At 61.4% G+C, this 55448-nt stretch carries 61 protein-coding genes and 2 pseudogenes (1 of these 63 running past the window's edge); 40 read left to right on the plus strand and 23 right to left on the minus strand.

Annotated features, from left to right (window positions below):
• Positions 1–341: 341 nt before the first annotated feature.
• From JQ627_RS34760 to JQ627_RS34770, 3 genes are all read right to left on the minus strand, one after another.
• A complete protein-coding gene (locus JQ627_RS34760; RefSeq protein ID WP_212488852.1) occupies positions 342–1118 on the minus strand; it encodes a hypothetical protein in 777 nt (258 codons plus the stop codon).
• A 480-nt stretch (positions 1119–1598) separates the two neighbouring features.
• Positions 1599–2585 carry a GTP pyrophosphokinase family protein gene (locus JQ627_RS34765; protein ID WP_212488853.1) on the minus strand — a complete coding sequence of 329 codons (987 nt, stop codon included), beginning with the start codon at positions 2583–2585 and terminating at the stop codon, positions 1599–1601.
• Positions 2582–3646 carry a nucleoid-associated protein gene (locus JQ627_RS34770; protein ID WP_212488854.1) on the minus strand — a complete coding sequence of 355 codons (1065 nt, stop codon included), beginning with the start codon at positions 3644–3646 and terminating at the stop codon, positions 2582–2584. The genes JQ627_RS34765 and JQ627_RS34770 overlap by 4 nt, the downstream gene beginning before the upstream one ends.
• 1455 nt (positions 3647–5101) lie before the next feature.
• On the opposite strand from JQ627_RS34770, the gene JQ627_RS34775 reads away from it, so the two are divergent.
• The 3 genes from JQ627_RS34775 (at position 5102) to JQ627_RS34785 (ending at position 7283) form a co-directional block, all read left to right on the plus strand.
• The gene (locus JQ627_RS34775) at positions 5102–5980 is read left to right on the plus strand and encodes a polysaccharide deacetylase family protein (RefSeq protein ID WP_212488855.1); all 879 of its coding nucleotides are present in this window, start codon (positions 5102–5104) and stop codon (positions 5978–5980) included.
• Positions 5981–6274: 294 nt separating this feature from the next.
• Positions 6275–6778: an alpha/beta hydrolase gene (locus tag JQ627_RS34780; protein WP_212488856.1), complete on the plus strand. Its 504-nt coding sequence runs from the start codon at positions 6275–6277 to the stop codon at positions 6776–6778.
• A 133-nt stretch (positions 6779–6911) separates the two neighbouring features.
• Positions 6912–7283, plus strand: a complete 372-nt coding sequence (locus JQ627_RS34785; RefSeq protein WP_212488857.1) for a hypothetical protein — start codon at positions 6912–6914, stop codon at positions 7281–7283.
• A 357-nt stretch (positions 7284–7640) separates the two neighbouring features.
• Here the strand turns inward: JQ627_RS34785 and JQ627_RS34790 are convergent, their stop codons facing one another.
• Together JQ627_RS34790 and JQ627_RS34795 are read right to left on the minus strand one after the other, a co-directional pair.
• Positions 7641–8153 (minus strand): YkgB family protein, encoded by a 513-nt coding sequence (locus JQ627_RS34790; protein WP_212488858.1) that lies wholly within the window; start codon positions 8151–8153, stop codon positions 7641–7643.
• A 44-nt stretch (positions 8154–8197) separates the two neighbouring features.
• The gene (locus tag JQ627_RS34795; protein ID WP_212488859.1) at positions 8198–8734 is read right to left on the minus strand and encodes a carboxymuconolactone decarboxylase family protein; all 537 of its coding nucleotides are present in this window, start codon (positions 8732–8734) and stop codon (positions 8198–8200) included.
• A gap of 69 nt (positions 8735–8803) precedes the next feature.
• On the opposite strand from JQ627_RS34795, the gene JQ627_RS34800 reads away from it, so the two are divergent.
• Positions 8804–9853: an AraC family transcriptional regulator gene (locus JQ627_RS34800; protein WP_249143644.1), complete on the plus strand. Its 1050-nt coding sequence runs from the start codon at positions 8804–8806 to the stop codon at positions 9851–9853.
• Between the two features lie 29 nt (positions 9854–9882).
• Here JQ627_RS34800 and JQ627_RS39400 read toward each other — a convergent pair whose 3' ends face one another.
• The 4 genes from JQ627_RS39400 to JQ627_RS34820 all read right to left on the minus strand — a co-directional run bounded on the left by JQ627_RS39400 (position 9883) and on the right by JQ627_RS34820 (position 17531).
• Positions 9883–10200: a hypothetical protein gene (locus JQ627_RS39400; RefSeq protein ID WP_249143645.1), complete on the minus strand. Its 318-nt coding sequence runs from the start codon at positions 10198–10200 to the stop codon at positions 9883–9885.
• Positions 10201–10311: 111 nt separating this feature from the next.
• Positions 10312–11232: a DUF427 domain-containing protein gene (locus tag JQ627_RS34810; protein ID WP_212488860.1), complete on the minus strand. Its 921-nt coding sequence runs from the start codon at positions 11230–11232 to the stop codon at positions 10312–10314.
• Positions 11233–11393: 161 nt separating this feature from the next.
• Positions 11394–16550: an AAA family ATPase gene (locus JQ627_RS34815; protein ID WP_212488861.1), complete on the minus strand. Its 5157-nt coding sequence runs from the start codon at positions 16548–16550 to the stop codon at positions 11394–11396.
• Positions 16551–16988: 438 nt separating this feature from the next.
• Complete coding sequence (locus JQ627_RS34820; RefSeq protein WP_312015847.1) at positions 16989–17531, minus strand: DUF417 family protein; 543 nt, start codon at positions 17529–17531, stop codon at positions 16989–16991.
• A gap of 461 nt (positions 17532–17992) precedes the next feature.
• Between JQ627_RS34820 and JQ627_RS34825 the strand changes: the two genes are divergently transcribed.
• The 6 genes and pseudogenes from JQ627_RS34825 to JQ627_RS34850 all read left to right on the plus strand — a co-directional run.
• Complete coding sequence (locus tag JQ627_RS34825) at positions 17993–18358, plus strand: response regulator transcription factor (RefSeq protein ID WP_212488862.1); 366 nt, start codon at positions 17993–17995, stop codon at positions 18356–18358.
• Positions 18359–18570: 212 nt separating this feature from the next.
• Entirely contained in the window at positions 18571–19014 is a 444-nt protein-coding gene (locus JQ627_RS34830; protein ID WP_249143646.1) for a sigma-70 family RNA polymerase sigma factor, read from the plus strand.
• An 89-nt stretch (positions 19015–19103) separates the two neighbouring features.
• On the plus strand, positions 19104–20051 hold the full coding sequence (gene egtD, locus JQ627_RS34835) for an L-histidine N(alpha)-methyltransferase (RefSeq protein ID WP_249143647.1): 948 nt from the start codon (positions 19104–19106) through the stop codon (positions 20049–20051).
• 133 nt (positions 20052–20184) lie between these two features.
• On the plus strand, positions 20185–20439 hold the full coding sequence (locus JQ627_RS34840; RefSeq protein ID WP_212488864.1) for a hypothetical protein: 255 nt from the start codon (positions 20185–20187) through the stop codon (positions 20437–20439).
• 37 nt (positions 20440–20476) lie between these two features.
• Entirely contained in the window at positions 20477–21160 is a 684-nt protein-coding gene (locus JQ627_RS34845) for a sensor histidine kinase (protein WP_283817165.1), read from the plus strand.
• Positions 21161–21281: 121 nt separating this feature from the next.
• Positions 21282–21617 (plus strand): annotated as a pseudogene (locus JQ627_RS34850) (YkgB family protein); the annotation flags it as partial.
• On the opposite strand, the gene JQ627_RS39740 reads toward JQ627_RS34850, so the two are convergent.
• Complete coding sequence (locus JQ627_RS39740; protein WP_312015844.1) at positions 21544–22248, minus strand: TMEM175 family protein; 705 nt, start codon at positions 22246–22248, stop codon at positions 21544–21546. The pseudogene JQ627_RS34850 and the gene JQ627_RS39740 overlap by 74 nt on opposite strands.
• 362 nt (positions 22249–22610) lie before the next feature.
• Here JQ627_RS39740 and JQ627_RS34860 point away from each other — a divergent pair, with 362 nt between their 5' ends.
• The 7 genes from JQ627_RS34860 (at position 22611) to JQ627_RS34890 (ending at position 29550) form a co-directional block, all read left to right on the plus strand.
• On the plus strand, positions 22611–24257 hold the full coding sequence (locus tag JQ627_RS34860) for an ATP-binding protein (protein ID WP_212488867.1): 1647 nt from the start codon (positions 22611–22613) through the stop codon (positions 24255–24257).
• 2 nt (positions 24258–24259) lie between these two features.
• Complete coding sequence (locus JQ627_RS34865; protein ID WP_212488868.1) at positions 24260–24874, plus strand: response regulator transcription factor; 615 nt, start codon at positions 24260–24262, stop codon at positions 24872–24874.
• A 157-nt stretch (positions 24875–25031) separates the two neighbouring features.
• Positions 25032–26153, plus strand: a complete 1122-nt coding sequence (locus JQ627_RS34870; RefSeq protein WP_249143648.1) for a helix-turn-helix transcriptional regulator — start codon at positions 25032–25034, stop codon at positions 26151–26153.
• Between the two features lie 177 nt (positions 26154–26330).
• On the plus strand, positions 26331–27200 hold the full coding sequence (locus tag JQ627_RS34875) for an alpha/beta fold hydrolase (protein ID WP_212488869.1): 870 nt from the start codon (positions 26331–26333) through the stop codon (positions 27198–27200).
• Positions 27201–27241: 41 nt separating this feature from the next.
• Positions 27242–28216 (plus strand): zinc-binding alcohol dehydrogenase family protein, encoded by a 975-nt coding sequence (locus tag JQ627_RS34880; RefSeq protein ID WP_212488870.1) that lies wholly within the window; start codon positions 27242–27244, stop codon positions 28214–28216.
• Positions 28217–28248: 32 nt separating this feature from the next.
• The gene (locus tag JQ627_RS34885) at positions 28249–29019 is read left to right on the plus strand and encodes an SDR family oxidoreductase (RefSeq protein WP_212488871.1); all 771 of its coding nucleotides are present in this window, start codon (positions 28249–28251) and stop codon (positions 29017–29019) included.
• A gap of 120 nt (positions 29020–29139) precedes the next feature.
• Positions 29140–29550 (plus strand): DUF2000 family protein, encoded by a 411-nt coding sequence (locus JQ627_RS34890; protein ID WP_038957895.1) that lies wholly within the window; start codon positions 29140–29142, stop codon positions 29548–29550.
• A 28-nt stretch (positions 29551–29578) separates the two neighbouring features.
• Here the strand turns inward: JQ627_RS34890 and JQ627_RS34895 are convergent, their stop codons facing one another.
• From JQ627_RS34895 to JQ627_RS34910, 4 genes are read right to left on the minus strand one after another with little or no spacing between them, the layout of a single operon-like run.
• Positions 29579–29791, minus strand: coding sequence for a hypothetical protein (locus JQ627_RS34895; RefSeq protein ID WP_212488872.1), 213 nt, complete (start codon positions 29789–29791; stop codon positions 29579–29581).
• Positions 29792–29840: 49 nt separating this feature from the next.
• Complete coding sequence (locus JQ627_RS34900; RefSeq protein ID WP_249143649.1) at positions 29841–30107, minus strand: DUF6510 family protein; 267 nt, start codon at positions 30105–30107, stop codon at positions 29841–29843.
• 5 nt (positions 30108–30112) lie between these two features.
• Positions 30113–30874, minus strand: coding sequence for a ferredoxin reductase (locus JQ627_RS34905; protein ID WP_212488874.1), 762 nt, complete (start codon positions 30872–30874; stop codon positions 30113–30115).
• On the minus strand, positions 30861–31478 hold the full coding sequence (locus JQ627_RS34910) for a sulfite oxidase-like oxidoreductase (RefSeq protein WP_212488875.1): 618 nt from the start codon (positions 31476–31478) through the stop codon (positions 30861–30863). Before JQ627_RS34910 ends, JQ627_RS34905 begins: the two co-directional genes overlap by 14 nt.
• 222 nt (positions 31479–31700) lie before the next feature.
• Between JQ627_RS34910 and JQ627_RS34915 the strand changes: the two genes are divergently transcribed.
• The 13 genes from JQ627_RS34915 to JQ627_RS34975 all read left to right on the plus strand — a co-directional run bounded on the left by JQ627_RS34915 (position 31701) and on the right by JQ627_RS34975 (position 42426).
• A complete protein-coding gene (locus tag JQ627_RS34915) occupies positions 31701–33230 on the plus strand; it encodes an amidase (protein WP_212488876.1) in 1530 nt (509 codons plus the stop codon).
• A gap of 429 nt (positions 33231–33659) precedes the next feature.
• Complete coding sequence (locus tag JQ627_RS34920) at positions 33660–34268, plus strand: cytochrome P460 family protein (protein WP_166078235.1); 609 nt, start codon at positions 33660–33662, stop codon at positions 34266–34268.
• 24 nt (positions 34269–34292) lie between these two features.
• Positions 34293–34874 carry a cytochrome P460 family protein gene (locus tag JQ627_RS34925; protein ID WP_212488877.1) on the plus strand — a complete coding sequence of 194 codons (582 nt, stop codon included), beginning with the start codon at positions 34293–34295 and terminating at the stop codon, positions 34872–34874.
• A gap of 62 nt (positions 34875–34936) precedes the next feature.
• Complete coding sequence (locus JQ627_RS34930) at positions 34937–36211, plus strand: beta-propeller fold lactonase family protein (protein WP_212488878.1); 1275 nt, start codon at positions 34937–34939, stop codon at positions 36209–36211.
• 230 nt (positions 36212–36441) lie between these two features.
• Entirely contained in the window at positions 36442–37233 is a 792-nt protein-coding gene (locus tag JQ627_RS34935; protein ID WP_212488879.1) for an urease accessory protein UreD, read from the plus strand.
• Between the two features lie 25 nt (positions 37234–37258).
• Positions 37259–37561, plus strand: coding sequence for an urease subunit gamma (locus JQ627_RS34940; protein ID WP_028148889.1), 303 nt, complete (start codon positions 37259–37261; stop codon positions 37559–37561).
• Between the two features lie 6 nt (positions 37562–37567).
• On the plus strand, positions 37568–38146 hold the full coding sequence (locus tag JQ627_RS34945; RefSeq protein WP_212488880.1) for a HupE/UreJ family protein: 579 nt from the start codon (positions 37568–37570) through the stop codon (positions 38144–38146).
• Positions 38143–38481: an urease subunit beta gene (locus JQ627_RS34950; protein ID WP_212488881.1), complete on the plus strand. Its 339-nt coding sequence runs from the start codon at positions 38143–38145 to the stop codon at positions 38479–38481. The genes JQ627_RS34945 and JQ627_RS34950 overlap by 4 nt, the downstream gene beginning before the upstream one ends.
• A gap of 12 nt (positions 38482–38493) precedes the next feature.
• Entirely contained in the window at positions 38494–40197 is a 1704-nt protein-coding gene (ureC, locus tag JQ627_RS34955) for an urease subunit alpha (RefSeq protein ID WP_212488882.1), read from the plus strand.
• A gap of 53 nt (positions 40198–40250) precedes the next feature.
• Entirely contained in the window at positions 40251–40919 is a 669-nt protein-coding gene (locus JQ627_RS34960; protein ID WP_249143650.1) for an urease accessory protein UreF, read from the plus strand.
• On the plus strand, positions 40916–41605 hold the full coding sequence (gene ureG / locus JQ627_RS34965; RefSeq protein ID WP_212488884.1) for an urease accessory protein UreG: 690 nt from the start codon (positions 40916–40918) through the stop codon (positions 41603–41605). Before JQ627_RS34960 ends, ureG begins: the two co-directional genes overlap by 4 nt.
• Positions 41602–41913, plus strand: coding sequence for a chorismate mutase (locus tag JQ627_RS34970; protein WP_212488885.1), 312 nt, complete (start codon positions 41602–41604; stop codon positions 41911–41913). Before ureG ends, JQ627_RS34970 begins: the two co-directional genes overlap by 4 nt.
• A 75-nt stretch (positions 41914–41988) precedes the next feature.
• Entirely contained in the window at positions 41989–42426 is a 438-nt protein-coding gene (locus tag JQ627_RS34975) for a VirK family protein (RefSeq protein ID WP_212488886.1), read from the plus strand.
• Positions 42427–42436: 10 nt separating this feature from the next.
• Here the strand turns inward: JQ627_RS34975 and JQ627_RS34980 are convergent, their stop codons facing one another.
• The 8 genes from JQ627_RS34980 to JQ627_RS35015 all read right to left on the minus strand — a co-directional run bounded on the left by JQ627_RS34980 (position 42437) and on the right by JQ627_RS35015 (position 48594).
• The gene (locus JQ627_RS34980; RefSeq protein WP_249143651.1) at positions 42437–42835 is read right to left on the minus strand and encodes a hypothetical protein; all 399 of its coding nucleotides are present in this window, start codon (positions 42833–42835) and stop codon (positions 42437–42439) included.
• A 112-nt stretch (positions 42836–42947) separates the two neighbouring features.
• Positions 42948–43535 (minus strand): SIR2 family protein, encoded by a 588-nt coding sequence (locus JQ627_RS34985; protein WP_249143652.1) that lies wholly within the window; start codon positions 43533–43535, stop codon positions 42948–42950.
• Positions 43532–43951 carry an ArdC-like ssDNA-binding domain-containing protein gene (locus JQ627_RS34990; protein WP_212488887.1) on the minus strand — a complete coding sequence of 140 codons (420 nt, stop codon included), beginning with the start codon at positions 43949–43951 and terminating at the stop codon, positions 43532–43534. Before JQ627_RS34990 ends, JQ627_RS34985 begins: the two co-directional genes overlap by 4 nt.
• Positions 43952–44135: 184 nt before the next feature.
• A complete protein-coding gene (locus tag JQ627_RS34995) occupies positions 44136–44639 on the minus strand; it encodes a GIY-YIG nuclease family protein (protein ID WP_212488888.1) in 504 nt (167 codons plus the stop codon).
• 18 nt (positions 44640–44657) lie between these two features.
• Positions 44658–45440 carry a phage exclusion protein Lit family protein gene (locus JQ627_RS35000; protein ID WP_212488889.1) on the minus strand — a complete coding sequence of 261 codons (783 nt, stop codon included), beginning with the start codon at positions 45438–45440 and terminating at the stop codon, positions 44658–44660.
• Between the two features lie 196 nt (positions 45441–45636).
• Positions 45637–47052, minus strand: coding sequence for a hypothetical protein (locus JQ627_RS35005; protein WP_212488890.1), 1416 nt, complete (start codon positions 47050–47052; stop codon positions 45637–45639).
• Positions 47053–47103: 51 nt separating this feature from the next.
• Positions 47104–48027 carry a hypothetical protein gene (locus JQ627_RS35010; RefSeq protein WP_212488891.1) on the minus strand — a complete coding sequence of 308 codons (924 nt, stop codon included), beginning with the start codon at positions 48025–48027 and terminating at the stop codon, positions 47104–47106.
• Between the two features lie 12 nt (positions 48028–48039).
• Positions 48040–48594: a hypothetical protein gene (locus JQ627_RS35015; RefSeq protein ID WP_212488892.1), complete on the minus strand. Its 555-nt coding sequence runs from the start codon at positions 48592–48594 to the stop codon at positions 48040–48042.
• A gap of 95 nt (positions 48595–48689) precedes the next feature.
• Between JQ627_RS35015 and JQ627_RS35020 the strand changes: the two genes are divergently transcribed.
• On the plus strand, positions 48690–49325 hold the full coding sequence (locus tag JQ627_RS35020; protein WP_212488893.1) for a hypothetical protein: 636 nt from the start codon (positions 48690–48692) through the stop codon (positions 49323–49325).
• 507 nt (positions 49326–49832) lie between these two features.
• Positions 49833–50861, plus strand: coding sequence for a DUF932 domain-containing protein (locus JQ627_RS35025; protein WP_212488894.1), 1029 nt, complete (start codon positions 49833–49835; stop codon positions 50859–50861).
• 206 nt (positions 50862–51067) lie between these two features.
• Here the strand turns inward: JQ627_RS35025 and JQ627_RS35030 are convergent, their stop codons facing one another.
• Entirely contained in the window at positions 51068–51349 is a 282-nt protein-coding gene (locus tag JQ627_RS35030; protein WP_212488895.1) for a helix-turn-helix domain-containing protein, read from the minus strand.
• Between the two features lie 110 nt (positions 51350–51459).
• Between JQ627_RS35030 and JQ627_RS39410 the strand changes: the two genes are divergently transcribed.
• The 8 genes and pseudogenes from JQ627_RS39410 to JQ627_RS35065 all read left to right on the plus strand — a co-directional run.
• Complete coding sequence (locus JQ627_RS39410; RefSeq protein ID WP_249143653.1) at positions 51460–51732, plus strand: DUF2285 domain-containing protein; 273 nt, start codon at positions 51460–51462, stop codon at positions 51730–51732.
• A gap of 153 nt (positions 51733–51885) precedes the next feature.
• Positions 51886–52080, plus strand: a complete 195-nt coding sequence (locus tag JQ627_RS35035) for a transcriptional regulator domain-containing protein (RefSeq protein ID WP_212488896.1) — start codon at positions 51886–51888, stop codon at positions 52078–52080.
• Between the two features lie 238 nt (positions 52081–52318).
• Positions 52319–52660, plus strand: a complete 342-nt coding sequence (locus tag JQ627_RS39415; RefSeq protein WP_312015845.1) for a DUF2285 domain-containing protein — start codon at positions 52319–52321, stop codon at positions 52658–52660.
• Positions 52661–52792: 132 nt separating this feature from the next.
• The gene (locus tag JQ627_RS35045) at positions 52793–53074 is read left to right on the plus strand and encodes an AlpA family transcriptional regulator (RefSeq protein ID WP_212488897.1); all 282 of its coding nucleotides are present in this window, start codon (positions 52793–52795) and stop codon (positions 53072–53074) included.
• Between the two features lie 21 nt (positions 53075–53095).
• Positions 53096–53978, plus strand: a pseudogene (locus JQ627_RS35050) (replication initiator protein A).
• Between the two features lie 226 nt (positions 53979–54204).
• On the plus strand, positions 54205–54669 hold the full coding sequence (locus tag JQ627_RS35055) for a DUF2840 domain-containing protein (RefSeq protein ID WP_212488898.1): 465 nt from the start codon (positions 54205–54207) through the stop codon (positions 54667–54669).
• The gene (locus JQ627_RS35060) at positions 54666–55178 is read left to right on the plus strand and encodes a S26 family signal peptidase (protein WP_212488899.1); all 513 of its coding nucleotides are present in this window, start codon (positions 54666–54668) and stop codon (positions 55176–55178) included. Before JQ627_RS35055 ends, JQ627_RS35060 begins: the two co-directional genes overlap by 4 nt.
• A 206-nt stretch (positions 55179–55384) precedes the next feature.
• Positions 55385–55448: the 5' end (the start) of a lytic transglycosylase domain-containing protein gene (locus JQ627_RS35065; RefSeq protein WP_312015846.1), read on the plus strand. The gene runs 434 nt beyond the window's last position; only the first 64 of its 498 coding nucleotides appear in the window; the start codon lies at positions 55385–55387; its stop codon lies beyond the right edge, outside the window.

Genomic DNA, 55448 nt, shown 5'->3' on the forward strand with positions numbered 1-55448 from the left:
TTGAACTTGCTGCCATCGATGGCGACGCTCGCTGTCGCGAGCAGGCCCATCTCGCGGCAAAGTTCGACGAAGCGCGCGCATATCCAACCCTGTTGCAAAAGAACAGGTCGCGCTTCAGTACCTAATGAAGAAAAGCAACGTCATGACGAAACCATATCTGCCGTCGTCATCCGGTGGCAGGATCGATGGCGACAGCATCGGGGCCGGAAACTCGACGCCGATGCGTCAGGGACCGATAACCGAGAATGATACCTGATATCGGCGATTGATCATATCGAGGCCCAGCTCGGTGCTGGCTACCCAAGGCCGGATCTGGGCAGGAGGGATTGGAGCTGGAACGGTTATTTGGCCCAATCCAAGACCTCAATCGTGGTCTTCGTGATCCGCAGAGCGAGGGCGAATGCGAGAATAAATGGCCATGCGAATAGTCCGTGCGAAGATATCCGGACGTCGTCTGATGAGATAGGTGCGTGAAATCTGACAAAGTCCGAATCCGACTTAATCCTATCTTGCACGGTCCGGAGCTTTTCGATCCCTTCGCCTATCTGTCGGAAGGCTTGCGTTCGGAGAACGTCGTTTGAGTCCGGTGGCTTGATCTGACGAAGGTATCTATCGACAGCCAAGCTAAAATCGAGACGCGTCTCACTTTCGCTCTCTTTCTGGATATCGCTATTAAGCTTCTTTATTCGCTCGCAGTATAACGGAATTAGCTGCACCTTTTCCGGTATGCATGATGCATGCTGTAGGGCCTCTATCGTATCAAGGAGCTCTCGATACTCCTTGCCTAGAAGGCGACGCCCCTCATCTTGCACTTCCAATTGCGTATACTCGTATCGCTTATGCTGGTAGTTTATAGCGAGAACGAAAACACCGACCGCTGCAATTCCGAGATATACATAGTCGATCAACCGCGCCTTGGTAGGCGTGAGCTTCTTCATAGCTCCGAAGCACCAGTGGAAGAGAAAGAAAAGCGCGAAGAACCAAGTTAAAAGACGCACCTCATATTCCGGACGTTCGACAAAAAAGGTCGAGCCGTACAGCATGACGAAAACGAGCGTGCCGATCTGAGAAATCCGAACAAGCGTTTTCCTGTCGATAAGTCGCTTCCAGATCGCCATTCTTCGGACTCTCCGCTATTTGGCCCACCGAGCGAGAGCAGCCCGATGTGTGCTCTCTTTTTTGACAGCTTCTTTGCCGTAGCGAGTCCGCCACGTTTTCCCGCTTCTCGCGCATCCATGGCTGCATAATAGCACGACGGCAAGTTGAGTGGCTGTTATCCACAACTACAGAACTTGCGTGCCGCTGCGCATGTGCGACGATCAACGCAGGATAATCCGTGGCAGAAATGTGGTTCGACCGGGAAATGAAACAAGCGTGGCGGAATTAGACCTTTCTCGAACATTGAACGGCCGTCAGTCCTGGCGCTTGAACCTCCCGACCATCGAGCTTCACGTAGGTAAACCTCGAAACGCCGGCCGTAGGTTCGTTGAGATGCACGAACAATTCACGGTCGAGCTGTCCAGCCTGTAACTCTACCTCATTGAGAAGCAGGGCTTGTTGAAACGACGCTAGGCCGTCCACCTGCCATTTGTCACTCCTCAGCTCTCAGGTGCCGCGAGCCCTAGGTCCGTATAGATCGGCTTCAATTCAGCCTTTGTAAGAGGCCACGCCTCTTGAGCGTCTGCAGGCCGCTTCGCCGCAGCAAGGTAGACGAGCATTATACTCGGCTGGCGGAACAGCAGTTTGGTCGGCGTGCGCTCCCTAATGCGATCAAGTAGAAACGGTTTCTCCGCGAACAGCTCGCGCACCATCAACGCGGGCTGTTCGCCTCCGAAATCCGCGAACGCGTCGTTTAGCAGACCTTCCGCCCTCGTGATGTCCGGCGAGCGACCAACAAGCTCCCGATATAGAGCGTCCATTTCGATGGATAGCTTCTTGTTCGAGGCTACGTTGCTTTCGATCAACTCCATGAGCTGTTCGAAATAATCGTTCGTGGCCTCGATAAGCGCCATGCTCTTGGCGGCGGCACGATGCATGTCGGGCGTATCGACGACGCTCGGCTTGTAGATCGTATCGTGCGTCAGTTCGCTATGAGCATGCTGAAGGATTGTCCGTACCTGAATCTCGCAGGGCGTTCCTGCCGGCACTGTGAGCCCGCCAACATCTTTGCTCGCCTTGCAGCGGACAACGTAGTGGACGGATTGATACTTGAACTCATACGGACTTTTCGCCCGCTCCTCCTCGTAATCCTTGTCCTTGGAAGCCTCCCATTCTGAGCACGCCTCTATGGCATGACACACGGTCGCGATTTCCTTCGCGAGAAGCACGACGAACCGAACGCCGACCTTGTCGGTGATCTGCGCAAGGGGATCAGCGTAATTCTTGTCTCGATAAAAAGCCTTCGTTAGGATCGAGCCGTCGCCTTTGACACGCGGACTCGCCGGCATACGCACGAAAATGTCTGCTGACAGCGGCGCGATGAGCGGTGAAATTCCTTGCATAAGTTTCTGAGCGACAAACTTTCCCCACGCCTCAACGAGAGGGCGTTCTTGATACCAGCGCTCTAGGAACTCTTCCTCTGTCATTCTTGCATCTGAATGCGGTCTTTAATCGTAATGATAGTCCATTGGCCCGGCTGCCCCGGTGCTGTGCCCTTGGCCTCGACCGTTTCCATGGTGATCAGATCCTTGAAGGACTCGGGCGGCGCGCTCAGCTCGATGCTTCCCGAGAAGCGAACGCGTCTCTTACGCAACTGACTACCGACTTCGGAGATGTCTTTCTGAACGGTATTGAGGGGGAAGTTCTTGCCCTGCATAAAGTTCGTATAGTCGTCCCGCGCCTCAGTAGGCAGGTAAGCCGTTGAGAAATTGTTAACCTGGATCGTCGGCGTTTGGTCCACCTTCAGGTACGTGTACAGCGAGGTCAGAAGGTCGTCCCTGACCTCTGGCTTGACCGGCAGCGACCGAATGAAGGTTCGCGTGTGGTCGAAGAAAACGCGTGTCAGGTGCGCGCTGTTTTGAGGGATCTGGCAGCCAAGGAATGTGCCGAAGAAGTATTTCGCCGCACCCTCACGGTTCTGCGTCGTCATCTGACTATCGTAGACGTGCGCGGTCCAACCCTGCGGCAGCGTTTGCCCCGCCGTCATCTGCACGAAGAAGCCAATCTTGTAGAGCTTCGAGGCCGGTGTCAGGAACAGGTCTTTGAAAAAGTTTAATGCTGTTCCGTGTTCTCGAAAGCCACTCTGCTTTTCTGCTTTGATAACGGCCACAAATGGGCGTGGATTGGCGCCAATCGTTCCCGAAAACACCACCAGCTTTCCGCCCGGAAGATTTTTCGCAAGTTGTGCATTTGCTAGTTTTTCAGCGAACTTCACCGAACTTGCGACGAACGCCGCGTCGGGTATTCCGACGAGAGATAGCGCGAGGGCCACAGCGCTTTCCGGTCCCGCTTCGGCGATCTCCATTTCCATGCTTTGCGAAACGGCCCCCATCGCATCGACGACACGTTCCTTGAACATATCCATAGCTTCAGGAGGCAGGGCGATCAGTTGCGCGCCGTAATGAGGCGGCACCAGCGAGCCATCGAGGCGGCGCTTAAACACTTCATGCAGCACAACACGTGTCACGACCAGATTTTCGAATGGCATTCAGCCCCCCTAGTTGTGGCGAGGTTACTGAACCACCTCCGAAGGTGTCGAGACCGTCAAAAGTCCCCTATGTTCTTATTTCGTTCTATCAACTGCAAGGCGACGATACAAGCGCTTTTCACGGCAGTTTCTTACATTTCCCCCAGCCGGACAGTGCGACCAAGGGCGTGGGCGGCGGCAAGCTTCGACCGAAGCCTCGTGCAGCGCGGCGGCATGCGAAGCGGCGGGAAGAAGTCGGCGCGTCGAGGGCAGCGCCGGCAGAGTGCGCTGAGATCAGCTTCGCCCGAGCGGACGTAACTCAGCTATCCTCGCAGTTGGCGCAATGACTCTTTCGAAGCGTAGTGCGGCGGGGGGGCTCATCATATCGTCCTCAGGTTGAAGCCAACAGAGAGACCCGCGCTACGCGGCGCGGGTCAGGGTTTGAAGGAACGGCTCCCACTTTGTCTCGATCGCAGTCCGTATCTTGGGCAGGTTCTTTGCCAAAAATGTAGACCTCGGCCACTGCACTCACGATACTGTCGGCTTGGTTGCCGATGGCGCCCATCAAGGGAATAAGTAGCCGTTCGACGATGTGCGGCTCGACCTCAATCTCGGCTAGGCCGGTCCCGAACGTTCGGCGCGAACCGTCCTGTTGAACGAAAGATGGACGTATCTGGTGCGCTTTCTGGGGCGGCGGTTGCGCCGCAGGAAACGAGAACGAAGTAAGCCACTGATGATGTTGGTGGGCCCGGCAGGACTCGAACCTGCAACCAGACCGTTATGAGCGGGAAAGGGAGCCGGCGCGCAGCCTTCGCGATCGGTCTTATCGTCGAGTGCAACAACAACTGCAATCGTCTCTAAGTGTGCGTACTTTTGCAAAACTTGCTGCAATCGACGCGTGACCAACATGGGCTTCGTTGACATGCTCTCGACGTCAACCCCAATGTCTCATCAATGTAGTGGCCGGTTGTCGTTATCGTTCAAGGGGCGGGACGCGGCTAATCGTGGAGATAGAAAATGAAGAAGCGGAATCTAAGAATCGCTCGTCGTTCCTATGTTCTACGCAGCATAAATGATCGCAGCAGCTACCGCGGTCGCAGCTATAGCGCGCGACGGCGAACTGGGTGCACCGCCGCGCTCATATCGGGGATCAATGCCAGTTCAAGATGGAGCCGCTGATTCACTACCTGAGGTGCAAGGCGCGGACTTCAAATTCTTCACGGCTGAAGAGCGGGCGGGGCGGTCTGCGGCTCGGCGTCTGTCAGATTACTGTCGGTCCCCGGTGAAGCCGCTGTGGTGGGTTGAATGACAGTTCCTTCCGCAGATTGATCGCGCGAATAGGGCCTTTGTCGCGAAACAACATCCACCTCAGCCTTGCGCGCGCAGTACGGCCAAGGCCAGCCAGTGCTTTGACGTGATGAGCTCAGTGAGCAATTTCGGATGCTTGAAGTAGTTTGCCGAGGAGTGATCGACTGAATGCAGACCCAAACGAAGCGTTACAACTTCACGCCGATTGTCGATCGTCCGCTTGTGTCCTTTCCGAAAAAGGAACGCATAGCGGTCGTGATCTACATCAATCTGGAGCATTTTCCGGAGGACCGGCCTGGCCCGACGATCGTGCCGTACACCGCTCATTTTATGCCGGACGCTCTCAATTACGGATGGCGGGACTATGGGCAGCGAGTGGGCATTTGGCGGCTAATGGAGACGTTGGACAAGTATGGCTTGCCGGCAAGCGTGTGTCTCAATTCCGATGTTTGCCGCGAGTATCCCCGGGTCGTTGAGGAAGGCGCGAAACGCAAATGGGATTTCATGGGGCACGGACGAAATAACTCCGAAATCGTCAACGGCCTTTCGTTGGAGGAGGAAGCTGCGCTGATCGAGGACGCGCTCACGGTCATCGCGGCGGCCACTGGTGAAAAGCCAAAGGGCTGGCTCAGCCCGTTCTTGACGGAGACGTACGCCACGCCAGATCTGCTCGCTGAGCGGGGCATCGAGTATTTGTGTGACTATACGTGTGATGATCTGCCCTTTCAGATGAAAGTGAAGAAGGGTTCTCTTCTGGGAATGCCGTACTCCGTCGAATGCAACGACCTTCCGTCGGTTCTGACGTTCGGTGCGTCCGCGGAAGACTTCGGCCGGATCATACGAGATCAATTTGACGTCCTTTACGATGAGGGGGAGCGGATTCCGAGGATTCTCCCTATTGCCTTGCATCCCTTTATCACGGGGCAGGCGTTTCGAACGAAGCACCTCGCTGCAGCCTTCGCGCACATCTCGAGTCAAAAGGACGTGTGGGTGACAACCAGCGGCGAGATCAACAAGTGGTACCGGGAACACCATTTGCGGAGTTAGTCCTATTTCACATCACGCGGCTCTTTCCGGGACTGCGATCCCGGACGATCCCGCGGGCGGTCGGCCCTGGCAGCTCACAAGGTGGATGTGATCTTGGGCGGCACTCCTTTGAGTGCATCAGCGAACCCGCCTGCGTAACTCTTCATGATAAGGAAGCACGATGAATCCCGAAATACTCACACCTACGATCGTGCTTGTGCACGGAGCCTTCGAAGACGCGTCGATCTGGAATAAGGTGAGCGGCTCCAGCACGCAGGCTTCCCGGTTGTCGCTTTTGCCAATCCGTTGCTGGGCGTGGCAGTAGACGCCGCCTATCTGCGTAGCGTGATGGACAGGATCCAGGGACCCGTGATCCTGGCGGCCCATTCGTACGGCGGGGCCGTCATCACCGAGGCCGGCACGGACCCCAAGGACAAGGGCCTCGTCTACGCAGTCGCAGTGATGCCCGCGGCAGGGGAAGCTGCAAGCAATTTGCTCGAACGGTTTCCCGGCAGCACATTCCTCATGTCCGTCGAGGCGATTGCCTACTCTCTCCCTGACGGAACTAGCGGCACGTATCTGCTGTATCAAGCCGACAAGTTTCACAGTAACGTCGCAGCCGATGTGCCCGCGAGCGAGGCTGCCGTGATGCTCGCCATTCAACGCCCTATGAACTTGGCAGCCTTGACCGAGTCTCTGACATCCGCTGCATGGACAAGCAAGCCGAGTTGGGAAATCAGGACCCTGCAAGATCTCGCCATTCCTCTGGCCGAACAGAAGTTCGAAGCCGATCGTGCAAAGCGCACGTCGTTGAGGTGAATGCATCGCATGCCGTCAGCGTCTCCAACCCGGACGTCGTTGCCGACGTGATCGTACAGGCTGCCCGCGCGGCTGCGAAGTAACTGCGATTGACACCGCGTTGTGCGCACATGGACCGTAATGGGAGAAAGAGGTGGAAATGACTAGAAGGTCAAAGTGCTGGCTGACCACGATTGCAGCCTTCAGTCTGATGCTAATCCTGAGCCCGACCATTGCATCTACGCGGCGGCACAACCAAGGTACCCCGGGCATGATGCAAGGACCTTCGGAGCATGTGGACGCCGTGCCGAGTTACGACGATCCATCCAAGCAAGGCGGGCAACCTGCGTATTCGGATCCCGTCAAGCTGTTGCTGGAGGTGCACGTTCAGCCGCATGGGCAGTCGTTCGACCCCAACTCCGCAAGTGCGATGGCGGTTCATAGGCGGGTTACCGATCTGGACGAGATGCTGAAATTGCAGGATCAAGAGCTTGATCGAAAGCTGGTTATTTGCCGTCACTGTTGATCGTTTGCCGCGCCGAGCATGGCTGCATGGCTCGCGATTATCGGCGGCCTAACCGGCTATCTTGATCGACCGAAGCACTCCGCCTTGATCCGCACCGCATCGTGGCCATCGGGGTTGAGAAGGTCCAAGAAGGGATGAAGCTTTGCGGATTGTCTCTATGATCCCCGATCGAGAACGCGATGAAGCCACGTTGTTGACGCGCGGCTGCCAAAGCTGGCGACCTTGGCGAAGCTCAACAAGGTTCCATCCGATGGGAAGCTGACGCGCGTTCGTGGGGTGGAAGGCCGGCGCGGACGCCCAATCGCCGGCGAACTCGAAAGCTCGCCGGCGACGCGTCGCCGCTCGGCAGAGCGCCACCTAATGCCGGATCACGCGAACCAGATCCTGCCTTAGCAGATAGAAGGAGACTGCGAGCAGCACGACGTCCTTCATAAGGAATGGCACGTTGCCCGTCATCGCGGGGAAGCCTCCCGCGGCGAGGTCCCAACCCTCCGGCATGAAGGGAATGATGGTGACGGTCGCGATGAAGGTGCCGGTCGAGCCGAGGGCGCCGAGCACGCCAAGCCGGTGGCTCCAGAAGCCGGCGAGCAGCAGCGTGCCGAAGGTCCATTCGGAGACGCCGAGGAAATAGCTGGCGCCGGCATGTCCGAACACGGGATAGAGCCACCAGGTCAACGGGCCGTTGCTGATGAACGGGACCAGCCGTTCGAATTCGTACGGAAACCACTTCTGGTAACCGAAGAAGAAGAACATGATCACCATCGAGGCGCGGACGACATGGTAGTCGAGATCTTCCGCGAGCAGGCCGGATCCCTGCAGGGCGCGGACGAGAGGATTTTGGGCGGTGTGGGTGTTGGCAAGCATGGTCATGGTCGTGATCCCTGATGTGAATGAGCGACGTGGCGGCCGTCGCGTTAGGCGACCGCCGGGAAGTCGATCTCGGTATCGTTGATGCGGTTGAAGACGTTGGTGAACACGGTGGTGGCAAAGGCGAGGCTGATGTCGACGAGTTGCGCATCGCTGTAGCCAGCGGCCTTGATCGCGACGAAATCCTTGTGGCTGACGGTGCCGCTAGTGCGCGCAAGCTTGTCGACGAATGCGACCAGCGCATCGCGCTGGGCATCACCGGTGGGCTGGCCATTGCGGATCTGCTTCAGGACCTCCGGCGCTAGGCCGACGAGCTTTGCGAGATGGCTGTGGGCGGCGACACAATAGTCACAGCCGGCGGCTTCGCTGATGACGAGCTTGATGATCTCCTTGTCGGACTTGGTCAGTCCGCCGGAGGCGAGCACAGTGTCGGCAGCGAGCACGGCCTTGAGCGCAGAGGGGCCATGGGCGGCGATGGCCGCAAAGGTGTTCGGCACGCTGCCGATGGCCTTCTTGATCTGAGCATAGACCTGGCCGGAGGGGCCGGCGTCGGTTTCGAGGTTCGGGACGGAAAGACGGGACATGATGGCACTCCGTGATTGGGGTGGTGAACGATTGCGGGGTGACAGTAGGGTCGCGACATGAGATGTTGAATGCTTGATAAGCTTGCACATATGCTCAATCGTCTCAATTGGGAGAGGAATACGATGGATTGGCTGAGCCGGCTGTTCGAGATGATGCCGGTGCACGGCCGTCTGGACCTGCGCTGCTCCTACGGTGCGCCGTGGCGGATCGAGCAGGGGCCAAGCGAGGCCAACGAGATCCCGTACCACGCGGTGCTCGCTGGCTCGGCGATGCTGGACGATCCGGCGGGAGGTCGGCCGCTGCTACTCGAGGCCGGCGACATTCTGCTGCTGCCGCGCAACCCGCGGCACGTCATGCACGACGGCAGCGGAGCTGCGCCGCTGAAGGCCCGCAACCGCGCGTCACTCAACTTCACGATCAGCGAGAATCCAGTCTCGGATGCCCGGCTCGATCTGCTGTGCGGACATTTTTCGATCGCCCCGCCGCACGACCGGCTGCTGCGTAACTATCTGCCGCCGGTGCTGATCGTGAGGGCCGGCGCGCAGGCCGGAGAGCGGGATACGGCGGGGCAACTCGCAGGCCTCGTTGCCTTGATGCGCGGCGAGACTGCAGACGATCAGCTGGGTGGCCGCGCAATGCTGAACGCGCTGTCGACGGCGATGTTCGCGCTCGTGCTGCGCCTCGCCAGCGAGACCGGGGACGCGCCACGCGGGCTGCTTGCGCTCGCAGGTCACCCACGCCTCGCGCCGGTCGTCGCGGGCATGTTCAATGCGCCCGCGCGCGCATGGACGCTGCCCGAGCTCGCGCAGCTCGCCAACATGTCGCGTGCGACGCTCGCCCGTCAATTCCAGGAGAAGGTCGGACGTTCGCCGAGCGAACTGCTGACCGACATCCGCATGACGCTGGCAACGAACGAACTGAGAAAACCCTCGCTCTCGACCGGAGCGGTGGCCGAAGCGGTCGGATATCTGTCCGAAGCGGCGTTCCAGCGGGCGTTCAAGAGCCACATGGGCATCACTCCCGCGCAATGGCGAAAGGCTGCGCAGACGCCCGCGACGATTGACGAGCTGGAGCTGGCGAAGAGCGCAGAGGCGGCATCGGCTGGCGAGAATGCCTAGGCAGGCGCGCGTGAGGTGGCCGGGCTACCTCAGCATCCACGGCAGATGATGAGCTTGCGATCCAGCATCTGATCGCGCTGCTGCTGCTCATGCTCCCAGGCCGACAGAGCATCCGACTGAGGCGCATCGGCCCGGCTCGGCTGACGATGGCCGACCGGAGCGAGCCAGGGCAGGCGCGACGTCGGCTCGGCCGAGGCGAAACGCGCGGCGGCCTGCGACGGCAGATCGGGGAGAGCGTCGAGAGAGCTGTTCCGGCCGGAGGCATGTGCGGGCGACAGCAAGCCGATCAGGAGAAGGCCCACAAAGGCGGAGCGGATCGAGCGTGTCTGGTTCGAACAATGGGACATTGTGGTGCTCCCGTAGTGGAGGCTCGGGATGAGCGGCTCCGTTGAACGCCACAATAGTCGTGCACGCGAAAGGCTGAATGCTGCGCGATCTCGAAGATATGCTCGTTCGTCTTACGAGCGTCGATGGAGGGGACTGGTTGCAGCTTCAGCGGGCCGGCCACCAGGCGTTGGCTCGCGTACCACCTCGGCGACGTCAAGATTACGATCGGGGCCGTGTGGAACCACCAATTGGCCAGGTTCGAGATGCAGCTGCGTGCCATCGAGATGGACCGTCACGATATCCGGCTCGAACGATACAAAATTGGAGATGCGGCGGACTTCGGGATAGGCGTCGGGATACGACCATGCCGCCTGGCGCGCGTCTCCGATGGAGTAGTAGCTGCAGAGGCCCTTGTACGGGCAGAAGGTCTGGAGCTTGACCGGAGTGAGGGCAGAGTCATCGATGTCGGCACGTGGAACATACCAGCGGGCTGCAAAGCCGGACTCGTAAAGAACCAGCGGCCGCTTTGTATCGGCGATGACCCGGCCTTGGTGGTTGACGACGAGGTTGCGAGAGGTCTGGCGGATGTCGATGCGGTGATAGGGATCGGCGGCATGGCCCACGATGCGTTCGTCTTCCTCGAAGAACGCATCCATGGCCCGCCACGCAAAGGCGATCAGACTCTGCAAATCGCCTGCATGGGCGGGCAGGTCGGTGTGCCGCCATGCTCCTCGCGCCGCAATATGTTGCTCGTCGACCCGAACGCTGTACCAGGACGTCGGCCCAAGATCTGCGTGTTGCGTGATGTGCTCGGTAGGTTCCAGCACATGTGGGGAAACATCGGCCTCCGGGAAATAGGCCACGGGATAACGGCCCGGTTCGAAAAGCAGGAGCACCCGCTCGCTATCGGCGATCCAGCTTCCCCCAAAGCGCACGCGGAGGCGGCGGCGTAACGGTTCGACGTACAAGAGTCGCTTGGACAGCGGCTCGGGGACGAGAAAGCGGCCGATTGCTCCCGTTGAAAGCGGGCCTTGTTGCCAGGACAGCCCCAACTGATCTCTCCCTGCAGCGCACCGTCGGTCGGTGGCGGACCTGTTCCGGCCCGCGCTTGGCTTCGCCGGCGCGATCCGATGGCTATATTTCGTTCGCGGCCCGGCCCTGGTTACAGGTCATCCCACCAATTTTGCGGTGTGATGACGCCAGCCGAGATGCTTCAGCCAACCGAAAAGCCGTCATCGATCGGAACAGTGAACTGGAAGACGGCGCCGCGCGGTTCGTTTGCAGTCGCCCAGAGCCTGCCGCCATGCGCCACGATGATCGAACGGCATATCGACAGTCCGACACCGAGGCCGCCCGACTTGGTCGTGTAGAAGGGTTCGAACAGCCGCGCGAGGCCCTCCGCCGACAAGCCCGGCCCCGAATCCGTGATCGACACGCGTATGCTCTCGGCATTCGCTCTCGCGGTCTGGATCAACAGCTCGCGCTTGCCCCCCGTTGTCTCGCTCATGGCCTCGATCGCGTTCAGGATCAGGTTGAGCGTGACCTGCTGCAGTTCGACGCGATCGCCGATGACCTTGGGCAGACGATCCGCGAATACCGTCCGGATCGCGACTTCGTGCCGCGCCGCTTCGGCCTGTGTGAGTTCGATGACTTGGCCGATGACGTTGTTGATCGCCAGGGAATCCCGCTTGGGCGGTGATTTCTTCACGAGATCCCGGATTCGCTCGATGACCTCGCTGGAGCGGATGCCGTTCTCGATGGCGCGCGTCAGCGCCCTGCGCGTCTGCTCCAGTGCCGGTGGTTGGTGATCGAGCCAGCTCAAGGCCGCTTGCGCGCTGGCGATGACGGCGGTGTTCGGCTGATTGACCTCGTGGGCGATCGACGCCGTCAGCTGTCCCATCACCGCCACGCGGTTGGCGTGGGCCAGCTCCATCTGAGCCTCGCGGTAACGCTGCTCGCGCTCCTGAAGCTCCCGGTACAAACGAGCGTTGTCGAGCGACGTCGCGGCCTCGGATGCGATGAATTTGAGAAGGGCGACCTTTGCGGGCGTAAAGACACCCTTCGCAAGATTGTTCTCGAGATACAGCAGAGCGACCGGGCTGCCTTGCTTCGTGAGCGGAATGATCAGGACCGACCGGGCACTCTCGAGCTGAACGTACGGGTCCCCTCTGAACGTTCCGCTTTCCGCGGCATCGTCGAGAATAACGCTCCCTTGCGTGCGAGCCGCGTACAGGACGAGCGACTCTGGGATTTCCGTCCGGGAGATCGGGCGATCGCACAGATCGACATTGATCGAAGCTCCCCGGGTCGTCGCCTCCGCCCGAATCTGCAGCGCCGCGTCCCGTTGCAAGATCAGTATTCCTCGTTCCGCGCCGGCGTGCTCGATGGTCGTCCGCATCAGAATGTCGATCAGCTTATCGAGGACGATCTCTCCGGACACGGCCTCTGAGACTTTCAAGGCGGCTGCGAGGTCCAGATGTTCGATCGGTGCGCCGATCGCATCAGTTGCAGCGACCACGGGTGCATTCTCCGCAAGGTGCGGATAAATGTCGTCGATCTGGCGTACCTTGCCATCGGCTCCCCACCGGGAATAGGCGGAGCGCGCGTTGCGACGATATATGTCGGCGAACGCGCCATAATCGCGAGCCGCATAGAAGTTCGCAGCCAGTTCGTAGGCGAGACCCTCATCGGCAATGAGTCCGTTTGCGCGGGCCGAGCGAACTGCGCATTCGTAAAGGCGCATTGCATCGGAGTCGCGGCCCTCCAGCCGGGCGATTTCGGCGCCGACCAGCGCCGCGCAGTGCGCGAAATTGTCCGGACAATTCTCCGCCCAGGCCTGGAGTTGCCGATGATGCCCGACAATCGTGTCGATGTGCCCCTGCCCAGCGGCGATCGCTTCCGGCGCTGCAGCCAGAGAAAGCGCACTATAGAAGTAATACGAAGCGGCCTCTGCCGGAGTGAGCGGCGTCCATCGCCGCCGCTGCAGCTTCGACAGGATGCCGACCGCCGTTGCGTAGTCGCCGGCAAGAAAGTGCGCCCGAAGCTTGAGTATCCAGTAAATGCATTCTGCGCGCCACAAATTCGGATTGGTGGCGAAGTGCTGTTCGATCCGAAGCTCGTCGAACTGCTCGTCGTCGAAGCAACCGAATGTCGGGGTCAACCCGCGAAGCGTCCGGAACAGCCCGCGTTGCGCGGCGATGATGTCTTCGATGAACCCGAACCCCATCTTCCGGACGAAGGCTAGGCCAGTCTCGGCCTCGTTCAGAACCTCGACGAGTGGATCGCCGGCCTCGAAGAGGTTGCCGTTCAGATTGCTGCAGCTGTAGGCTGCATAGGTAAGATCGCCGCTCCTGTGCGCGCTTTCGAAAGCGCGGCGAAGGAGATCGCGCGCGACCCTGAAGTGTCTGGTCCACGGCACGACGTGCGCGCCGAATATCAGATAGGTCGCAGCCTGGAAGCGGCCTATTCCGTGCTGCTCGACCAATTCATAACCGAGCTCTCCGAAGCGGAAGCCGGACTTGTAGTCGCCGAATTGCAGCCCGGCCACCATTCCGAGCTGTACATAAGCAACGCACGACCCGTCGCTGTGGCCCCATTCGAGCCCAAGATTGACGGCCCTGCAGATCGTGAGGGAAAGCAGGTTCATATCCGTGAAGAGGGCGGGCGGCAGCAGCTTTGTCAGAACATCCATCGTCGCAAGGGAGCCAGGGTCGCTCATCAAGGGCAGCTTGACGAGGTCTTCGATGCAGCGCTCCCCAATGCCCGTCCAGATAAGATCGTACTCGCGACGCGCCTCCGCGTCAGTCGGGTTGGGAGACCAGTGTACGCCTAGCTGCTGCAGATACCCCAGGCCGACGTCGACGGCGAGGCTGGACTGACCGAGCGTTGTATAGACATCCATGCGCAGGCATGCGACGGCGGCCTGTTCGAGCGGGTTGGTCGCACGCGTCGCCAGTGCAGTCAGGCGATCGTCCGCGACATCAGGTTGGCCGGTCAGGAACTCGCATGCGGCCCGATTGATTTCCAGTGCGAAGGCAAGCTCGTGCCGCCGCACCCAGCAATCGACGCTCAAGAGCTCGCTTCCGGTGGAAAGATAGGCAAGCGCCGAGCTATAGGCAGAGGATGCCTTGGCGCGCTGGCCGGCAATCAAGTTGAGCTCGGCGAGTTGCTCCCGCTCGCCCGGCGAGCCGACGAGGGACAGGCCGCGGTTGACCTGATTGACGATATCGAAGATCGCCAGTTCGCGCTGCTCCGGCGGTGTGCGTGCCACCAGGAGCCGACCGATTCGCAAGTGCGACGCAGGCCTCTCGGACTCGGGAATGAGTGCGTAGGCGGCTTCCTGGACCCGGTCGTGCACGAACCTGCAGTGCCGGTCCTGACGCTCGACCAGTTCGAGACGCACCGCGTCGACGAGATCCAGATCGACCTGCTGTTCCGACGTGCCGAGCATCAATGACAGAGTCGCGATCTCGGCGCTGCTGCCGAGGCATGCAAGCGTCTGCAAAGCCGTTCGCGTTTCGTCCGGCAGGCGGCTTAGCTTGTGGACCATCAAGTCAACGACGTTTTCGGTATAGCCTTTGGCATGGATGCGCTCGAGGTCCCACTGCCATTGGCCTGCCGCATGATCGAAGGCCAGCAACCGTTCTTCCGAGAGTGCATGCAGGAACTGGATCAGGAAGAACGGATTGCCGCCGGTCTTCTCATGTATCAGTTGCGCCAATGGCGCGGCGCGGGCCGGCTCGGAGCGGAGCGCATCCACGATGAAACGCTCGACGTCGGCGCGAATGAGGGGGGCCAGGCTGAGCGTCCGGACGCGCGCGCCCGAATCGTGAATTGCGGCGGGCTTGCGCCTCAGCGGATGGTTGGCATCGATCTCATTGCTGCGATAAGCGCCGATCAGCAAGAGGTGTTGCAGGTCCGATCGGGTCAGCAGTTCCTCGAGCAGGTCGAGCGTCGCAGCATCCAGCCACTGCAAATCGTCGAGGAACAGCACAAGCGGGCGATCCGATTGCGCGAAGACGCCGATGAAGCGCTGCAGGACGAGTTGAAATCGTCGCAGGGCATCTTGCGGTGAAGCATCCGGGACCGGCGGCTGATCGCCGATGATCAGTTTCAATTCGGGAACCAGATCGACCATGAGCTGGCCGTTGGGCGTCAATGCTTCGCAGATCGCGTCGCGCCACGACGCGAGTTCGGCGTCATTCTTGGCGAGGAGGCGACGGACGATGTTTTGAAAGGCCTGCGCCAGCGTCGCATAAGGGATGTCGCGCTTGTACTGATCGAACTTGCCCGAGGCGAAAAGGCCACCGAGCGGGACCAGAGCTCTGTGCAATTCGTGGACTACGGCGGACTTGCCGATACCGGCATAGCCAGAGATCAAGACGAGCTCCGGCTTTCCGCTCCGGGCGACGCGGTCGAACGCGTCGAGCAAGGCCTCGATCTCATGTTCCCTGCCGTAGAGCCGCTCGGGAATGAGGAGGCGGTCCGGTTGGTCTGCCTCGCCGGGCGTGAAGCCGTCAATCCGGCCCTGCGCCAGCCATTCGGCAAGGCAGTGCTCGAGGTCGGTCTTGAGACCGGCGGCGGTCTGGTAGCGGTCCTCGGCCGTCTTGGCGAGAAGCTTCATGATGATCGCTGACACGGCGTGAGGCACGCCATCGACCCGTTCGGCAGGGGGAATGGCTCGTCTCGCGATGTGGCTGTGCACCCATTCCATCGGACTGGATGCGGTGAACGGCAGTGCGCCCGTGAGCATCCGGTAGAACGTCACGCCGATCGCGTACAGATCACTGCGGGAATCGACGGACCGGTTCATCCGGCCGGTCTGCTCGGGTGCCATATAGGCCAGCGTGCCCGCGATGGTCTCCGGTGGCTCGAGCTGCTGTCGTTCGCGCGGTAGGCGAGAGGCGAGGCCGAACCCGGTGATCCTGATCGCGCCCGCTGCGTCGACCAGGATGTTCGCCGGTTTCAGATCCTTGTGGATCAGGCCACGATGGTGGAGCTGGGCGATCGTTCCGGCAATGGCAGGAGCCAATCGCAAAAAGTGGTCCAGCTTCATCGGCGCGCCGAGCAGCCGCTCGAGCGGTTCGCTGTCGGGGTCTTCCAATATCAGCAAGGCACGATCGCCATCGCGGATCAGCTCCAGCGGCCGTACGGCCCAAGCTCGCTCGAGCTCGTCGCGTAACGCGTATTCGTGAGCGAACCGGTCGTGGAGCGCGGGCGGATGTTCCGCCGCGGCTCTTACGGTCAAGACATTGGTGACGTTGCCATCGGCGCCCCGGCGCCATTCGCGGCAAAAGACGCGCTCGCCGTCGTTCCACAAGAGCTCGAGACCGGCATCTCCGTTCGTGGGGAACGGCGAGGACACATTCATCTGCCGGACTCCGGAACTGACCGGCCGCCCTGTGGAGAAGGCACGGCAACCGTCCAATCGCCCCCTCATCACCCTAATCCCCGAAAAGGTCTCCCACAACGGCACTCATCAGAACGAACCCGCCGTCGCCACGCTGCTCGCTCCTCTGGTCTCCATTATTCGAAAAGGCCGCCACAAAGGTTACAGGCAGATTTGATTTTGATCGGGAACTCCGGGTGTCGGGAACTCTCCCGTGAGCAGCAGATTCCCTGGCTTGAGCGGGGGAATTGCGAGAGTCTTCGAAAGGTCGCTCAGCGTGGACAGCGTCAAGGGTCTATAAGCCGTCGCTGCAAACCTGCGCTCACGCAGATCATCGGCAACGACCTCGCCGATGTAGCCGAGCAGCCACCGCCGTCGCAGGGGGCGACGTTGATCCCACTCTTGCGGTGCCGACCGGCGCTATTGCATCGCTTCCTGTCGAACAATCCCGTTCTGGGCCGGTGATGTGTCGGCTGCTGCCCGGAGAAGGTCCCGCTTGAGCAGATAGACGGAAGCCGCAAGCAGTACGACATCCTTCATGAGGAAGAGGAACGGCAACGTGGCCGCAGGAAAGCCGCCGGCCGGCGCGGCCCAGGCATCGGGGAAGAACGGAATGATTGTCACGGTTGCGACATAGGTCGCACATGAACCCAGCGATCCCAGGACCGCCAGTCTTCTGCTCCAGAAGCCGAGCAGAAGAAGCAATCCAAACAGCAATTCCGCTGAACCCAGGAAGTAGGCCGCGCCGCGCACGCCAAACACCGGATACAGCCAGAAGATCAGCGGACCATTGCTGATGAACGGGATCAACGCGTGCGCTTCGTAGTCGAACCATTTCTGGCAGCTGAAGACGAAGAAGACGATGATCATCGCCACACGCGTGACGTGGTAGTCAAAATTGCCTCTGACCAGATCGAGCTCGGACAGTTTCTTTATGAGATGGTCCATCTGATGTCGTCTCATCCTCGAGGTCGCGGATTGGCGGCAAGGGCGGCGTCGACGTCTGTCGTTATCCGAACCGTAGCCAAGCTTCGAAGGGCGCGCTGTGCGCGGATTATCGTGCATTTTTCAAACTTGCGCTGTTCGGCCGCAGGCGGTCGAGATCGGCGTGGTCTGACATCGCGTCGCCGTTGGTGGCTCGCCCTTGGCGCCGCAAACCCATACCAAAGTATGGGTCTGTGCATCACAATCGCGAGATTGTAGGAGGCACCCGCCGAACGCATGCTCAAGGCCGACATGCGCAACCGATCATGGCGCAGCTACTGGATTTTCCTCAGTTGGGGAGACCGAACATGTGCCTCTCGCGAGCCAGCATCGAACGTCACGACGGCAGCCGCCTGGTCAACTGGGATGCGGCTTGCGCTTCAATCGCCTCTGTTGCGATCGCGTTTCGATGATGATCGCGTCTTGCGAGGGTAAGTCAGGTGAAGGTCCCTTTCGTAGGAGTCGTCGATGACGACGAGGCCCTGTGCCTGTCTTTGGTGGATCTGATGCGATCGATCGGCTACCGCTCCGAGCCGTTTGACAGGGCCGAAGCGCTGCTGAGCTACGTCGACCGGTTCAGCTTCGACTGCATCATTGCCGACGTTCACATGCCTGGAATGGGCGGGCTGAACCTCGTTCGCGAGCTCCAGCTGCAGAAGGTCGGGGCGCCGGTGATTCTCATTACCGCGCTTCCTCACAGGCAGCTGGACGCCGAGGCGGCCTCGACCGGCGCATTCTGCCTTCTCAGAAAGCCGTTCGAAACGAGCGCTCTGCTTGAGTGTCTCGACAGGAGCCTTCGAAGATGAAAGCGCTCTCGGGTGACGACATCACGTCCTCTATCGCGACGCAATCGCCTGGCGGCGACGAGCCCGCGCGTGCACGCTCCCGCGGGAATACGGATTCGCCGCGACATGATCGCCGGAAGACGGCCCGTTGGGAGAGATGGAACGATTGTTCGGAGCGATGGGGCCGGCTCTTGCTTGCGGCGCGAGCAGGGGATGGAGACGCATATGAGCGATTGCTGCGGGAGCTGGATCTGTGGCTTCGGGCCTACTACGCGCGCCGGCTTCCCTATCCCGCCGCGGACGATGCGAGGCAGGAGGTGCTCCTGGCCATTCACGCGAAACGCCACACGTTTGCGGCCTCGAAGTCCTTCGGCGCCTGGGTCACGGCGATTGCCCGCTACAAATGGGTCGATCGCGTGCGCGATGCGTCTCGCTACAGCGCGCTCGCGCTCGACGAAGACATCGCAATCGAGGATCACGAAGGTGCCGCGATCAGCGCCGCCGCGCTGGACCAGCTACTTGGCCGGTTGAAGCCTGCGCAGGAGAGCGTGATCCGCCTCGTGAAGCTCAACGGTCTGAGCATCGCGCGAGCGGCCGGTGCGACCGGACAGTCGGCGGCCCTGGTCAAGATCAATATCCATCGCGGCCTGAAGAAATTGTCGACATTGGTCTCCTGACGTCATTGCGGCCGCCGGCCGGGTCGACCGAGACGTCGTGCGAAGGAAAGCCGAAATTGCTTCAACTCCAGAACGAAATGCGATCTGCGATGGCCGACCTGACGGCGGCGTTCCGCTATGACATCGTGGAAGGGCTGAGCCTCGCGCCAAAGGCAATTCCGGCGAGATGGCTTTATGACCGCCGCGGATCGGCTCTGTTTGAAGCCATCACGCTGCTGCCCGAATACTACCCGACACGAACCGAGCGATCGATCCTTGCATCCGCAGTATCGGAAATCGCCGCGCTCGCGGGGCCGGGCCGCGCAGTCATAGAATTCGGCTCAGGCTCGTCGGCAAAGACGCGACTGTTGCTGGCAGAGACGGAGCCTTCCGCGTATGTGCCGATCGACATCTCGGGCGAGTTCCTCCGGGAGGTTGCGGCAGGCTTGTCGCATGCATTCCCACGGCTGCCGATCTATCCAACCGAGGCCGATTTCACCTATCCCTTTGCGTTGCCGGACGAGATTGCCTCGACTGCGCGCCTCGGCTTCTTTCCGGGGTCGACGATCGGAAACCTCACCGTGCCCGCGGCGGTCGACCTGTTGCGGGCCATGGCGACGACGCTGGGTGCCGGATCGATGCTGCTGATCGGCATCGATCGTATTAAGGATCAGGATGTTCTGCTGCCGGCATATGACGACACGCAAGGGCTGACGGCCGCATTCAATCTCAACCTCTTGCATCGGATCAACCGCGAGCTGGGCGGCTCGATTCCCCTGGGTACGTTTCGCCATTTGGCGCGCTGGAATGATGCGGAGGCGCGTATCGAGATGCATCTGGAAGCCACGCGCGACGTCCGCTTCGAGGTCGACGGTCGCGTCTTCTCGTTGTCGAAGGGTGAGACCATCCACACGGAGAACAGCCTCAAATACGGGCGGAGGGATGCCTTCGTCCTGCTGCAGGCCGGCGGGTGGAATCCCGTCGCCGACTGGACCGACGACAGAGGGCTCTTCTCGGTCATTCTCGCGGAGCAAAGGCCTGCGCCGGCGGCACCCTAGGATGAATCGTGGCGCAGACGGAATCATTCCAACAATATCGCCTCAATCGGCGCAATCCACGAACAGCGAGGCCCGTACATATGCTGCATAATGTGCGCGTCATCACGGCAATCAACTGCGTTGAGGCGCGACCATGCAACTCCTTTCATCCCTCATCCTGAGCTTCTCCGCCATTCCTCTAACCGCCCTGGCAGATCCACTCCCCGCGCCGTCGCCCAAAGCGCCGAGCCCGGCCGAGAGCGTCCAGGTGCAGCCGCGCGGCAATGAATTCATGCCGAATTCATTCGCCGAGGATGCGTTGCAGAAGCGCATTACCGATTTCAACCGGAAACAGGAAGGTCTGGACGCAGATCTCGACAAGAAGCTGAAAATCTGCCGCGGGTGTTGATCGATATCCGTTTCAACAAACAGCGATAGGTCCGCACATGAGGCACACTGTCACCGGTTCGTTCCGCGACGGAAGCGGGTGCGCGCACTACGAGCGGATCGCCCCGATCCGGGATGACGCGCTCGAGAATGTCGTGAGTGAATTGCAGCACCGCATGCGCAATATCCTCAGCATCGTTCTTTGCTTCGTGAGCAACACCGATGCGAATACGACCGCCGATTTTCGCGAGGCACTCTCGGCGCGGATCGCGCCCCTGTCCGACGCTTACAGGATGATCGAATCCGCGGGAGAGCAGCGCGTGTCTCTCGCGGGGATGCTGGAGCGAACGCTCAAGCCGCACGCGATGTTTCACAGGGGCCGCATTCTGCTCGCGGGGCCGGACCTCACGCTGGAGTCGCACATCGCCTTGGCGCTGCACGTCATCATCCATGAGCTGGCGACCAACGCGAGCAAGTATGGAGCGCTAACATCGACGGCAGGAGCCGTCGAGGTGATCTGGGAAAGTCCGCCCTATCTCGGTGGACAAGGGCTTGCGATCCGGTGGCGCGAGCGCGGCGGACCGATTGTGACCAAGCCAGAACGCCGAGGCTTTGGAACGCAACTGATCGCAAGGGCCCTGCCGGGCGCACAGGTCTATCTCGACTTCGCGCCCGACGGTCTTGTCTGCCGGCTTCTGATCGATCTCGGTCAGACGCTGACCACGCAAGGGGCCGTCAGTTAAGATCAGGAGGATCGACATCATGAGTACATTAGCGAGTGCGGCACGCAAATCGTTCGCAAGCAGGCTGCCGATATCGGGGCTGCTTGCGGGAGACTTGGATTACCACATCGTCCGGGCCTCGATGGTGGTCCTGTTCTTCTTCTTCGGCTACCAGAAATGGTGGGCGTACGAGGCGGATCGCCTGGACCCCTTCATCAGCAACGGTCCGCTGATCTGGTGGCTCTATCCCGCTTTCGGCCATCAAGGTGCCAGTTGGTTCCTCGGCGTCGCCGAATGGACCTTTGGTGCTTTGATATTCGCGGGCTTCTGGAGCAAGCGGCTCGGCATTCTGGGCGCCCTTGGATCGACCGGTACCTTCATCGCAACAGTCACGATCATTCCGTTCATGCCGGACGGTTGGGACGCCGCCGCGGGCGGCTTTCCGGCGATGACGGGCAACGTTCCGTTCTTGATGAAGGATGTCGTTCTGCTTGCGGTGTCTTTGTATCTTCTGAAGCAAGACGCGGCGCGTATCCTGCGACTTGAGGCTTGAGATACACTGCAAGGCAGATGCAGATCATGGCCAGCGCGAGTATGGGATAGTGCAACGAGACGGCCGCCGCGGCGAGGAAGCCGAACAGGGTGGTCAAGGATCGCATGCGCATCACCATGCGCGCCTGGCCCGGGATCGCCTCGATCGCCGGCCGGTCGACGGATTCCCAGCATAGCAACAGATAAGTCGCGTTCACCAGGGCGAATACGCCGGCGTAGACGGTGACGGGCAGCGGCGCCAGCTTCGAGCTCGCGATCCAGGCGGTCGAGAACGGCAGCAGCGATACGGAAAACAGATGAGCGAAATTTCCCCAGATCAGTCGGGGCGTCGCCGCGCTTGCATAGTGCAGAAGATGGTGATGGTTCACCCAGACGATGGCGATGAAGAGATAGCTGACAGCGTAACCGATGACGGTCGGCCAGAGTTCGAACAGAGCATCGAGGCTCGGAGCGTGTGGCGGGCGCAGGTCGAGGGCGAGAATTGTAATCACGACTGCAAAAACGGCATCCGAGAGGGCATTCAGGCGTTCTGTCTTCGGAGAGTCCGCAGTCATCATTCCTCTTTCCTTGCCGATGCAGGCCCGCGCGGCAGTGTCTCGCCCCGGCTGGACCTGAACAGCAAGCGGGTCATGCCGACGGCCAGCGGCGCGCAATGCCGCCGCTCCGCACTTTCGTAGACATTCGGAGCAACCGTCGCATCGGTTACACCTGCTTCGAAAGAAAATCGGGGGAATGCGCAACGACGCGCATGGCGCGGGCTCGCGAACCGTGGCTCTCGGCAACCAAACTTGGCAATGTTCGCAAGTCCCGTTACATGTTGCGGCGTACTGACGCGCTCTCGTCCCACCCCTCGATACGCAAGCGGCGGGGTGATGCGTTGAGACGTCTGGAAATGATTGCCACGACGAGACATCTCGGTATGAGGCTTGATAACGAGACGCACGAACTGGATCTGGTCGCGAAGGCGTTTCAGATCATCTCGAGAGAAATCAGCTATCAGGGATTGGCCAAGGCTCTCCTCATGGAGGCGCTGAGCTACTCCGGGGCCAGTCGGGGGGCGATCCTGCTCAGCGGGCAAAGAGAGTTGCTTGCCAAGGCCGATGCGAGCTTCCCGCGCGAGAGGGCGAACTTCCTTGCCTCCTTCCCGCCGCACACCGAATTCCGCCTGCCGAGCGACCTTGCCGAACAGGTGCTCGATCGAAAGCAAACGGTCGTGAGGCAAGCCGGCGCGGAGAGCTCGGCACTGATCGATCCCGCGAACCCGCCGTCTGGAAAGATAGCGCAGCTGTGCCTGCCGTTGATTCATCAGCACTGGGCGATCGGCGTTCTCTATCTCGAAGCGGATGGAGATGCGGATATCTTCACGTCGCGATGCGTCTGGGTGACATCCATGCTGGCCAATCAGGCCGCCGTTTCATTCGAATCGGTCCGCCTGTTTGAGGCGCTGCGGGAGACCAACATGTGGATGGTCAGAGGTCAGCAGATCGGCGGGATGGGCAGCTATCGCTGGAACACGCGCACGCTGCTCTCGCGTGGATCGCGCGAATGTTACCGCATTCTGGATATCGACCTGGACGTAAATCCCGTGCCCTTCGAGGTGTTCAGGAGCCGGGTCCACCCTGAGGATTATCCCGCGCTGGAGCAGGCCCTCACCGAGGCGATCAGCACGAAGTCGCCCTTCACCCACGAGTACCGCGTGGTCCACCGGGACGGCAAGACGTTGCATGTCGTGGCCGTCGGGCAATTCGATGAGGGGCCCACGGGAGACCTCGAGCTGGAAGGCATCATCACGGACGTCTCGCTACGGAAGGCGGCGGAGCAGGCTCTCGCCGACGCGCGAAACGAACTTGCGCGGGCGACGGGACTGACGTCCCTCGGCGAGCTCGCCGGCTCGATCATTCACGAGATCGATCAGCCGTTGACGGGCATGATCATGAGCGCGGAAGCTTGCCTCAGGTGGCTCGCCCGGGATCCCGTTCAAGCCGCGGAGGCCCGGAAATCGGTCGCGCGCATCATCAGGCAGGCACGTCGAGCCGCGGAGGTTGTGACCGGGGTCCGCTCTCTGGTGCGGGGCACGCAGGTCCATTTTGCCGAGTTCGATATCAACGATGCGGTTGCGGAGGTTCTGCTTCTGTCGAAGAGAGAAATCGAGCGCGCCGGGGTCATCGTCCGTACCGACTTCGATCGCTCATCGCCCCGTATCAAAGCAGATCGTGTCCAGGTCCAGCAGGTCGCCCTCAATCTCGTGCGCAACGCGATCGAGGCCATGGCCGGAGTTGCGGACGGGAACCGCATTTTGGCCCTCTCTTCGGGGGTCGCCGATGGTATGATTTCCGTGGTAATCGCGGATACGGGGGGCGGCATCAGCCCGGCCGATAGAGAGCGGGTCTTCGAGACGCTCTATACGACGAAGGGAGCGGGACTCGGTCTGGGACTGTCGATCTGCCGCAAGATCGTGAAGCTCCACGGAGGACAGCTATGGGTGGAAGAAAACGGGAGGTGCGGAGCGAAGTTCACCTTCGCTCTCCCGCTTCGCCAGGCGGTTCAGACGTCGGAAAGCCGGTAGACATGCCTCCCTCCGGCGTTGTTCATATCGTCGACGATGACCGCGCGGTTCGCGAGTCCCTTGGCGACCTGCTCGAGTCCCTGCACTACAAAGTCGCCCTGTACGGATCTGCCTCGGATTTCCTGAAAGTCGAGCTGTCGGATGCCCCTGCGTGTCTGGTGCTCGATGTCAGATTGCCCGGCACGAGCGGCCTGGAACTGCAGGAATACCTGACGAAAATCAATGTCGGAATCCCCGTGATCCTGATGACCGCCTTTGGCGACATTCCAATGTCGGTAAGAGGCATGAAGCTGGGGGCGGTCGATTTTCTCACCAAGCCGATACGGGACCAGGATCTTCTCGATGCGATCACTGCCGCGATCCGAAAGGACATCGATCGGCGCGACGACAACGCGCACCTGGCGCAGTTGCAGGAGAGGTTTGCACTCCTGACCACGCGCGAGCGGCAGGTGATGACGCTGGTGGCATCCGGTCTGATGAACAAGCAGGTCGCCGGCGAGCTCTCGATCAGCGAAGCGACAGTCAAGATGCATCGTGGCAGCGTGATGCGGAAGCTTGGGGCAAAAACCGCGGCAATGCTCGTTCGAATGGCAGAAGCGCTCCAACTCCAGGGCTGAGGCTTCGCCTCCGGGACTGGCATCTCGTACTGAATCATTTCGGCGCCGTCCCTGCATGCGACCCATACTTAAGTATGGGCCGGAACAGCACAAGCGTGAGATTGCTCGGCACGGCGATGAAAAGCATGTTGTCCCTGTGCGGTGATGCCAGCCGGCGATGGCAGCGCGCCTTGACCGGAGAGGTAACGCCACGTGCAGCTTGCGGCTTCAACGCCCGTATCCAGGCGACCAGGGCATCTCCTCCCTGCAGAAATTCGTTGACGATTGGACGTGGCCATCCGGAGCACAGAACAGGGCGACGACGATGGGGATGTACGTATCAAATTCGAGTGAGAGTATGCCAAGGATAGCGGTCTCCGCTTCGCCAATCCGGCCGGTGGATGAGACGCTGTCGTCCAGGCCGTCAGACGCGGCGCTTCATCCGACGGTCAGCATAACGCCTTCCGAGCCGGTGAAGCGCCTTGGGATCGGCTGGCGCTGGTGGTTTTCGGAGAGCGTTCACCTCCCGGTCGGCAACAGGATTGAATTTCGCTTTCAGGGATCGAGACATCTCCTGGCGCTGTACAACGAGGGGGCGCGGAAAAGCGGTGAGACCTCCATCGATGGCCTCTGCTCGTCGAAGCTGCGAGGCTCCGAGCACAGGCTGACCTTTGTCCCGGCGGGACGCGCCTATTGGGAGTGGCATGAGACTGCCTCGTCTGCGCAGGTGACGTTCCTCTATTTCGATCCCGCCGCGCTTCACAAGTCCGACGACGGCGCGGCCGGGCTCGCGCCGAGAATATACTTCGAGGATCCGCTGGTCTGGGAGACCGCCTCCAAATTGAAGAGGGCGATCGAGAGCGCGGAGACGAATTGCGCGCCCTACCTCGAAGCGCTCTGCGGCGTGCTCGCCCACGAGCTTTCCAGGTCTGATCACGATCTTGTTCGCGAGCCGGCAGCGGTCAGTCGTGGAGGTCTCGCAGGTTGGCAGAAGCGTGTCGTGGTCGAGTACGTCGAGGGGCATCTGGGAGAACAGGTCTGCCTCTTCAAGCTCGCCGAGCTCGCCAGGCTCAGCGTTCACCACTTCTGCCGTGCCTTCAAGAAGTCGTTCGGAATCCCGGCCTACCAGTATCAGGTGCAGCGACGCATGGAGTTCGCCAAGCTGCGGCTGGCGGATCGCGCGGTATCGATTACGGACATCGCACTCAGCCTGGGCTATGCGCAAACGAGCTCCTTCAGCTCCGCCTTTCGCAAAGCGACGGGTTGGACTCCTACGGACTATCGCAGGGAGTTCGAATGAATAGATCCGAGGCGCGTAGATCGGGCAGAGCAGGCGACAGGCAGTCTCGTACGGGCAGGAGAATCTGTAACCGGATCGCCCCGAGCCGCGAAATGTCCAGGTGAGACCACCTCGGATCGGCCGCCATCGGACCATCGATTTCACCGGGCGCGACAGGTGTCGAGGGAGGGACCACAGATGACGAGCATTCGATACCGCAGGGCGGACGTGGACGGACTGAACGTATTCTACCGGGAGGCCGGTTGTGCTGACGCGCCCGCCTTGCTGCTGCTGCACGGATTTCCGACGTCCGGGCACATGTTCCGCGATTTGATCCCGGCGCTCTCGGATCGCTTCCGACTGGTGGCGCCGGATTTGCCCGGGTTCGGCCAGTCCGACATGCCGGCTCGCGAGAGCTTTGCCTATACGTTCGCCGCGTTGGCGCAGGTGATTGAACGATTTACGGAAGTCATCGGACTCGCCCGTTTCTCGCTCTACGTCTTCGACTATGGCGCGCCGACGGGCTTTCGGATGGCTCTTCGACATCCCGAGCGCATCGTTTCCATCATCTCGCAGAATGGCAATGCCTATGAGGAGGGATTGAGCGACGGCTGGAGCCCGATCCGGGCTTACTGGCAAGATGCATCGCAAGCGAATCGGGCGGCGCTGCGATCGTTCCTTTCGCCGGAGACGACGGTCTGGCAATACACCCACGGGGTGCCTGACGCCTCCCTGGTCTCCCCTGACGGATACACGCTCGACAACCATTATCTCGAGCGCCCCGGCGCGGACGAGATCCAGCTCGATCTGTTCGGCGACTACAGGACCAGCGTCGCCATGTATCCGGAATTCCAGGCCTACTTCCGCAAGCACAAGCCGCGCTCCCTGGCGGTCTGGGGCAAGAACGATCCCTTCTTTCTGCCGGCGGGTGCGAAGGCGTTTCAGCGCGACATGCCGGGTGCGGAAGTGCGCTTCTTCGACACAGGGCACTTTGCGCTCGAGACTCATGCGCTCGAGATCGCGGCAGCGATCGGCGACTTTCTCGGCCAGCTGAATTCGAATGGGTAACGGTCATGTCCCTCGCCGCGAAAAACGTCAGGAGAGCCGTCATGCGCGCTATCGTTCTTGAAAAATTCGGGGGTTTGGACAGCCTCGTCTACCGGGACGTTCCGGAGCCGGAGCCGCAGCCTGGTCAGGCCGTCATCGAGGTCAAGGCATTCGGCATCAATCATGCGGAAATGCACATGCGCCGGGGCGAATGGGCCGAAGCGGCGCCGATCAGCGGTATTGAGTGCGTCGGTCTCGTCAAGTCGTGCCCGGGCGGAGAATTTCCGGTGGGCGCCAAGGTGGCCGCATTGATGGGCGGTCTCGGCCGGACCATCAACGGAAGCTATGCGGAATACACGCGTGCGCCGGTCTCGAACGTCGCATCGATCGATGCGGATTTGCCCTGGGCAGAGCTCGCAGCGATCCCCGAGACCTTCGCGACGGCATGGACCTGTCTCTTCCGGAATCTCGATCTCGAGAAAGGTCAGCTTCTCGTCATTCGCGGAGCGACCTCCTCGTTCGGTCAGGCGGCACTCAAGCTTGCGGTCAATGCCGGCGCGCGGGTCATCGCGACGACCCGCAGCCGGGAGCGCTTTGCCATGCTGGAGAAGCTCGGAGCCGCGCGGTGCGAAATCGAACGGCGCGATCTCTCAAAGCATCTGCCCGAGGCGAAGCAGGTCGACGCAGTCCTGGACCTCGTCGGCAACAGCGTCGTGCTCGACTCCCTCGCCATGCTTCGCCGCGGCGGCCGCTCCTGTCTCGCCGGCTGGCTCGGCGGGCTTGATCCGATTCCGGATTTCAACCCGCTGCTGCAGATGCCGAGCGGCGTCTATCTGACCTTCTTCGGCAGCTTTGTGTTCGGCACGCCCGGGTTTCCGCTCTCCGACGTGCCGCTGCGGGAAATCGCCGCCGACGCCGCGGCCGGCCGGCTGGACGTCAAGCCGGCGCGGGTCTTTCGCTTCGACGAGATTCGCGAGGCGCATCGCGTCATGGAGGCGAACGAGGCCGTCGGAAAGATGGTCGTCGTTCGCGACTGATATTTGCAAGCTTGGTATTCTGGAGGGTTCATATGTCGAAATCAGTCGCCATCGTGACGGGGGCGAGCCAGGGGATCGGCCGGGCGACCGCGGTGCGCCTGGCGCGCGATTTCTCGGCGCTTGCCCTGGTCGCGCGAAACCGTGCCAATCTCGAGGACACCGCAAAGGCGGTCAGGGCCGCCGGCGCCGGGGTGCTGGTGATCGATGCCGATCTGGCTGAATCTCGTGCTGCTCAATCTGTCGTCGACCAGACCTTGGCGGCGTTCGGCCGGATCGATTCCCTACTCAATATCGCAGGCGCGGTACCTCAGGTCGATCTGTTCGAGACGACGGAGGCACAGTGGGAAGCCGGACTGGCGTTGAAGCTGCATGGCGCCCGGCGGCTCACAATCGCCGCCTGGCCGTCGCTCATGGCTGCGAAGGGGGCGGTGGTGTTGATGTCGGGAAGCTCGGCCTCTTTCCCAAAGGCGCCCTATGCCGCGGTCGGCACCATCAACGCTGCAATCGTCGCCTTAGCAAAGGCGTTCTCCGACAAGGGAATCAGCGATGGTGTTCAGGTCAACAGCGTCCTGCCGGGGCCGGTGATGACGGGCCGCCGCCGCTCCTATCTCGAGCACTGGGCGCCCCTGCACAACATGACCGTCGAGGAAGCTACGGCGAAGTTTCCCAAGGACGCCGGGATCGCGCGTTACGGCGAGCCGGAAGAGATTGCCGAATTGATGGCGTTCCTCGTATCGCCTGGCGCGCGCTGGATGACCGGCTCGGCGTTGCGGATGGACGGCGGCGAGGTGAAGTCGATATAATCGGCTTGCACCCGAAGGGCGTCCGTGGAAGTGGGCCGCCTGCCTGGCGTTCGATGCGCGCAAGCTTGGGAAGGGCTCTTTCGCTCTTCGCGAGCGCTGAGGAATAGCGACAAAACCGTCATGCAGTTTGACACCAAGATCGCGGTCGTGGTCCGCACCGACCTTGAGCCGTGGCAGAAGCTGAATGTGGCCTCTTTCCTCGCCAGCGGGATCGCGGCGGCTTTCCCGGCTTGCATCGGCGACCCCTACGAAGACGGCTCCGGGACGAAATATCTGCCGCTGATCGGCCAGCCCATCCTGATCTATGGCGCCGACCGGGCGGCGCTGTCACGCGCGCTCGATCGCGCGCTGACGCGCGGAGTGACGCCGGGGCTCTATACCGAGGACATGTTCAGAACCGCTCACGACGCCGCCAACCGCGAAGTCGTGAAGGCGGTTTCCCGCACAGAGCTGAATCTGGTTGGGATTTCGATGCGCGCCGAGCGCAAGGTGATCGACAAGATCGTCGACGGGTTGAAATTTCACAGCTGACGCTTCCCGATCTGCTCCGGCCGTCTTTTCAGTCTTCGCCTGACCTGCCTCTGAGGAGCTCTTCGCGGCGCCTGATCAGCATCTCGAGCCGCGCGGCCTGATCATCAATTCGCTGGCCGACAAGCTCTTCGCTCATTGCGGCGACATGTGTGGCCGACTGTTCGATCAGCTCGCGAAGCTTCGCTGCCGTGGCGGCAATCTGGCGCTCGATTTCAGCGAGGTGGATGTCTTCACCGTGCATGGCGGGTCTTTGATTTCGGAGCTTGGCGGACGATCGGGCGGTGCGGCATTCAGAAGTACAGGTGTCGGGCACCGTGCATTTCAAGGACACATCCCCTCTGGGTGCGCGTCGCCCTCATCAGATCGCTTCCGCAATCGGCGCACTTGACGAGCGCCTCCACGGGCCCGCCGTCGACAGCGAGAGCGCCAAGGCAGGAAACGGTGTTGCATGCTGCACACCGGATCTTCGTCAGGGTGATGTCAAAGGCAAAGGCTTTTTGAAGCAAATGTGTACCGGGATCACCACCAAGGATGAGGTCGGCGATGTTGTCTGCCATGGCGATCATGCTCCTGTTGGCCCGAAACGCTCGGTTTTTATGGTGAGCGGGTCGAAGCCGAGTTTCACGAGCATGCTCGAGATGCCTTCGACAAACCCGGAGGGACCGCAAATGAAGAACGTGGGATTCTGCTCGCGCGTAAAGCTGTTCTCTGCGAGCAGAGCCTCGTTGACCCGCCCTCGATGTCCGTTCCAGTCGCTCGGATGCTCGCGGGTGAGCGCATAGACCAGGCGCAGGTCGCGATCGCCGTGAGCCATCGTATCGAGTTCATCCCGGTACACGACTTCGGCAAGGCTGCGTGCCGAATAGATCAATGATGCCGGTATGGGGGCGAGCGACCTCCTGCGGTGGCGTAACATGGCCATCAGCGGCGTGATCCCGGTGCCGCCGGCGACCAGGCAGATCGGTCCGCCGCGCGTTTGGCTCCAGATGAAATGCCGCCCAATGGGCCCCCGAAATTCGAGAGCGTCGCCAACCCGCAATTCGTCGAGGAGATAGGAGGACACCTCACCGTCCTCGACCCGTTCCACGGTGAGAGCGAGCAGCTTTTCTTCCGGGGGCGATGTGATCGAGTAGCTTCGTTCGGCCTGATAGCCGTCATCGGCGGTGAGGCGTATGTCGACGTGCTGGCCGGGCCAGTGCCCAGACCAGTTGGCTGGCCGCAGGATGATGCTCTTCACCCGGCTTGTCTCGGCCACGATGGCCTGCACGCGACCGGTTTGCCACGCGATCCTGGGCTGCTGCAGAGGCGCATCAGTCACCGTCATAACGTTGCTCCCGCCAGGGATCGCCATAGTTGTGATAACCACGCGATTCCCAGAACCCGGGTTCGTCCTTGGGCATGAAGCGGAGCCTTCGCAGCCACTTTGCGCTCTTCCAGAAGTAAAGATGCGGCACCAGAAGTCGCGCGGGGCCACCGTGCGCCGGGGCAAGCGGCAGACCCTCATAGCGGGTTGCGATCATCGCCTTTCCCGCGACCAGGTCGGCCACTGGAAGGTTCGTCATGTATCCGCCGTCGCAATGCGCCATGACATAGGCGTCCGGCGGCTCGCTCAACCCGACCACCTTGAGAAGATCGTCGAAGCTGACGCCCTGCCAGACCGTGCTGAGCTTCGTCCATTTGGTGACGCAGTGAATGTCGACTGTTATCGTGGTCTGGGGCAGTGCCTCGAATTCGTTCCAGGTCCATTTCCCCAGCAACGACCCACCGAGTTGAAGTGCAATCTTCCAGTCGGCGACGCGGATATCCGGCGTGGGTCCGGCGGACAGCACCGGGAAGTCGGTCGTCAGATACTGACCCGGTGGCAGCCGGGCGACTTCGGGTGCCTGTCGCTTGGATTTGAAGCCGCGAGAAACGGGAGGTCGATCCATGGAAGCGTGCCCTTGTGCGGTGACGCGCAGGATGTCTCAACGCGCGTCGGCTTAACCTGCAACCCACGTAAGCGCACATGAACCCTGAGCGATGCCTTGTCGATGGCCGTGGCGGCGAATGCATCAAGATTGCGAAAGACGAAGCAATCACGGCTGCGCAGGCAAGAACTGTTTCAATATCAAATGCGACTTCGTCCTGAAGTGGTTCAGAAGGAGGAGACGATGTCGAGCGTGAGCCGCCCCTTGCATTCCGACGAACTCGCTTATCTCACCGCGCACGAACTGGCAGCTCGCATCCGGCGGCGTGATCTGTCGCCGGTTGACGTGGTCGATGCGTTCATCCGGCGGATCGAAGCGCGCAACCCGAGCCTGAATGCGCTGGTCTATCTCGATTTCGACGGCGCCCGTGCGAGGGCGAAAGAGGCTGAGCGCGCATTGGTCGCCGGCGAGCAGTGGGGGCCACTGCACGGCATTCCGTCGGCGCTCAAGGATCTGTTCGACTTCAAGCCGGGCTGGCCTGCGAGCCTAGGCGGCATCCGCGCGCTCAAGCATCACGTCGTGAACGGTTACTGCATGTTCTGCGAACGCATGGAGAAGCGTGGCGGAGCGGTGTTCCTCGGCAAGACCAACAGCCCCCTCATGGGATTCCGGGGCACCTGCGACAACTACCTCTTCGGTCCCACGCGCAATCCGTTCAATCTGGCCAAGAACACGGGCGGCTCATCCGGAGGGAGCGCCGCGGCGGTCGCCGATGGACTGCTACCGATTGCGGAAGGTACGGACGCCGGCGGCTCGATACGGATCCCCTCTGCCTGGTGCGGAGTCTATGGCTACAAGGCGTCGTTCGGACGTGTGCCGTTCCTCGTACGTCCCAACGCGTTCGGCGTGGCCGACTCTCCGTTCCTGTTCGAAGGGCCCATCACGCGGACGGTCGAAGATGCCGCCATCGCGCTGAACGTACTTGCCGGCCCTGATCCGCGAGATCCCTTCAGCCTGATCGAGCCGCCTGTCGATTTCACCGCGGCGACCCGTCGTTCGATCCGCGGCCTCAAGATCGCCTATAGTCCGGACCTGGACGTTTTTCCGGTCGACGGAAAAGTTGCGGCGACGGTGCGCCGGGCGGTACAGGCGTTCGAGGAAGCCGGCGCTCACGTGGAGGAGGTGAAGCTCGGCATCATCCGCTCGCAACGGGAGCTGAGCGACGTCTGGTCGCGTCTCTACATGCTTCTGAACCTGCAGGCGATCGAGAACATGAAGCGCGACGGCATCGATCTGTTCGGCCAGCATCGCGACGACTTTCCGCCTGATTACATGGATTGGGTCGAGAAGACCAATCGCATGTCGGGGCTCGATTTCTTCCGTGACCAGGCCGTCCGCTCGGAGGTCTACGATGCCTTCCAGAACGTCCTTGAAAAATTCGATCTGTTGGTCACGCCGACCGTCGCGTGTCCGCCGGTCGACAACGCCAGCGACGGCAACACGGCCGGACCGAAGTCGATCAATGGTGTCGAGATAGATCCTTTGATCGGATGGGCCCTGACCTATTTCGTCAACTTTACGGGCCATCCGGCAGCCTCGATTCCGGCAGGTCTGTCCGACGGTCTTCCGGTCGGGATGCAGATCATAGGTCGGCGAAACGCCGACTTCGACGTGCTGGCCGCGAGCGCGGCTTTCGAGCGGCTTCGTCCCTGGCAGGACAATTACCGGATCTGCCGCGAGCGCCCCTGCGGGTGTGACGAACGATCCACGTGATCCATCAGTCCACCCTCCCGCGCCTCGATGCACAGCGGCTTCGCGCTTGACTAGAATTTCGATTGGTCTCCAGGTCATTGGCAGGCCATTTGAGGGCGAAGCCGTCCTCCCGATGTAGCGAACGTTCTCAGGTGATGCGGATGATCACCTGAGAACGTTCCCGCTTTCAGACCTCACCCGCTGACCTTGCACTCTCTCGGTCGTTTCAATGGCCGTCCGCACCGCGATTGCGGCGCGGATTGGGCCGCGCGTCTGCTTCCGAAACGTGAACCGCTTCACCGATCGCTAGATTGGCACGGAATGCATCAAGATGGCCAAAGCGAAGGCAATCCCCAGCGCGCAAGATCTTCCGCGACTGGCTAAGTCATTTCTCGACAGGTTAATCGTGCCGACGCCTCGCGCGTTCGGCCTTAGTCGCGGGAGAAGACAATGCGCGTGAGAGTCCAGGCAGCAGCGGCAGTCATCGTAGGCAGTGCGGTCGCAACGATCCTGTTCTTCGGATCGCTCAAGGATAGCAACGCCCAGAGCAATACGCGCTATCTGCCGGAATACACCGCGGATGGGCAGTTGCTCCTGCCGAAGAATTTCCACGAGTGGGTCTATGTCGGCTCGCCGCTGACGCCGAATGCCCTCAACGGCGGGCAGGCGAATTTCCCGGAATTCCACAACGTCTATATCGAGCCGGGATCGTACGCGATCTACAAGAAGACCGGCGAATTCCCGGAAGGGACGATCCTGTTCAAGGAGCTGCAACTGACGTTGCCGCAGGAGAACGCCGACGGCTCGCGAACGGAAGCGTCGGGACGTGGCTACTTCCCGGGCAAGTGGAACGGCGCCGATGTGACCGTCAAGGACTCGAAGCGCTTCGCCGACACCAACGGGTGGGGCTATTTCAACTTCAATCACCACGAACCGAAGGCGTCGATGGCCAAGGTGAAGTCGAAGGACGAGTGCGCCTACTGCCATATCGCCAACGCCAAGAAGGATGAGGTCTGGACCCAGTTCTATCCGCTGCTGGACAACAAGGACGCGCGGTGACAGCGTAATGGGCGGAAGATCGGCATGAAAATCCTCAAAGCCGCTTGCGTCGCCGTCGTCGTGACCCTGGGGATCGCGGCCGCGGTCACGCAGTCACAGCTGCGGGCGAACGCGGCGGATGGCGTTTCGACCGGTGCGAGCATCGCGGACCGCGACGGGCATCTGCACGTGCCCGATGACTATCGTACGACCTATCAAATCCTCGGAAGCTGGGCGATCGCGGCAGATGACGGTCACGGCTCGAAGGAGCTTCACGTCGTGTACGCCTCGCCGGGAGTGATCGACGCCTATCGGAAGGACAAGCGCTTCCCGGACGGTGCGGTGCTGGTCAAGGAGGTGTTCAAGGCGGCAACCTCTGAAATGACGACCGGCACCGTCAGCCGCGCCGATGCTTTGAAGGGATGGTTCGTGATGGTGAAGGACACCGCGAACCGTCACCCGGAGAGCGCGTTGTGGGGCGACGGCTGGGGATGGTCCTGGTTCGACGCGGGCGATCGCTCGAAAACGACGACGACGAATTACAGAGCCCAATGCCAGGCGTGCCATGTGCCCGTGCGGGCGTCCGACTGGGTTTACGTCGGTGGATATCCTCCGCTGAAGCCATAGCGATGGTGCAGGTCACCGAAAGTCATTCGATTTACCAAAGCCAATCATCAAAGGAGCGAGAGATGGCTAAAGAGGCGACGACGAGCGAGATGGGAATGTTGAAGGGGCAGACCGGCCATCTCTATATCCAGACCAACGAGATCGACAACGCCATTATTCACTACGCGCGGCAGGCGGACGGCAAGCTGGCCGAGGTCGCGCGTATCAAGACGGGCGGCGCCGGCTCCGGTGAATTCAAGCCGATCAGCGGCCAGGACAGCGCGCCGAACTCCTACGAGGGTGCGGGAAGCGTCATCATTACATCCGATCGGCGCTTTTTGTTTGCAACCAATGGCGGAGACAATTCCGTTTCGAGCTTCCGCCTGGAGAGCGACGGTCGTCTCACGCTGCTCGACGTGAAGTCGACCGGCAACCCGGTCGAGGGCAGGAGCGGCACGGCCAAATCGCTGGCTTTCGCTCCGTCGACGCGCACGCTCTTCGTGCTGCATGCGTTCGGACCGGATCATCTTCGGCTGATGTCGGTCGATGCCGAAGGCATGCTCAAGACGCGGCCCGAGCGATACACGGTGAACACGTACAGCAAGCGGAACCGTGTCTCCACCATGGTCGTGGTCTCGCCCAACGAGGAGCTTGTGCTTGTCGGCACCACTTTCGATGAGCCGATCGCGCTCACCGGCCTCTATCCCGACGGCTCGCCGATTCTCTGGGTCCAGCGCGCCGGCGGCGCGTTGCACTCGATCGCGTCGAATGCACCGGATCCGGACGGCCTCGCGGTGTTCGCTCTGCAAAAGGACGGCTCGCTCGGCACGGCCAGGTTCTACGATGCGAAGGGCGGTTCTCCGTTCTACATCGCGTTCCTGAATCAGCGTCCGAATACGTTCGTGATCGGCTATGCCGTCGGCGACGGATGCTCCATCTGCACCATCGAGAAGAACGGCTCGATCAAGATCGGCCCACTCGTCAAGATCGACACCAGCGCGGGCCTGCCGTCCGAGCTGTGCTGGCTGGCCGTCGCGCCCGATGATCGCACGATCTACGCGACGAACTTCGGCTACAGCAACATCAGCAGCTACCGAATCAATGGTAGCGGCCTGGAGATTGCGTGCGATCCGGCGTGTCCGAAGGTCCCCGGCGACGGCACCGCGAGGGGATTGAACGGAACCGTGACGAGCGGTCCCAGCGATAGCTGGATCTCGCCAGACGGCGCCTATCTCTATCAGATCTACGGCAACGCCTCGAAGCTGGTCAGCTACAGCACCCAGCCGGACGGTTCGCTGAAGGAGATCGGCAGTGTCAAGATCCCGTACAACGGCTCGCAGGGTCTTGCGGGTTTCTGATCCCGGTTTCGCGACACGAGTCCGGGCGTGGTCGGCATTGCCATCCCACGCCCGGCTTCCCCCTCGCCGACATGCGAGACACACACGGTCAATCATGAGCCCCGAGACGGATGTTTGAAGCAATTCACGAGCGCTCTCGCGGGACATCCGCGGCTCATCCCGGCCATCCAGGAGGAGGGCAGGGCGCCACGGAAAAATTCGATCTGCAGCGCGCTGTCGGGGAAGCTCGCGTGGTGTTCTCCGGCGCCGCAAACGGCACGGAGATCATCGACGTCTATCAGAAGTTTCCGATGGCCGTTGCCTTCCCGAATGTCGATGATCGTCGACGCAAGGAAGTCGTCCTCATCAACACCTCGGGTGGCGTCGCAGGCGGCGACGAGATCAGGATCGAGGTGGTCGCTCAAGGCAATGCGTCGGTCGCGGTGACCACGCAGGCCGCGGAGAAGGTCTATCGGGCGCTGGATCGGCCAGCCCGAATCCGGACGCGGTTAAGGGCTGAGGGGGATGCCCGGCTTGCGTGGCTTCCGCAAGAGACGATCGTCTTCAACCAGGCGCGCATCGCGCGGTACACCGAGATCGATGTGTGTTCGGGCACCGAATTGATTGCCCTCGAGTGGCTGGTTCTTGGCCGCATCGAGAGCGGCGAGGAGGTTCTTGCCGGACATATCCTGGACAGTTGGCGCGTCAAGGTCGACGGCCGTCTGGTGTGGGCAGATGGTTTCCTCGCCTCCGACCAGGCGCTCCTGCAGCTTCGGAAGACGGCCCTGCTCTCGAATTGGAAGGCGATCGCGACCCTGATCTATTTCGGTCCGGGTCTCGAGGCCCGGCTCGAGAGATTGCGCGAGATCGGTGCTTCCCTGGGATGCGCGTGCGGCGTCACGATCGTGGGCGCGATCATCGTGGTCCGGGTCGCCGCGATTGCAAGCGTGGATCTCAGGCGAGGTCTGCGCCGCTTCCTCGATCAACTCAACCACGAGCTCGGATCCGGTCCCTTCGGAGTGCCGAAGATGTGGTCCTGTTAGCTGTGCGGCCAAGTCGGAGGAGCACTTGAATCTGACGCCACGGGAACGAGACAAGCTGATGATAGCCCTCGCCGCGATCGTTGCGCGCGGCCGGCTCGCGCGCGGCGTCAAGCTGAATTATCCCGAAAGCATCGCATTGATCTCGGATGCCATCATGGAAGGCGCCCGCGATGGACGATCGGTCGCGGATCTGATGTCCGAAGGCGGCCGGCTGCTGCGCCGCGACCAGGTCATGGAGGGCATCCCGGAAATGATCCGCGAGATTCAGGTGGAGGCAACATTTCCAGACGGGACCAAGCTTGTCCCGGTGCACAACCCGATCCGATAGGAGCTGATGATGCGCATCATCCCGATTTGCGTCGCCGCGTTAAGTTTGCTTGCCGCACCTACCTTCGCTCATCCCATTCCAGGCGCGGGCAGTTCATTCGACGCCGGTCTCGTCCATCCGTTCAGCGGCGCGGATCATCTGATTGCGATCACCTTGGTGGGAACATGGAGCGCGCTCGTGGGCGGATCCGCGAGAGCGGTGTGGCCGCTGACCTTTCTGATCGCGATGCTGGGCGGTTTCGCCGCGGCAAGCGCCGGACTTCAGATGGGCTTTGTGGAGGCGGCGATCAGCCTCTCGGTGGTGGCACTGGGAGCGTTCGTTGCGTTCGAATTCAGGATGCCCATCATGCTCGGCGCGGCCGCCGTCGGCCTGTTCGCGTTCTTCCATGGTCACGCCCACGGAACTGAAGCCGTCTCGATGCTTGTTCCCTACGTGATCGGCTTCACGACGGCGACCGCCGCTCTTCTCCTGACCGGCATGATCATCGGGTTCTCAGGAGGAAAGGCGTCGAGAGGAAGTTTGCTTCGCGCGGCGGGCGTATGCGCCGGGCTTGTCGGGCTGCTGCTGCTTGGGGGCGTGGCATGATTCCCGGGGAGGTCATTCCGGCGGACGGCGACATCGTCCTGAACGGGGACAGGACCGGCCCATCGATTGCCGTAGCCAACACCGGCGACCGGCCGGTCCAGGTGGGCAGCCATTATCACTTCGCCGAAGTGAACGCCGCACTCGTGTTCGATCGATCCGCCGCCCGTGGGTGCCGCCTCGATATCCCAGCCGGGACGGCCGTGCGGTTCGAGCCGGGCCAGTCGCGCGAGGTCTCATTGATCCCGTTTGCCGGAGCGCGGCGCATCTACGGTTTCGGCGGCGGCGTGATGGGACCTCTGGAATCAGGGACCGATGCGTCCGGCGCCAACGAATAAGGTGAGGAAGACATGTCCCACACGATGAGCCGCGCGGCCTATGCGCAGATGTTCGGCCCCACGGTCGGGGACAAGGTGCGCCTGGCGGACACCGATCTGTTCATCGAGCCCGAGAGGGACCTCACGATCTATGGCGAGGAGGTCAAGTTCGGCGGCGGCAAGGTCATTCGCGACGGCATGGGACAATCGCAACTCACGCGCGCGCAGGGGGCGGTCGATACGGTCATTACCAACGCGCTGATCCTCGATCACTGGGGAATCGTCAAGGCCGACATTGCGATCAAAGACGGGCTCATTGTCGCCATCGGCAAGGCAGGCAACCCCGACGTTCAGCCGGGTGTATCGATCATCATCGGGCCGGGGACGGAAATCATCGCGGGCGAGGGCAAGATCATCACCGCCGGCGGGATGGATACGCACATTCATTTCATCTGCCCCCAGCAGATCGAGGAGGCGCTCTTTTCTGGTGTAACAACCATGATGGGTGGTGGGACCGGGCCTGCCGCTGGAACGACGGCGACGACCTGTACCCCGGGGCCGTGGCACATCCATCGGATGCTTGAGGCGCTGGATGGGTTCCCGATGAACTTCGGCATTTTCGGCAAGGGCAATGCGAGTGTACCTGCGGGCCTAGTCGAGCAGATCGAAGCCGGCGCGTGTGGCCTGAAGCTGCACGAAGACTGGGGCGCCACGCCCGCATCGATCGATTGCTGTCTCTCTGTCGCCGACGACATGGACGTGCAGGTCATGATCCACACCGATTCCCTGAACGAAGGCGGGTTCGTCGAGAGCACGATCGCCGCGTTCAAGGGCAGGACGATCCATGCGGCCCACACGGAAGGGGCCGGCGGCGGGCATGCGCCTGATATCATCAAGGTTTGCGGCGAGAGGAATGTCATCCCAGCCTCGACAAATCCAACGCGTCCCTACACCGCGAACACGCTCGACGAAGCACTCGACATGCTGATGGTAACCCACCATCTGGACCGTCGCATTCCGGAGGATGTCGCCTTCGCGGAGAGCCGCATCCGAAAGGAGACGATCGCCGCGGAGGACATCCTGCACGATCTCGGTGCGTTCTCGATCGTGTCGTCGGATAGCCAGGCAATGGGCCGTGTCGGCGAAGTGATCACGCGGACGTGGCAGACCGCCGACAAGATGAAGAAGCAGTTCGGGCGATTGCCGGAAGAAACAGGGCAGAACGACAATTTCAGGGCCCGGCGCTACGTCGCGAAATACACGATCAATCCGGCCATCGTGCAGGGAATGTCGCGCAATGTTGGTTCGGTCGAGGTCGGAAAGCTCGCGGACATCGTCGTCTGGGATCCGGCGTTATTCGGGATCAAGCCCGACATGGTCTTGAAATCCGGCATGATCGTCGCCGCGATCATGGGTGACCCCAACGCATCGATACCGACGCCTCAGCCGGAATATTACCGGCCGATGTTCGGTGCCTTTGGCCGTTCTCCCGGCAAGAATTCAGTGACCTTCGTCAGTCAGGCTTCGCTCGAAACGGCGAGACAGCTGGGCCTGGCAAAACAACTCTTGCCGGTGTCGAGTACGCGAAAGCTTGGCAAGCATTCCATGATCCTCAACGACGCGCTGCCGCACATGGAGGTCGATCCCGAGACCTACGAGGTGCGGGCCGACGGACGGCTTCTCACCTGTCCGCCGGTGAATGTGGTCCCGATGGCGCAGCGCTATTTCATGTACTGACGCGTTGCCGGCATGGTTGTGCGATGACAGACGAGAGTTATGGACATACGGCGTTGGCGTTCCTGAGGCTGCAGAGCTGGCTCTCGCCGTCGTTCCCGAACGGGGCCTACAGCTACTCGCACGGCCTGGAATGGGCCGTGGAGGGCGGCTATGTCTCCGATCGGCGCAGCCTGATCGATTGGCTCGAGGCCGACCTTTGCTATGGCTCCGGCCGAAACGAGGCGATTTTTTTCAGCGAAGCCTATCGATGCGTGGCCGAGGATGCCGAAGACCAGATTCCGCAGCTGGCTGAACTCGCAGCCGCGTCCCGTGGCACGTCCGAATTCGTGCTCGAATCCGCACAACAATCGTCAGCGTGCCTTACGACCCTTCGCAACGTGTGGCCGGATCGAATTCTGGACATTTTCTCCGACCCGAAATGCCCGCCGGTGTTGGCCGTCCTGCTCGGAGCAAGAGCGGCGCGCGAGCGGATTGGCGTCGAAATCGCACTGCCGGCATTCCTGCACAGCTACGTCGCCAATCTGGTGAGCGCGGGCGTGCGATTGGTGCCTCTCGGTCAGACCGATGGTCAGCTCGCCATCGCGGCGCTCGAGCAGGCGATCCTGTCGCGCAGTGAAATAGCAAGCCGTGAGACGATCGACGATCTCGGTTCGGCGGGCCTAATGGTCGAGCTCGCGTCCATCGCGCACGAGCTCCAATATACGAGGTTGTTTCGGTCATGAAAACGATTGAACGGGAGAGCAGGTCTTTCCGCGCACCCGGCATTCCGGCAACCAACGGGCCATTACGCGTCGGAATCGGCGGTCCGGTCGGTTCCGGAAAGACGGCGCTGGTCGAGGCGCTGTGCAAGCACCTGCGCGATTTCTACGAGATCTACGTCATCACCAACGACATCTACACCAAGGAGGATCAGCTCATTCTGACCCGCGCGCAAGCGCTGGCGGCAGAGCGCATCATGGGGGTGGAAACGGGGGGCTGTCCGCATACGGCCATACGGGAGGACGCCTCGATGAACCTGGCGGCGATCCACGATATGAACCTGAAGTTTCCGCACGCGGAGCTTTGCTTCGTCGAGTCGGGCGGCGACAATCTCGCTGCCACCTTCAGTCCGGAGCTTGCGGACCTGACCGTCTACGTGATCGACGTTGCGGCGGGAGAGAAGATCCCGCGCAAAGGGGGGCCGGGGATCATGCGATCCGACCTGCTGGTGATCAACAAGATCGATCTCGCTCCCCTGGTGGGCGCAAACCTGGAGATCATGGAAGCGGATGCACGACGGATGCGCGGCACGCGGCCCTTCATCTTCTCCAATCTGAAGAGTGGCCAAGGCGTCGATGAGATTGCGGGCTTCATTCTGCAGAAGGGCGGGTTGTCCGCCGCGACGCTGTCTGGGGGTACCCGTCGATGACGGATGATGACCAGGAGCTTGCCGGCGATCTCGCCAGGCTGCGCCGCAGCATCGACAATCTGGATGCGGCGATGGTGCACCTGCTCGCAGAACGCTTTCGCTGCACCGATGCGATCGGGGAGCTCAAGGCCAGACACGGACTGGAGGCCCGGGATCCCCGACGTGAAGCGGCGCAATTGAAGCGACTTCGCATCCTCGCCGCACAGAGCGGGCTCGATCCGGATTTTACCCGGAAGCTGCATGCTCTGGTCGTTCGAGAAGTCATCACCAATCATGAGGCGGTGAAGTTCGAATCGGGAGCCGGCTAGGGTGACCAATGTCATCCCATGCCTGCTCCGGCGAAACGAGGTCCAGCCGAGAGCCGCCAACCTTGGGAGCCACATTTGTCGAATAATCTGCGCAGCCGCGTCGCCGCTCTGGCGATCGTAGCGAGCTTCTGGACGCACCCCGCGATCGCGGACGAACCCGGAAACGCCGACTATGCGGCGCTGAACAAGGCGATCCTCAATGGCAGGGAATTTCGCATACTCGTCGACCTCTCAGCCTGTCAAGTTCACGGCACGGGCGCGGCGGGACCTACGATCAAGGCGAGCATGCGGTTTGACGGATACATGATCCAGCCTGACGGGACGATCGCTTTTGCAACGACCCATTTCACGGTGAGACCGGACAAGGCGGTCAGGGAATTCCTGTCGTTCAGGGTGCACCCAAACGGCAGCATCGAAGCGCGCACGATGATCCTGGACGCCGTCAACAACGCCGTTCTCAAGGATACGGCATTCGATTGCGAGATTGGAAAAGGCGCGACATTCCACTGGTGACGCGCGGTCGTTACGCGAACTGGTCGATCAGACTGCCAGGCTTCTGGTCCTTCTTCTCCAGCTGCTTTTCGATGGCGTCCCGGATCTTCTGTTCCACCGCCGCTCTCTGGTCCGGGGTCATGTTGGCGAGGTCGGCCTCGCTGAGATTCATGCTCTTCAGAATGGCAGCCCGCATACGGTCGAAGGGATTCATCTTCGCGTATTTCAGGAACTCCTGCACGACGCTGCTGTCGCCCGATGCACTATCTTCGTTGGCTTGCGGGAGCCTATTGTCGGTCACCGACGGCTTCGATGCACCGGTCGATGAGCCGGCCTTTGCAGGCTGGTAGCCGAAGATTGATGCTCCTGCCGTGACTTGCATGTTCGGCCCCTCAAGACGATCGCGAAGGGCAAGCAACGTGCGTGCCAAATCCTTTCGTTGGATTTCCAGATGTTTCCGGGCTCGTGCTCATCGGGCAACTCTGGCCGGCCTGAAAAAATTGCCGGCTCGGCGGTGTCGCAGGCAAAGTTTGCCCGGTCGCCTAAGCGCCTAACTCTTCGTCGGTGTTCAGGATGCGTGCATCCTTATAGTCACCATGAAGCTTCAGCACGTAGCACGGGCTATGCGTGAGCGGCTCGGCTCCTGACAAAGTGTCAACGGAGGTGACGACAGTTGGCTCCACGCCAACTTCGCGCAGGGCGTTTTCTAGCAACCGATCGAAATTGGTTGTTACTATCACCCGAACATACCCGTCGCGAACTAGGCCGGCGATGGCATGGTGCGCGGCAGTTGGAAGTTTCTGTCCCTCTGCGCGGTCGTCTTCGTCAGGCTCTATGTACGAATGTAAGATGGATCGCCGTTCGGCAGGCGAGGCCGCTAGTTCTGCCAGAATCGCTGAATAGTCGGGTTCCGCAGAATACTTTTTGCGATACCACGTCGCCCAATCGGCCTGGTTCTCTACGCCTTGCGCGAGAGCGACCCGACGAACCAAGTCCAAAGTGATCTCCCAGCCAGTTGGAATCCCGGCCGTACGAGAGAGACCAGAGCCGAGAAGCAAGGCATAGACGCCTTTGCTCTCGAACGTTGAGAATGCGAGCTGAGTAGTCGGGTCGCTCGATAAAATGCTCATGGCAGGCGCGAATCAGTAGGAGGGAAGGATCCGAGCATAGCAAGATTGCGCAGCAAACGATCGCCGCTCGCGCCTGCTCGGGCGCGTCGGTTGCGAATCGGTCGGCGTACACGAAGGTCGTGCCGCGCTCGCCGTTGCGGACATTGCCGCCGAGCGGGAGCGCCTGGCGGAGGTGAGCCGGCTCTGGCCCGAAAAGCTGTGTTCACCGCGGCGCTCCAAAGGATCAGCACGTTGATCCCGGAATAATTCCGCCTTGGTCGCGGCGTTGGCAAGCGGCGCCTTCGCAGCCGCCGTCCTCCAAGGTTGGACCCAGGCACGCGCCCGGCCTCAAGTTCTGCGATGATATTGTCGGTGATTTCATCATATGGGCTCGCCCGGTCCTGGCCAGTCCGAGCTTGTCTGGTCTTTCTGGACATCACCGATCTCCGCGGCGGGCCACCCGTCGCAGCGAAGCCGGTCCGCACTCTCACTCTGAAGGGGCGTTGCGGGGGGCGCAAAAGGGATCGGCTGAGACGAATGCCGGCCGCAAGGCGTTCCCCTCAGAAGCGCAAAGCCGGGTTTCAGCTTCTCCGGGTTGGCATCTTTCCGCGTTTCAGGACATCACTCGTCCGGCGGATACTCACGCGGATCGAGCTCGGAAAAGTCGGTCAGCGTGTCGCATCGGATGCAATAGTACATCTGCGAGGCTTCCTGAAAATGCATGCCGCACAGGCATCCGCAGAACGGGCAGCACTCGTCGATCTCTAGATCGGCCCACTCCCACACGCCGAGATATTCAGGAATGGCGTTTCGATCATATCCAACGACCTGGAACGCGTCGGCGTTTTTAGCGACAAATCCATCGCGGCCAGCGCGCTTGAGAATGGCGAGAATGTCACCCGGTTCGATGTCGAACCATTCTCCACGCACATGGGTCGATCCAAAATGCTGGTGCAGCTCTCGTTCAAGCTGGAAGGTGTCGGTCGCTTCGATCCACCCCAGCAGCCGCAGCTCCAAGGGATTCCCTGTCTGGAGGTTGCGCTTGCGCGCCTCGATGTTTTTCGCCACGCCGATCTTGATCGGGGAGCATCCGTTTTCATCTTCGCCAATGAAATAGACCGGCACGTCGCGGTCCTCGCAGCGTCAACGGAGCCGGTCGAGCAGGGCTTCGACCATTTCCTGGTTTGAGTGCGCGACGATGTCGAGCGTCCGGTTCTCCTGCCTCATGAGCGCGATCAGAAGGCAGGCCGTGAAGGGCCAGAAGGACGAGCCGGGGGGCAGATTGTAGCCGCCGATCATCGCTGTCAGCCGCTCGGCGATCGGCGGATATTGCCGATTGCCCCAATGCGCGTGGGTGGGCGTCATCGCATGAATGATCACGGCGGCGAGCGCTATTCCCATCGCACGCTTTTGCTGCACTTGGGCGTAGTCGTGACCGTGCTCCTTCGCGTAGGCGGCGAGACCGCTCGTCATGAACTCGCGAGCCCAGTTATCGCAGCCGATTTCCTCTTCTGGCAGCGTCGAGGGCGCGCTGTTGTCGGCGCAATACATGACGTGTCGAAACTCGTGCAGCAGTGCGAAAGCAAGGGCCAGCGCGACCAGGTCGAAGACGGCCTTGAGTTGATTGTCGCCCAGGCCGTCGCGGTCGGCGATCGGCTGAGGAACGTCCGCCGGCCAGGAAACGTCCGGGGTTTGCTCGGCGGCAATGAGCGATTGGGCGCTGGCGATGCGCTGTTTGTAGTCGAACTCGTATTGCCCCCGTTCGGCGTCGATGTTGAGCGCCTGATCAAGCGATATCCCGGTCAGTGTCGCGAGCACCAGGGCGGGCGAATAGACCTCGATTACGCGCCAGGCGCTGAAGCCGAGCAGCCAAAAGAAGTCGATCGTCTTGGTGTCGAACTTGATGCGGCTGGCGTCCGCATTCATCGTGACGCCCTTGGTGCTGGGCGCGACTTCGACGGCATGGCCGTATTGGCTCCATAGACCGCTGATCTCGCCGGCGCGCTCGGGGACAGCGCCGCGCAAGAGGTGGAGGACGGTCGTCCGGTTGGATGGTTCGGTCGCCATACTTGGCGGTTCTCCTCTGATTAGCGACGGTGGCGAGGGTAGGCTGACGGACGGGTCATGGCCGCTCGCTTTCGCTTCGGGCGCCGCTCGTCTTCTCGGGCTCGCCGGCCATGCGCAAATGAGTAATCGATGAAATGACCGAGTTCGCCCACATGGTTCTGCACTCAACGTCGCCGCCGCTCTCGAACCAGTGGGTCGCCCCAGGGATGAGATCGAAGGGAGTGGGACGCGTCGCCTGCGGGTTGTGGAAGACCTCCAGTTCCTGGCACCAGGCTTCGCCCCAAGGCCAAAGCGCCTGATAGTCGGCGCTATCGACCGGAAGGTTGAAATCAATGGGCTCCAGCGCGCCCGGCGTTCGGTCGTAGAGAATGCCGCGGCGGGTCATGGTGAGGCCCGGCGGCCGCCATCCGGCGAGAAAGCCCATGCGGTTGAATTTGGCGAGCGTGGCCGCGTTGCTGAAAATGACGGCGGACAGGTGAGCGAACTCGGGATCGCGGAACAGCCCGGCCGGAATGCCGTGCTTGCCTGTAAGATTATTGATCCGCGTGCCGATCGCACGGCGCCGGACGCCTTCGCCTTCCACATCTGCACGTAGGCCGTAGAGATAGGTCGGCAAAGCCTCGCGGCTCCAAACCATCGAGCCGGATTCATGGAAGTCGGCGATCGCCAAAGCGAAGGGCATCCCCTTCACATGATCCAGCTCATGATAGTTGCGCTGAAGCTTGCCGCGCAGCGTCTTAGCGAAGCGCTCGGCTGGCGCGCCAGTCATCCGCTCATTCCGATCGACCGGAGCATGCACCCAGTCCCCAATCCCGCCGGAGCGGGGCGTTTCGGAGTTCGCGGTCACGGCCTCGATCCAGCAGGCGGCGTCATCGTTCTCGATCAGGAAGTCCGGCGAAACATGCTCCTGCCGGACGATCAGACCTTGCTCGCGGAAGCAGGCAAGAAGGTAGAGTTCGAAGAGGCGAGACGGGAAATTGTTGGTTTGCAGATCGGTGACGAAATTGGCATCCGGATTGGGAAGCGCGAGATAGCATTCGCCGAGCGCCATCAGCGCCGGGAGATGGCTGATCGTGCTCGTCAGAAGGTCGAACTCCGGCGATGTCCCTCGCGATCCGGTCTTCACCAGAAGCGGCCGCCGCCGCGCGCCCGGCGGCAATGGCTCGGGCGGCTCGCCAGCGCGCATGCTGATGCTGAGGTGATCCAGCGCGGCCTCGGGAGTGGGAAGGGGGCCGCCTTCCTCGACGCGGACCCAGCGATGATCGACACGCCTGCGCAGGGCCAGGGTGGTGAAGGTCCCGCCCTCCGGATCGAGGAGGATACAGCCGCTCGCGCTGCCGCGCCCGGCCTGGTAGCTCCCGAAAATCTGCGCGGGATCGAAATTGGGCCCACGTTCGAGCGACAGCGCATAGAGCTCGAACTGCCGCTGGCTGATCGGCGTGATCAGTCGCTGCTCATCGCCGACGGCCATGGTCTACCTCACGGGCCGAAAGGCGCCAGGCGTCGGCATTCGGGCGCGTCGTCATGATGCCTCCGCGGCGGCTTGCGCCAGGATGTCGTTGGCCTCCCATTCGTCGCCGCGCGGCGTGATGACGAACTCGCGATCCCAAACTCCCCAGTTTGTCGCCAGCGGAACCTGCGCCAGGGGATTGTGGACATAGGTCAGCGGGCGGGTCCGGCGCGACAAGTTGCCGAGGCCAACGCGCGACCAGATCACGCCTGAGATGTCGGCAAAGCGATCGTCGAGAAATGCTGTGCGCGGGATCGGATTGCGTTCGCGGTTGATTAAGGGAGCTGGGTGAAATCCTTCTTCAACGACGTCGCCGGTCTCGCGATCGATGGTGATGTAGACGTCTCCGATCGGAAATAACGTGGTCATGATCAGCGGCAACGGCTGCTCGGCGACATAGACGCCGAAGCGGCTTGCACTGATCGCGATGATCCTCGTGTCGTCCGGGCCGATCACGCCCTGTTCGAGATAGCGCGCGATCCTCTGCGCCTTGGTCCAGAACGCCCCGGACGTGCGCAACTGCGCCTGACGGATCGGTGCGGCGAAGAGGCCGCCGCCCTCGTTGAGGGGAACGGGACGCACGATCTGGTCAGGACCCGGTGCGCCTTCATCTGGGGTGATGGCCTCGATCCAGATGCGGTGGCCATCTTCCAGGACGCAGAGATCCGGCTGACCGCCTTCGCGCTGGCGCTCGACGACGGGAAGCAGGGTGCGGCCAGCATCGAGCAGGGTGCAGCCCAGATTCATTTCCCAGAAGCGGCCATCGACATCGCGTGCGAAGCCCTGCCGAAAGTCGGGATCGGCATAGGGCTCGTAACGCTCCCACATCTCTTGCAGCATGGCGTGAAGCTGCTGCTCGATCGGAAGCTCGGCGGCTTTCAGGTTTTCGAACCCGCGATCGAGATTGGCGCCGTCGACGTCGAATAGATCACTCATCGTCTGCTCGTCTCATGCCCGGCGCAGCGTGCGGGAGACTTGTACCCGGTGATAGCCGTGCGAATGGACCTGCTGACGAAGCTGCTTGATGTCGTTGACGCCGAACGCCACCGCCGCCTTCAGCGGGCTGGCGAAGGTAGCGTAGAAGGTCCAGCGCGCGCCGGCGGGCAGCGTCGGCTTTTGCCGACGATCGGTGATGACGACGTCGCGCGGATCGCTGCTGTTTCGGAAGGCGTGAAAGGTGAACCAGTCAGGTCGCCGATAGCGCGCCGCCTTGCTGAAGGGGACGGACTGGACTTTCACGTCGGTCTGGTCGAGCACCCAATCGCGTTGCTCTAGGATCTGCCGCACCATATGGCCGACCATCTGCTTCACGCGGTCGGCCAGGACCTCTTCGCGAAACTCCGCCAGGAGCTGCTCCTCAATGCCTTCGACCGCGGGCTTGCCGAGTTCGGATGCGGTTTCCAGGCGCGCGACATTCTCGGGCTGTGTGAGGAAGGTCCAGATGCGCTGACCAAGCTCGGTTGCGTACAGCGACGCAAACTTCTCGGGGTTATAGGCAAACATGACAGGCCCTCCTTTACCGGGCAAATATGGCCGGTTACAAGCGCCTGTCAATGGTGGCGCGCCGCGCGTCCGCAGATATCGCGGGGGAGGCTGGATTGGATTTCGAGGATCTCGTGACGGCGCTGGAGCCGCCGCCGAACCGCGCCGGCAAGTCGGACGGTCCCCACGAACATCATCTCTACGAAGGCGCCGTGATGGTCGCCTACGCGATGCATTTGCTCCGCACGCAGAGCGCACGGGACATCCGTGTCCATCCCGATGGCGAACACGGAAAGCAGTTCGATTTCGCGGGTTGGCTGGGCCGGCGGGCGTTCACCAAGGTCTCCGGCCTCGGTAGCACCACCTATGGCGGGGTCTATCGAAATCCGGCGGGCCAGACGATCACCATCAACCCGAAGTCCGGGCTCGGTGATGTCGTCGCGGCTGTCGGAGACCATGTCATCGCGGCTGAATGCAAGGGCGGCATCATCAACACGCGGCATCCAGGTCAAGTGTCGCGGCTCTACCGCGGTCTTTGCGAAACCGTCGGCCTGCTGATGGCGACGCCAGCGCAGGGGCGTCAGGTCGCCGTGGCGCCGCTGACCGACGGCACCTTGCGCCTGGCCGAGCGGCTTGCGCCCCGTTGCGCACTGGCCGGCATCAAGATCGCGCTCGTCGGCGGCCGCGGAGAGGTTTTGGAAGTGAAAGCGAGAGAGGCGGCCGAGCAGGCGGCCGGAGGGAACGACGCATGAAACGGGTGCTGACGGTTGGGGTGACTTACACCGGCGACAAAATCGAAGGCGTGGGGATCGATAATCTCGGGCTCTGCCAGCCCGATGTTGATCGAGAGCGGGCGGCCTACTGATCTGGTCTCGCCGCAACGGCAACTGATCCTCCCGGGATCCTTGGCCCCGCCTCCTCTGGAGGCGGGGCTTTTTGCGTTTCTTTTGCCGCTTTGCAGGGAAGCAGGAAGAGCATTTCTCTTGAAGAGAGTTGCTAAGGGCTCCGCCCTCGCGCGGGCAAGGGTGAAGCACGCTGCCGCGCGCCGGCAGGACCGGTATCCCCGGTCTTCCGCGCCATGATCTCCTGACGATCAAGGTCGTCAGGGCGCGTGCAGACGCGCGCTTACGAGCGCGCCCCTTTGGGCGGGTGATCCCCCTCCGGTCCTGCCGCCCTGGCCCTTGCTACCCCAGGTCTCGCCGACGGGCAGGGTTGCAGCGCAGCGCTGCGCTTCAACCTCAGCTCAAAGGAATAAGACCATGAACATGATGTCCTCGTCTCAGAACGAACAGCCTGCCGCCGCGGGCTTCCGGGTGGATGTATCGCGTGGCCAGCGGATCGGCCGGGTATCGTCCGAGTGGTTTGCCCGGCCGGATGACGAACGCTATCTGAATCTCCCGGACCTCTATGAGGCAGTGCGAGGCCGCGCAGAGCGCGCGCAAGCGCGGACTGTGGAAAGCCGGGCCATCAGGGTCGAAGCGAGCCGGGAGAATTCCGAGCGGCTGGCCTTGATGGTGCCAGGACGTGACGAGCCCGTGGCGCCGACACATTGGAGCTTTGGCCAATTGTGCACGCTCGTCGCCGCGCTTGCGGCCGCGGTCATGAAGATCGCAGGCAACGGCACGGGCGATACGCGCTGGAAAGTCCTGGGCGTGCTGGATTGGTCAACCATGACCCACAATCCATTTGTGGACGTGACCAAGGACACGACGACGCTCTACGCCAGCGATCGCGATGTGTTCCTGTTTCTGGTCGACGACACGAAGCCAATCGAAGCGGGGCGTTTGGCGGATGGTTCACCGGATTTGTATTTCCGGGGATTCTATTGCTGGAATAGCGAGGTCGGCAGCAAGACGTTAGGAATTGCGAGCTTCTACCTCCGCGCCGTCTGCATGAACCGTAACCTGTGGGGCGTGGAGAGTTTCGAGGAAATCACGATCCGGCATTCGAAGTTCGCGGCGCAACGGTTTGCTCATGAAGCTGCTCCAGCGTTGACGCGCTTTGCCAATTCTTCGCCGACGCCCTTCGTGGCGGGTATCAAGGCTGTGCGGGAGCGGATCGTTGCCCGAACGGACGAAGACCGGGAGAACTTCCTGCGTAAGGGGGGGTTTTCCAAGTCCGACGCGACGAAGATCGTCGAGACCGTCTTTTGCGAGGAAAGCCGCAAGCCTGAAAGCATCTTTGATTTTGTGCAGGGCATTACCGCATTTGCTCGCGGTAAGGCTCATCAGGACACGCGCCTTGAACTGGAAGGCAAGGCAAAGCGTTTGATGGAGCGGGCCATCTGATGGGATAAGTCGCGCAGTCGGTAGGGCTGCGCGGCTTTCTTCTCAGGGGGTTGTGCGTCGCCGCCGACCGGCAAGCCGGATCAGCGGCGTGGACACATATCCGCGTCCGGGACTCGCCGGGCCTGCGGCCCGACTCGCGGAAGAAAAACGGCAAGCAATGCCCGCACATGCAGTCATTCCGAATGGTCAAAAAGATTACGAAGGCGCTACTTCTTTTTAGGAGGTGATCGGATCGGCTTTCGACCCTTTGGCAATGCTTTTGGCGCCGCTGCTCCCCGAGGAGGCTGAAGGAAGAACTCCGATAATTGAACACCGAGGGCCCTAGCGAGCCGGTCAAGCAGATCGATAGTGGGGTTCTCAGCTTGCCGTTCAATGCCACTCATGTACGAACGATCGATTCCCGCGTCATATGCCAATTGTTCCTGAGGGACACCGCGATTGACGCGGATCCGACGAACATTCCAGGCCACGAGCGCACGAGCGTCCATGCGCAGAGGCAGCCATTTTGTAGGCCATCAAACCACTGGCTATAACCCATGTATTTGGCTAGTTTGGCTCGCAAGACGTGGTGCAGCTTTTAGGCAGTTCTGAAAAATACATGAAGACACCGTCTCTGGATCCAGACGTTGCGGATGTAGCGCCGACTGCCGCTACCCCGACAGAGTACGACGAGCAGCATGTTGTAACTTACGTTCGGCTTCTGCAGGCCGAAGGTGAGGGAGCGGACTGGCGGGAAGTGGCCCGAATAGTCTTACATCTTGATCCGGACAGTGAGCCGGACCGCGCGCTCAACGCTTACCGGAGTCATCTTTCTCGCGCTAAGTGGGTATCCGAACAGGGGCGTCTTTTGCGCGGCAAAGGCACAAACTAGAAGAAAACCATCCCCGTAAAGCTTAGGCTGAAAATCCCTTTCTCCGGTTGAGCCGTGGTGCACGTGGTGCTCAAATAGGGACTTCCCACAACCGCATCGATCACAACTATTGCGCCGCAATCTTAGCTAGTTGCGTGCAATGGAATTGAAGTTATGCCTGAGTTCGACTGGCGTTCGCCGGAGTCCTACCGAAGCCTTGATGATGCAGAAATCACCGACATCGCCTGGGAATGCCTACGTCGCAATACGGACTATCAACGCGACTACGACGCGATGATTGCCAGCAGCCCGGATGGTCAAGTGACGCCCGAATTCAGGAGGAAATGGGGTATCTGCTTTTGCCCATGACCCTCGGCGGTCATTCAGGGAAGAGACCATCTATTGGGCGCCTGAAGTTCTCCCGACAGTCGTTCCAATCGCAGTAGCGCCGCCATCTCTTGATCAAGTTGCTGCATCTCCGCGACCCTTAGAGCTTGCGGCCGGCCAGGTGCGCCGCGTCGAGGATGGTTGGCACGCGGTTCCGCGGATTGGCGCAGTCGATCATCGCGTCTGGTCAAGGGAGCCGCCAAGAGTCGGCGCCCTCTACGTGGCCGAGCTGCCGTTCGACAGGGACTTCGACGCGCGTGCGTACGCAGCACGACGGTTGTGGCGCGCCATAAGCGGGCGGCCGGCGGGCCCGGCCTTTCATGAGCTGTCCAAGCAGAAGCGCGAGCGCTTGAGCGCGGCTCTGCGCGCGCTCGACGCTCATGGTGCCGGCGGCCCCTATCGCATCGTCGCAGCAACACTCTTTGGTCAAAAGCACATCCCGGATCGCGCGTGGAAAACACACGATCTGCGCAACCGGACTATCCGTATGGTGCAGAGCGGTGCCGCGTTGGTGCGCGGCGGGTACCGCAAACTATTGCGACCGGCGCGCAAAGACTCTTAGCGCTCCTCTCCGGGGGTATCGAAAGTCGCGCCTCCAATTTCCGGCATCCCCCTCCGACAGCGCCCTTCTCCATGATGACCCCAGACACGCCGGCACCGCCGTGCACGGCGCGCGTCACTCTGGAGCTTTCAAATGCCCGATCCGATGGCCGGCCTACCACCGCGTTTCCTGCGAACTCCGGAGGCTGCGCGCTATCTCGGCCTCTCCGGTCGCACGCTTGAGAAGCATCGGACGTACGGCACCGGGCCGACTTATCGGAAGATCGGCGGACGTGTCGTCTACGCTTTGGACGATCTGAAAGCCTGGGCCGATCGGGGCGCCAAGACGTCGACGTCCGATCCCGGCAGGGGGACGGTGTTGCCCGCCAAGAAGCAGTCGACCTTGCGCCCATATGCGGGCCAGGAACGCCGCTGATTCACGTCGGAGGCAAAGATCATGCGACACAAGCACCGTTCCGAGCGCGATCAGCTCGAACTCTTTCGGGCATTGCCCGGCGATCTGGCGCCCCGAGACGCGCAAGATCTGATGGCATACCCGTTCTTCTCGCTTGCAAAAACGAAGCGGATTGTGCCGATCGATTTTCGTGCCGGGTCAATCTCCATCCGCGTCGAAACCGTGCCTGAGCACGGCATGGCCACCATTTGGGATGCTGACGTATTGATCTGGGCTGCATCCCAGATTGTCGAGGCTCGTGATGCCGGCTTGAAGACCTCTCGGTTAATGGCTGCAACGCCGTACGAGATTCTGACATTTGTCGGCCGCGGGACGAGTGCGCGAGATTATGACCGGCTGAAGGCCGGTCTCGACAGGCTGCAGTCGACGACGGTGATGACGTCGATCCGTCAGCCGACTGAGCGGCGGCGTCATCGTTTCTCGTGGATCAACGAGTGGAAGGAGACAGCCGATGCAAACGGCCGTCCACTCGGGCTCGAACTGATCCTGCCGGATTGGTTCTATGCCGGCGTCATTGATGATGCGCTCGTGCTGACGATTGATCGCGCCTATTTCGATCTGACGGGCGGCCTTGAGCGCTGGCTTTATCGTCTCGTCCGCAAGCACGGCGGTCATCAGGATGGTGGCTGGAGCTTTTGACCTTGTGCACCTCCATGCCAAGTCCGGCAGCCTCTCCCCGCTCAAACACTTCGCATACGACGTGCGCCAAGTGGTCAGCCAGCAGACATTGCCAGGCTACGAGCTGATCCTCACGCGCGATCCGAATGGGTCTGAACGGCTGAACTTCAAGCCCATCGCCGTCGAGGCGCTGACTACGAGACTTCGCAAGCGCGGTCTCATTTCGAACTCGGAGGACAATCTGTGAATCAGCTCGTGCTATCGGGGACCACGACCCTCGTGCCATCGGGGACCGGATCCTCGTGCTATCAGGGACCGGAATCAGGCTTAAGGGCTTGTTTCTCTGCTCTTTCCGGCCGCTCTAACCTTACTAACTGGAAATCCTTCGGATTTCTTCTAACGGACCGCTCCAAAACCTGTGCTGGGCTTGTTCGTCGGCGGCAGTGTGGTCTCCAAACCGAAGGAGCCGCCGCATGAGCGATCTCACGCAAGTGGAGGTGCTGTGGCTCGAGAAGCGCATCGAGAATCGCGTTCGCTTCGGTCGCATCGCTGAGGAGCAGAGGATCGATCGTTCGCGGCGAATCCTGTCTTTCACACCGGGCAGCATCTTTGCATTCGTACGCTGGATGTCCAATGACTTTGGAACCGTCATCTCGCGTATCGATGTCTTGCGAGCGGTCGCACCGGGGCAACGCTGTTCGACCGTGCCCTATGTGAAGCCCGGGGCAGAGAGTTTGCTGCGGCTGGCCGGCTGGCAAAAAGTCGAGCGGGTGCTGCAGGCGATCGATGCCATTGAGGCGCTTGGCGTCAATCCTGCGGATGTAGCCCCGGATCATTGGCAGCACGTTCACAACCATCTCTCGGTCAACGAGAGCCCGCGCTCGTACACGAAGGCACGTCATCAGGCCTGGCTCCATCGGCAGAGGGTCATGAAATGAAGGGGAGCCTGAAGACGCTGACCGTGACATCTGCGGGAGTGGCTGCGCTTGCCGCAACGATGATCGCAGACATAAACCCGCTCTACGTCTGGAATGCATCGCAGAGTGTCCCGATTGGGCTCTACCGCTTGCAGTCTGCCGAAGAATTTTACGTTACGGAGTTGGTTGCGCTCCAGCCACCCGAGCCACTTGCGGCCTTTCTTGATTTGAACGGCTATCTACCGATCGGCGTCCCCATGCTCAAGCGGGTACTGGCGCTGCCCGGACAAACAGTTTGCAGAGAGGGTGTCACGATCTCGGTCGACACCGTCGTCATGGGGGAGGCACGAGAACGCGACGAGCGCGGCCGACCTCTGCCGAATTGGCAGGGTTGCCGAGCCGTCGGTGAGGGTGAGCTCTTTCTCATGAATTGGCAGACTGACGACTCGCTGGATGGCCGCTACTTCGGCGTTCTACCCGCATCGGCTGTGATCGGCCGTGCGCGCCCGGTGTGGACTTGGGAGGAATGATCGTGGCCCTTCCGTACTTTCGATCTGTCATTCCTCTGTTCGATCAGTCGCGGCACCATTCCTCTGTCCCGACCAGCGATTGCAGTGCCGCCGCGCGGAGCGGCGGTCCAGGGCGGCCGAACGGCCGGCGCGAAGCAGCTTTACCCTGGACGGTCGCGAGCACGGCGGCATGCTTGGGGTTATCGAGAGCGAGTGTTTGGGCCGTCGTGCCACTGCTGTTCGTTCTGTCGATAGTCTGCAGTTTTGTACGCGCCGATGAGCAAGAGGTCG

Origin of the sequence: Bradyrhizobium liaoningense (assembly GCF_018130785.1) — a bacterium.
GTDB lineage: Bacteria > Pseudomonadota > Alphaproteobacteria > Rhizobiales > Xanthobacteraceae > Bradyrhizobium > Bradyrhizobium liaoningense_A.

Excerpts from the sequence above, each read along its gene's own strand:
- JQ627_RS39740 (WP_312015844.1), bottom strand. The coding sequence starts at position 22,248 with ATGATGACTGCGGACTCTCCGAAGACAGAACGCCTGAATGCCCTCTCG.
- JQ627_RS34915 (WP_212488876.1), top strand. The coding sequence starts at position 31,701 with ATGTCGAGCGTGAGCCGCCCCTTGCATTCCGACGAACTCGCTTATCTC.
- JQ627_RS35005 (WP_212488890.1), bottom strand. The coding sequence starts at position 47,052 with ATGGCCGTCGGCGATGAGCAGCGACTGATCACGCCGATCAGCCAGCGG.
- JQ627_RS34885 (WP_212488871.1), top strand. The coding sequence starts at position 28,249 with ATGTCGAAATCAGTCGCCATCGTGACGGGGGCGAGCCAGGGGATCGGC.
- JQ627_RS35035 (WP_212488896.1), top strand. The coding sequence starts at position 51,886 with ATGCCTGAGTTCGACTGGCGTTCGCCGGAGTCCTACCGAAGCCTTGAT.
- JQ627_RS34925 (WP_212488877.1), top strand. The coding sequence starts at position 34,293 with ATGAAAATCCTCAAAGCCGCTTGCGTCGCCGTCGTCGTGACCCTGGGG.
- JQ627_RS34770 (WP_212488854.1), bottom strand. The coding sequence starts at position 3,646 with ATGCCATTCGAAAATCTGGTCGTGACACGTGTTGTGCTGCATGAAGTG.
- JQ627_RS34930 (WP_212488878.1), top strand. The coding sequence starts at position 34,937 with ATGGCTAAAGAGGCGACGACGAGCGAGATGGGAATGTTGAAGGGGCAG.
- JQ627_RS34970 (WP_212488885.1), top strand. The coding sequence starts at position 41,602 with ATGACGGATGATGACCAGGAGCTTGCCGGCGATCTCGCCAGGCTGCGC.
- JQ627_RS35025 (WP_212488894.1), top strand. The coding sequence starts at position 49,833 with ATGAACATGATGTCCTCGTCTCAGAACGAACAGCCTGCCGCCGCGGGC.
- JQ627_RS39400 (WP_249143645.1), bottom strand. The coding sequence starts at position 10,200 with ATGTCCCATTGTTCGAACCAGACACGCTCGATCCGCTCCGCCTTTGTG.
- JQ627_RS34900 (WP_249143649.1), bottom strand. The coding sequence starts at position 30,107 with ATGGCAGACAACATCGCCGACCTCATCCTTGGTGGTGATCCCGGTACA.
- JQ627_RS34795 (WP_212488859.1), bottom strand. The coding sequence starts at position 8,734 with ATGTCCCGTCTTTCCGTCCCGAACCTCGAAACCGACGCCGGCCCCTCC.
- JQ627_RS34895 (WP_212488872.1), bottom strand. The coding sequence starts at position 29,791 with ATGCACGGTGAAGACATCCACCTCGCTGAAATCGAGCGCCAGATTGCC.
- JQ627_RS34815 (WP_212488861.1), bottom strand. The coding sequence starts at position 16,550 with ATGAATGTGTCCTCGCCGTTCCCCACGAACGGAGATGCCGGTCTCGAG.
- JQ627_RS34840 (WP_212488864.1), top strand. The coding sequence starts at position 20,185 with ATGCAACTCCTTTCATCCCTCATCCTGAGCTTCTCCGCCATTCCTCTA.
- JQ627_RS35015 (WP_212488892.1), bottom strand. The coding sequence starts at position 48,594 with ATGTTTGCCTATAACCCCGAGAAGTTTGCGTCGCTGTACGCAACCGAG.
- JQ627_RS34990 (WP_212488887.1), bottom strand. The coding sequence starts at position 43,951 with ATGTCCAGAAAGACCAGACAAGCTCGGACTGGCCAGGACCGGGCGAGC.
- JQ627_RS34870 (WP_249143648.1), top strand. The coding sequence starts at position 25,032 with ATGGCAGCGCGCCTTGACCGGAGAGGTAACGCCACGTGCAGCTTGCGG.
- JQ627_RS34880 (WP_212488870.1), top strand. The coding sequence starts at position 27,242 with ATGCGCGCTATCGTTCTTGAAAAATTCGGGGGTTTGGACAGCCTCGTC.
- JQ627_RS35000 (WP_212488889.1), bottom strand. The coding sequence starts at position 45,440 with ATGAATGCGGACGCCAGCCGCATCAAGTTCGACACCAAGACGATCGAC.
- JQ627_RS34860 (WP_212488867.1), top strand. The coding sequence starts at position 22,611 with ATGAGGCTTGATAACGAGACGCACGAACTGGATCTGGTCGCGAAGGCG.
- JQ627_RS35030 (WP_212488895.1), bottom strand. The coding sequence starts at position 51,349 with ATGGACGCTCGTGCGCTCGTGGCCTGGAATGTTCGTCGGATCCGCGTC.
- ureG (WP_212488884.1), top strand. The coding sequence starts at position 40,916 with ATGAAAACGATTGAACGGGAGAGCAGGTCTTTCCGCGCACCCGGCATT.
- JQ627_RS34950 (WP_212488881.1), top strand. The coding sequence starts at position 38,143 with ATGATTCCCGGGGAGGTCATTCCGGCGGACGGCGACATCGTCCTGAAC.
- JQ627_RS34920 (WP_166078235.1), top strand. The coding sequence starts at position 33,660 with ATGCGCGTGAGAGTCCAGGCAGCAGCGGCAGTCATCGTAGGCAGTGCG.
- JQ627_RS34790 (WP_212488858.1), bottom strand. The coding sequence starts at position 8,153 with ATGACCATGCTTGCCAACACCCACACCGCCCAAAATCCTCTCGTCCGC.
- JQ627_RS35060 (WP_212488899.1), top strand. The coding sequence starts at position 54,666 with ATGAAGGGGAGCCTGAAGACGCTGACCGTGACATCTGCGGGAGTGGCT.
- JQ627_RS34985 (WP_249143652.1), bottom strand. The coding sequence starts at position 43,535 with ATGAGCATTTTATCGAGCGACCCGACTACTCAGCTCGCATTCTCAACG.
- JQ627_RS34945 (WP_212488880.1), top strand. The coding sequence starts at position 37,568 with ATGATGCGCATCATCCCGATTTGCGTCGCCGCGTTAAGTTTGCTTGCC.
- JQ627_RS35055 (WP_212488898.1), top strand. The coding sequence starts at position 54,205 with ATGAGCGATCTCACGCAAGTGGAGGTGCTGTGGCTCGAGAAGCGCATC.
- JQ627_RS34905 (WP_212488874.1), bottom strand. The coding sequence starts at position 30,874 with ATGACGGTGACTGATGCGCCTCTGCAGCAGCCCAGGATCGCGTGGCAA.
- JQ627_RS34910 (WP_212488875.1), bottom strand. The coding sequence starts at position 31,478 with ATGGATCGACCTCCCGTTTCTCGCGGCTTCAAATCCAAGCGACAGGCA.
- JQ627_RS34865 (WP_212488868.1), top strand. The coding sequence starts at position 24,260 with ATGCCTCCCTCCGGCGTTGTTCATATCGTCGACGATGACCGCGCGGTT.
- JQ627_RS34800 (WP_249143644.1), top strand. The coding sequence starts at position 8,804 with ATGCTTGATAAGCTTGCACATATGCTCAATCGTCTCAATTGGGAGAGG.
- JQ627_RS34820 (WP_312015847.1), bottom strand. The coding sequence starts at position 17,531 with ATGAGACGACATCAGATGGACCATCTCATAAAGAAACTGTCCGAGCTC.
- JQ627_RS35045 (WP_212488897.1), top strand. The coding sequence starts at position 52,793 with ATGCCCGATCCGATGGCCGGCCTACCACCGCGTTTCCTGCGAACTCCG.
- egtD (WP_249143647.1), top strand. The coding sequence starts at position 19,104 with ATGGCCGACCTGACGGCGGCGTTCCGCTATGACATCGTGGAAGGGCTG.
- ureC (WP_212488882.1), top strand. The coding sequence starts at position 38,494 with ATGTCCCACACGATGAGCCGCGCGGCCTATGCGCAGATGTTCGGCCCC.
- JQ627_RS34765 (WP_212488853.1), bottom strand. The coding sequence starts at position 2,585 with ATGACAGAGGAAGAGTTCCTAGAGCGCTGGTATCAAGAACGCCCTCTC.
- JQ627_RS34875 (WP_212488869.1), top strand. The coding sequence starts at position 26,331 with ATGACGAGCATTCGATACCGCAGGGCGGACGTGGACGGACTGAACGTA.
- JQ627_RS39410 (WP_249143653.1), top strand. The coding sequence starts at position 51,460 with ATGAAGACACCGTCTCTGGATCCAGACGTTGCGGATGTAGCGCCGACT.
- JQ627_RS34845 (WP_283817165.1), top strand. The coding sequence starts at position 20,477 with ATGAGGCACACTGTCACCGGTTCGTTCCGCGACGGAAGCGGGTGCGCG.
- JQ627_RS35010 (WP_212488891.1), bottom strand. The coding sequence starts at position 48,027 with ATGAGTGATCTATTCGACGTCGACGGCGCCAATCTCGATCGCGGGTTC.
- JQ627_RS34760 (WP_212488852.1), bottom strand. The coding sequence starts at position 1,118 with ATGGCGATCTGGAAGCGACTTATCGACAGGAAAACGCTTGTTCGGATT.
- JQ627_RS34890 (WP_038957895.1), top strand. The coding sequence starts at position 29,140 with ATGCAGTTTGACACCAAGATCGCGGTCGTGGTCCGCACCGACCTTGAG.
- JQ627_RS34775 (WP_212488855.1), top strand. The coding sequence starts at position 5,102 with ATGCAGACCCAAACGAAGCGTTACAACTTCACGCCGATTGTCGATCGT.